Source organism: Pilibacter termitis, assembly GCF_900167335.1.
Lineage (GTDB): Bacteria > Bacillota > Bacilli > Lactobacillales > Streptococcaceae > Pilibacter > Pilibacter termitis.
Genome location: NZ_FUXI01000009.1, coordinates 1 through 57,671, shown reverse-complemented (window position 1 = coordinate 57,671; position 57,671 = coordinate 1). Strand labels below are relative to the sequence as shown.

Here is a 57,671-nt window from a genome sequence, read left to right as displayed (position 1 = left end):
GCCTTTGAAAAAATAACAACAAATCCTTGATTAACTCCCTTAATTCCAGATAGAGAACCATTTAGGAAAAAGATACAGTGGAGATATTTAATTTTTTATATTGATTTTAAAGAAACAGTTTTTATCGCTCGGATTTTTCATCAACACGAAAATTGGTTTGAGCATTTAATCGCAGAATAACGAAAGAAAAGACAATTTCAAAAATGGAGTTGTCTTTTTATGTTGACTGAAAAAAATAAAAAAAAGAAAGGCAAAAATATCCCCCCAAAAAAAAAAGACACCCAAACGGGTGTCTCAAAATTTTAAGGGCCATCGACAAGTCGCCATTCAACTACTGCTTGGTAGCCTCCAGTCTGGCTGGTTGATTTTTGCGGAACATCAAGGTAGAATCCTTTTTTGTTCGTCCAATCATCTGATAGTCGCCAGTTGTTTTTGTTGCTACTAGCGAGGTTACTTTCGCTGTGAAGTAGAACACTACCTGTTGCAGGGCTAATGGTGATGTCTTGGTTGCTTGTATTGACATAGTGCAAACTCCAAGGGTAAATCTTGTTGTTGCTGTCCTCGAATGGTTGCAATAGTTCAAACGTCAATTTCCATGAACTACGGTTGTGACGGTTGTCCCAAATGTCTAGCACCTTATCATAACTTTGTGCATCTATCTTCTTGTTCGTACTTGGTAATTCGCTTGTACCGAAGTCAATCGTCGTTGGTGAAGAGAGAATTTGCAGTGTTCCCTCGAACACGTAAGTTACGATTGCACCTGTACCTGTTACCACAACTGCTGTTTCATTTGCAGGGTGGACTGGCAAGTAGTAGTGGCGAGCAATGATTTTGTTGACCGCATCATGTACTGCTTGCTTCGTACTAAGGTCAACGGTAGAACCAATTTGCTCTGTCAAGCGAACCGTAGGCTCGAGTGTTTGACCGTTTTTATCTTCAAATTTTACGAGAATGTCGGCAAACATATTTTTAACGAATACGTCAAATTGAAGTGGAATGTCCATACTCGTTCCGATATTGCTCCCTTTAATGTGAGCTGTTGGTTTGTAAGAACCACGTGGGGAACCACCTTTGTCTAGTGACATTGGGTCAAGTCCGTCCATATTGTCAAATTCGATATATTTGTTGTCAACGATTTTTTCCTGACCGTTAATATACACTTTTATCACAGGGTTCGCACGTGTGACGATTTCTTGTTTGAGCTGATCCATGTTCCATGTTTGCATTTGGTCGGTTTGTAGCTCAATGCTAGGAATCATTTGAGTAAGTGGTATATTATGCACCATTAACTCAGTGGAAATCGTTCGCTCATTCCCTGCTTCGTCGGCAAGCACTACGTCAAATGGTAAAACTGTGCCGTCAAGAGCTGTCCCTACCGCAGTTTTCAAGTTCGTCTCATCTATCGGGTTAACCCACCTAGCAGTAAAGTTTTGATTGCTATCTTTGATGTTAAATTCATCTCGGATATTGGTCAAAGCATACAGCAGATTGGTTGGCACTTGGTCTGGACGGTAGAGGTGGTACTGGAGTTTCGTCGCTGTTGGTGCGGTAACGTCTTTTACAACTGTCGAAACACTCGTCCCCGCTCCTGATACACCAGACGGTGTAGCTGTAATATCCACTCTAACAATTTCACCAGATTTAAAACGAGGGTTGACATTTGGTGTTTGCCAAGTATTCGTATTAAACTGTTTAGCTGCCATAATCTGATTCCATGTCGCTGTATTATCACTTGAACGGAATGCTCGAAGTGAGGCTCCTGGAAGTACTGAACCGTCTGCAAAAAGTGAGCTGTTGCTCGTTTGGTCATCCGTTAATGGATTTATCTTTACATTTGCAGATGTTTCTTTCAATTTTAAAACAATGGTACTACCATTAGTAGTATAACCTGACACCATATTAGGGAACGGAGCGTAACCTGATAAACTTGTTTTCATTTCAAAGTACACCAAGCCATTTAGTTGTAATCCTCGGTCTTGAGGAATCGAAAACTTCCCGTCTGCCCCTGTTGTAAATTTTCCACATGAATAAAAACCATCTGAATCCAAAAATGCTTCAAATTCAACACCAGGAATTGGGTCACCCGTTAATTCTCCAACTAGTTGCACGTTTGCATTTGTTTTAAAAGAGAAATTAATTTGTGAACTACGACTACCATCTTTCCCAGCAATCGTTTCCCACCGCATCGCTTCCGCATAACCATTAACATCAACGTTCGCCATTGTCTGGGTCGTCAAACTCCCGCCAGCTCCTTCGACTGTATAATCCGTTTCAAGTCTTCGTCCCAAGCCGTCATATAACCATGATTTTAGAGTGCCGGGCACCATTCTATACGAAAGTTCATTCCACGATTCGTTCTCAAATTTAGTCCCCGTTTGATTTCCTTTCAAAGTTCGTTCAATTTCAAACTGAGTTTTAAAAAGGTTTGCTGATTTTAAATACCTCTCTCTATCATACTGTGAAGCATTATCCATATTAGGATCTTGATCATAATACAAGGCTTCTGGAGAGAAAGTGAAAGTATTCCCCCATATAACATTGTTATTCTGACTAGCAGTCAAGTGCTCCGGTAAAACTATACGAACTGGAATTTTAGGATTAAGCGTTTGTTTATCCCTTACTTCATAATCCACCTCAATTCCAAAATTACTATTAGCTTTCCCTAAATGCATGAACTTCAATTCTCTATTGGAAGATCGTTCCATAGTATTGTCAGTTCTGTCAAAAACACCTATACGCGTTGATTTAGTAGATGTTGTATTACTCGTTAAGCCAGTCAATTTTACACGTAAAACATCAATTTGCCCTGGTCCACCATATTTTGCTGTTACTCTAAAAGGAAATTGGTATGGTCTTCCTGCTGATATTTCAAAATCATGGAAGTCAATGGGAATTTCGATTTTTGTCCACACATCGTTAGTATTAGGAAGCGTTCGCCACACTTTGTATTTCCCTGTTGTAGTACGATAACTACTACTACCATTATCAGTGTTTTCTCTAGAATTTTGCTCATCCAATCTTAATTCTATCTGGATGGGTTCCGTACTCTTATATAGATAATTCATGTAAATAGTACTTCCCGCACTACCACGACTAATATCCGCTCTTCTCTTACTACTATCTGAGGTAGGCAATTTATCAAAACTATACATAAGCATCTTTAAATAGTAGGAATCATAGGTCGAACCTCCAAATGCCTCAGTAGTACCAACTTTACCACGATTAGACAGTACACTTTCTGTCTGTTCACTATACTTAATTTCAAATGCCGCCTCTACGTTATCAGTTCGCACTATGAAAAAAAGTGCAAATGTTAATAGCAGAGATATTGGCAGTAATATTTTATTTTTCATGCCTCTCTCTTTTTTTAAAAACTTTAATTTCCTTTGATGTATCAATTTTTTCCTCATTTCCAGCCCCACTTTCTAACAACTATTTTTTCTATTATATATTACTTATCCTAGTTGCCCTACTTCGATATTTTGTGCATGATCTTCTAAAAATCCGATCCTTATCGCACACTTGAGTTTGTCATTCACCCAGATAAGCGTTCCTTCGCCATTTTCAAGTTTGCCACTACTTGCCTTGCCGAATTTTTTGATTAGCTCCTCGCTTTTTGTCCCACCCTTTCCTTCTTGTACTAGTTTGACACTCTTGTCAAAATCGGTCAGCCATTTATTTTTGCTCCAATGATCTTTTGGATAATCAGCATACTGCATCATAATATCCGTTTCTCCGTTGTCATCAAAATAAATTTTAACCTTTGTATATCCATCGCCCCAGACGGCTACAAAGCCTTTAGGACTTACGAAATCATCTGCCTGCTTTTCTTCAGGCTCCCCCATTTTTGCGACGATTTCATCATATTTCGTGCCATGCTTGGTTACTTCTTTTGTCGAAGAGTTCACCATTCTAGCGTAAACAAATTGAGAAAACTTATCTTGATAATTGCTTTGGGTACCCTCTAAAGTCGGTAACCCCCATGTAATTTTCTCACCCTTGTACTCCGAAACCTCTGCTTCTCCTAAGTAGTCCGTTGCCTTTTCTGTTTTCTGCTCACTTTTTGCTGTATCTTCACTTTTTTTCTCTCCACCACAGGCAGAAAGTGAAAAAAGCATCATCACGCCCAACACGACAGCTCCAAGACGAGTAGTATTGTTTAATCGAGTCATTCCCCTTATTTTCTCCTCTTGATTTATTTTATTTGTCCAAAAATCTCTAGTCTTCCTTGGCAATTTGAACATCACTTAGTCCATAGACAAATTACACTAGATAACTTGCCTATCTTACAGGTTCATATACAATCATAAACCCTAAGTTAAAAACACACACTATTTTTTCCTCTATTTCAAAAAAAAGAACAAATAAAGCGTTTCCATTTATAAATTTCTAGAAATTATAAAAAACTGAATGATTTTACACAGAAAAAATCAACGGGAAATATAGACATCGCCATATGAGAAAATAAAAAAGAAATCTAACTTTTTATAGTTGACTTCTTCCACATTCGGTATATAATAAAAGTAAGGAACGACCGATTTAAAGAATCGGTAGCTTGTTTTTAAGTCTAAAAAATAGACCGTTACCTGCTAAAGTAAGACGGTCTATTTTTATTGCTTCTTATTGCGATCAATAAGAGCAACGACAAAGCTAAGCAACGCTACAACAAATGCTCCAAATGCGAGCATGAGTTGCAGAGCTTCAGCTGTTGTCATCATAGTTTGCTTTTCCTTTCATTAGGATCTGAGTGCTTGAGAAATTTCCCATAGGCACCACCCCTTTCAGATTGTACTAAGCTACCGTCCTTTAATACTTTCGTTCCATGGTTCGATTTTAAAATAAAACAGACAGAAAATCAAGCGGTTTCATTGGGAAGTGCTTAATTTTTTTGAGATTCAGTATATAATAAAAGTAGGAACGACCGATTTAAAGAATCGGTAGCTTGTATTTGTCTAAAAAATAGACCGTTTACCAGCCAAAGTAAGACGGTCTATTTTTTTATTGCTTCTTATTGCGATCAATAAGAGCAACGACAAAGCTAAGCAACGCCACAACAAACGCTCCAAATGCGAGCATGAGTTGCAGAGCTTCAGCTGTTGTCATCATAGTAGGGTACCTCTAAAAACTCCGCTTAATACCAAATTAGCTAGTTTTTCGTTTTTCGAGAAAATCGACGAAGGCTATGTGGTTCATAGGCTGAGGAGATTGACGAAGAAAAACGGAAAACTAGCAATTTGGGATAAGTTTGAGTTTTTTTCTGTACCCGTTAGCTTTTCCTTTCGTTAGGATCTGAGTGCTTGAGAAATTTCCCATAGGCACCACCCCTTTCAGATTGTACTAAGCTACCGTCCTTTAATACTTTCGTTCCATGGTTCGATTTTAAAATAAAACAGACAGAAAATCAAGCGGTTTCATGGGGCGATAGTAAAAAAACAGATTGTTGCATATCAAAGTATGGCAATCTGTTTTTTTGGATTATTTTTTTATTTCTTCTCACTCATTCGTTTCTTTCCTTCTCCACAAAGTTCTATGAGCGTACATTCTGCACAATTTGGGGTACGAGCAAGACAATGATAGCGACCAAATAAAATCATTGTGTGATGTGCTTTCACCCATAGATTTTTTGGGATTTTTTTCATCAATGTTTCTTCAACTTCGACTACATTTGCGTTTTGCTTGGCAATTCTCAACCGTTTTGAAATGCGTTCAACGTGAGTGTCAACTGCGATACTTGGAATACCGTAAGCATCTCCTAGCACGACATTGGCTGTTTTCCTGCCTACACCTGCTAAGCGTTCCAGTTCTTCGTGTGTTTTTGGCACTTCACCGTTGAACTCCTCTACCAAATATTTGGCTGCAGCTTTGATGTTTTTTGCTTTGTTGCGGTAAAGACCTATCGTTTTGATTTTCTCCATAATGTCCTCAACATCAGCGGTGGCTAACTTTTCTGGTGTCGGGTACGCTTCAAAAAGTGCGGGGGTTACTTTATTAACTGCAACATCTGTTGTTTGGGCAGAAAGAGTGACTGCTACAAGTAATTCAAATGGATTGTTTGCGTACAGTTCACCTTTTGCGTCTGGGAACATTTCACTCATCAAATGAAGTGCCTGCATGGTTTTTTCTTTGGATAATAACGGCATTTATTTCCCTCCAAACTCACGCTGTGCCTCTAATTGTCTTTGCTTGAGCTTCCATTCTTTTTGGTCTTGTAAAACCATTTCCTTGCTTGTCAATCCTTTGGTTGACCAGTTTACTAAAATGCGTTCAATATAGCTCATATTTTTTGCATTGTGCAAAACGGCTTCTTTGAGTGCTAGTAAAATAACTTCTTGGTCAAATTTGTCGACTTCCACCCATTCTTGAATGGTTTCAAGCTCGAATGGGTTGAGCAATCTTGCAAAACTTTCCTCAAATTTTTCCTTGATTTCCTTCAAACCAAGCGTTTCTTTTTTGCTACTTTCGAGTAAAACGGATAATTTTTCGTATAACGGTGTGATGTCAAAACTTTCCATTTCCTCGCCGTTGGCTAGTTTTTTCTTAGATAATGTGAGCATTTTTTTTAGATAAAGACTATTCAAAATCGCACCCACCGCTTTATCATCTTTGCTCATTTTTTTGGCAATTTCACTCAAATCTGGCATGAAATTACCGTCTTGTTGCTCTCGTAAAAGGTAGAAAACAAACAAAATTTCATCACTTGTTAGCGTAAGTTTGTAGCCTTCATCGAATAACACATTTGAAATAGAAGTTGCTCCATATTGAAGATAGCTAGTTAAATTCATTTTTCAAATTTCCTCACTTTGTGTTTTTACATCCATAATAAGAAATCCCTTCTCTTTTTCCACGTACAATCAATAGGGCTATGGCTGTGATAAAGAGCAAAATGCTGAGTGCTTGTGAAACACGCACAACACCTAAAATCATCAAGCTATCCGTTCTCAATCCCTCAACGAGCATTCGCTCAAATGTGTACCAAATAATATACGCAAGAAATACTTGCCCTGTTTTGAAAAACTGTCGTTTTTGTCGAAGACGTTGTAAGATGAAAAAACCGATAAAACACCAAATAGATTCATACAAAAAAGTGGGTTGACGGTAAAAACCGTCTATATACATACCGTCTACAATCACGTTTGGCAGATGAAGAGTGCTAGTCAAAAATTCCTTAGAAACTGTCGGACCATATGCTTCTTGATTGAAAAAATTGCCCCAACGACCAATGGCTTGCCCTATCATTACACTTGGTGCAATAATATCCAGAAATGCCCATATGGAAAAATTATGTCGTTTGCTGAAAATATAAAGCACCAAAAGCCCAGTAATCAGTCCGCCATAAATCGCTAAACCACCATTCCAAAAAGCAAAAATCTCCTCTGGATGTGACGTATAATATGGAAGTTGGAACAAAACATAATAAATCCTTGCTCCAATAATCCCAAGTGGCATGGCGTAAATCATGAAATCAACCACAAGCTCACTATTCCACCCAAGACGTGCAGCCTCTTTGCTGGCAATTAATACACCAATTGTCATGCCTAGCACAACACAAATCGCATACCAATGAATTTCAAGTCCAAACAGACGAATGGCGATAGGGTCAATTTTTGCTAAAAACATCACACTTCCCCCGAATTTTCTTGTATTAAATTGCTCAAGCGTTCTTCAAATGCTTTTGTTGCATCATATCCCATACTTTTTGCACGATAATTCATCGCTGCCGCCTCAATAATAATGGACAAATTCCGTCCTGTTTTAACAGGAATACGGATTTGTGGCACATCAACATTGGCGATTTCAACAGTTTGCGTTCCACTTCCTAGGCGGTCAAATTTCTTATCTGGCGTGAACATTTCCAAATAAATCGCTAGTTGCACTTGCATAGAACCACGCACTGCACTTGCTCCGAAAAGATTCATCACATCAATAATGCCCACCCCACGAATTTCAAGCAAATGCTCTAAAATTTTTGGCGGCTCTCCGATAACAGTCAATTCATCTTTTTGATAAACGTCTACTCTGTCGTCTGCAATCAAACGATGACCACGCTTGATTAACTCAAGACCTGTTTCACTTTTTCCGATCCCAGAATCCCCTTGAATCAACACACCTAGACCATAAACGTCCATTAGCACACCGTGAACAGAAGTTCTTGCTGCTAATTTTTCATCAAGAAAACTTGAAATCCCACCTAATAATCTTGAAGTAGCAACTTTTGAACGTAAAAGTGCAATATCCATTTCTTGTGCAACTTGCAAAATTTCTGGTGCAAAGTCAAGCGAGCGTGAAATCACTATTGCTGGCGTGTCCTCGTGACAAATTTTACGCATGACTCCTAGTAATTCTTCTGGCAACATTTTTTCTGTGAAAGAAATCTCTTTCTTCCCTAATAACTGCACTCGGTCATGTGAATAATAGCTGAAATAGCCCGTCAATTCCAAGCCGGGACGTGAAATATCACTTGTTTCAATTTTTTTCTCAAGTGCCTCATCACTGCCTGAGAGTATCTCTAAATCCAATCCCTCAACAAGTTCTCTTACCTTTACAAATTCGCTCATAACTCGCTCCTTTTTTATCATTCAATTTCTTCTCTTATTTTAACAGAGTATGAATGTTTTCTCTACCATGATTGATTTTTCTTTTTCTCGTTTGTCATACGGAGACTCGTAAAAAGAAAAGCGAGAGGGGCGGTTTGAAGTTTGCAACAGTGAGCTATGTCGTTTATTTAATCGCAACGTTAGTTGCGATCGACATTGCGAACAGTTGCCAAACTTCAGCCCCTCGTAGATAGACAAAGAAAAAACCGCATTTTTTGCGGTTTATCTTATGTTTTCCAAATTTTTTCTACGCTCAAAATAATCATTTACAACAGAATATACAATTGTCAAGACAACTGCAAGCAAAAGACTAGAGCCGAAGTTTGAAAAGCCAAAGGAAGAATCTCCAATAATGAAACTTGTCAGTTGTAAGATAATCGCATTTATCACAAAGCTAAACAATCCGAAGGTTATCAGCAAAAGTGGTAAGCTGAAAATCGTCAAAATCGGCTTGACTAATGCGTTTAAGATTGATAGGACAAGAGCTGCTAAAACAGCAACGCCAAGCCCTGATAGGTGAAACATATTCGGAAAAAATTGGGCATAGCCAAGAAAAACAAGTGATGTCGTAATCAATCTTGTAAAAAATCCCATTTAAAAATCACTCCAGTCGTCATCCTTTGCTTTTGGTGCAGAATTGGTTACATCTTTTCTAGGGCGTTTCACGTTGTTCGCTTTGTAATAAGGATTGTCAAAGCCATAACTACTTCTCTTTTGAGGAGATTGCGGGATAATCGCTACAAGTGCAATATAGAGCAATATAGGAGACCCTATGCCACAAACCATTATGATTACATAGACAATCCTCAAAATTGTTGCATCAACTCCAAGATATTCTGCAATTCCTCCAAGTGTACCTGTTAGAACAATGTCATTACTTGATTTGGTTAATTTCTTTTTCATTTTCTTTCACTTCTCTCAGTTTAATTTAGTTATGTAAGAAAGGGTGTGTTTCCCCTTCCTTATTCTTCTGCATCTTTTAGGTAAATACTTCCTGTGGTTGTTCTTACATCAAATTTTACCACATTTTCGCCGTTTCGTTGTAATTGAACTGATTTTGCTTGTTCGTTAATTGTATGCACGTCTTCTAGTTTGCGGTAAATTCTTCCAAATACGGTGCTGGCTTTTCCGTCTAAGCCACTTCCTTTTGGAAATGCCGTTTTTATCGTGCCGTTAACGTTTGAGAGTGCTACTTTGGTCAATGTATCATTTTTCAAAGTCAAACGCATATCGCCATTGACAAGGGTAACTGCTACTGCATTCGTTGCTGCGGTAACACTCACGTCTCCATTGACCGTATTAATCAGTGTATCAAGCAAAATGGCATCTTTTACAAAAACATCACCATTTACGCCTTTTACTTCTACCATACTCGCTTTTTCTGGTGCGACAATGATTTTTCCATTGGTTGAATTGACATAAATATCACTTGCCTCGATATTGCCTATTTCTACGCTACCATTCAGCGTTTTGAGCGAAATGTGGTCGTACAAACGCTCTGGCAACTCCAATGTCAAATCTGCACGTATTCTCTTACTTGGAATGTTCAAGACGATTTTTTCATCTGAAACGGAGATGTCGCTGCGACTTAGGAAATTTTCAAGTGCATCCCCTTCGATTGAACCGTACATTTTAATATCTGCGTAAATGGCAAGCGTGTCATTTTCTCCTCGTTTTAGCACAATTGCACCATTTGTATTTTGAACATCAATAATCGTAGCTTTATTGTCTAGGTACTCAAATTTATGTGAAAAACTCGTTGTGGCTACTTTTGGCACTTTGACATTGATTTCTTTCCAGTCTACGTTCTCACGTAAAGTAGTTTTCACTGTTGTAAACGCATCTGCCAATACGCCACCGATATTTTTCGCATACGGTTTGATTTGCTCACCCGCATCTTTCAGTGTTTCTTTCGCTTGACCAAATGCTGACTGAAATTGCGTTTCCCAGTCATTTTCTTCGTTTTCTTTCGCTGTTTCTGATGACTCTTCTTGCGAGTCTGTTTTTTCCTCTTTTAATTCAGGAATGAGTTTCAAATCGGCTTGTGGTTCTTCTTTTGTCTCTAAAGGAATCACGTTACTTTTTTTCTCTTTATCTGCCAATTTTTCTAATAAGCCAATCCCTTCTTCTGTTGAGATAATTCCTTTTTTAACTAACTCTAAAATTCTATCTTTCTCGTTCATGGTAATAACCTCCGATAACTTGTTGTTGCTAGATTTTCTAGCGTGTTCTTTCCTATATACTGTATTATGCACCCTTTCCGATAAAAAATCTATGGTGCTAAAGTCTGATTTTTTGACCGACTAAAGAACTAAAAAACCTACAAATTACAAAAATTCGTAGGTTTTGATTTGTAAGATTAGCTTTCAGCGACTTTTTTCGCACGTTTTGCTGCTTTTTCACGTTCGCCTTTGTTTAAGATTTGTTTACGCAAGCGAATAGATTCTGGTGTTACTTCCAAATATTCATCGTCTGCCATAAATTCCAAACTTTCTTCAAGTGTAAGGATTTTTGGCGTTTTAATAACTGAAGTTTGGTCTTTTGTTGCACTACGCACGTTGGTCATTTGTTTTGCTTTGGTGATGTTCACCGTCAAATCGTTGTCACGTGAGTTTTCACCGACAATCATTCCCTCGTACACTTCAGTACCCGGGTTGACAAAGACTGTCCCACGTTCTTCGATTGACATGATAGAATATGTCGTTGCTTTTCCTGTATCAATTGACACTAACGCACCGTGGTGACGTCCACCGATATTTCCTTGAATCATTGGCATATATTGGTCAAATGTGTGGTTCATAATTCCATAGCCACGTGTCATTGACATAAAGTCTGTTGTGAAACCAATCAGCCCACGAGCTGGCACTAGGAAAATTAAACGCATTTGTCCGTTCCCTGTCGAAGTCATGTCTAACATTTCACCTTTACGTTCTGACAAGGCTTGGATAATGCTCCCTTGATATTCTTCTGGTGTGTCAATTTGCACACGTTCAAATGGTTCGCATTTTACTCCGTCAATCTCACGCTCGATAACTTCTGGACGTGATACTTGAAGTTCGTATCCTTCACGTCGCATTGTTTCAATCAATATAGACAAGTGCAATTCCCCACGACCAGAGACAGTCCAACGGTCTGGTGAGTCTGTTTCTTCTACACGCAAGGAAACGTCTGTTTGAAGTTCTGCCATTAGGCGTTCTTCTACTTTTCGTGCAGTAATCCATTTTCCTTCACGTCCTGCAAAAGGCGAGTTGTTGACAAGGAATGTCATTTGAAGCGTAGGCTCGTCAATGTGTAAGACTGGAAGTGGCTCAACAGCATCTGTTGGTGTCACTGTTTCACCGACAAAGATGTCTTCCATACCACTGACAGCAATCAAATCTCCTGCTTTTGCCTCTTGGATTTCTTGACGTTGAAGTCCGAAGAAACCAAACAATTTCGTTACACGGAAATTTTTTGTCGTGCCGTCTAGTTTAGAAAGTGTTACTTGGTCGCCTACTTTGATTGTCCCGCGGAATACACGTCCAATCCCGATACGTCCTACATAGTCGTTATAGTCCAATAGTGAAACTTGGAATTGCAATGGTTCCTCGCTGTTGTCAACTGGTGCTGGAATGTGTTCCAAGATTGACTCAAAAATCGGCTCCATTGTCGGCTGTTGGTCTGCTGGATTGTCAGATAATGAACTTGTTCCGTTAATGGCACTTGCGTAAACAACTGGGAACTCAAGTTGGTCGTCATCAGCTCCAAGCTCAATGAAAAGCTCTAATACTTCATCGACTACTTCTTCTGGACGAGCAGACGGTTTGTCAATTTTGTTCACTACGACAATTGGAATTAAGTCTTGTTCTAAGGCTTTTTTCAATACAAAACGAGTTTGTGGCATGGTGCCTTCGTATGCGTCAACAACCAAAACTACACCGTCAACCATTTTCATAATGCGTTCTACTTCGCCACCAAAGTCAGCGTGTCCTGGTGTATCCATGATATTGATACGTGTTCCTTTGTAAGAAACGGCAGTGTTTTTCGCCAAAATCGTAATCCCACGCTCTTTTTCAAGGGCATTAGAGTCCATTGCACGCTCTGCAAGCTGTGTATGGCTATCTAGTGTATCCGATTGTTTCAATAGTTCATCTACGAGTGTCGTTTTTCCGTGGTCAACGTGGGCGATAATCGCAACATTGCGAATGTCTTTTCTAAAATTTGTCACTTTGAATGTTCTCCTTGTAATCTAAGTGTTCACTACTTTTTTATGTAGCGTATCCGTATCTAGTATAAAATAAATTTTTTTACTTATAGTCTAGTCGTACTATTTTAGCACAGGTTTTCTGAAAATGAAATGGTTAAGGGTTATTTTTTGGGAAAGATTAGGGAATGGGGAGTATCCCAACTTCTTTATACACACTTTTCCTCTTTATTATTTAGCAGTTCTATTCCTTTTTATATTCATTAATTGATTCTTCAGAAATAAAATATAAATTTCCTTTCGTCCTCGTACATGCTACATAAAATTTATTTTTTGTCTGAGGGACAAGGTCAGAAAGGTGTTCTTTCTTAAAACAATCCAATGTCTTAGGATTTAAAATCACACAAACATCAGAAAATTCCCCTCCTTTGCTGTCTCCCCAGTTCTGACCATTACAATTATAATTATAAGATTTCTGATAAAACAATTTCTTTATTTTATCATCAGACATAATACAATCAATTTCTGTTTGATTATCTATGAATTTAACAGTTGATTGTATAGTATTTTCATCATGATGGAAAATTTGTATCTTCATTTTTTCTCTAACGAAATCACATATATTTGCTGGACATCTATATGATTCCATTAAACTTGTCTCATCTAATTCAAAAGACTCTAATTCTTTTAGCCATTTTGCTCTATCTTTATGAATACCAGAACCTTTATTTCCATCCCGTGAGGTTGAATACGTTTTTTGATAAAAATCACCAAGCAACCAAACTTTAGCGTTTAAATTTGATAAGCTTTTTATCCAATCAAAATCATAACTTTCAAAATCTTGAACTTCATCTATATAAACACAATCAAAAAAATAATCAATTCTTCCAAGGAAATCAATATCAGATTTGTTAATTAAAAAATTTGATAGACGAAAATGAATAACTCTCTGTTGATTAAAAAAATTCTTGTCAAAATTATTTTTAGGTTTATAATTAAAATCAATGCCTAAAAATCTCTGGTCATAATATGGGACAAGACAAAATTTATAAAGAAATTCAAAGAAACCAAAAATATATGTGCGTTCAGGTAGCTGGCCATATTTATTGATTACCCTTTTACGAATTTCCTCTTGATTAGTGGTTGTATAAGTTATTATAAGATTTCTTTTATCAATATCTAAATCATCAATAATAGTCTTAGTTTTCCCACTTCCTGCAACTGCGTGTATCAATCTTTTCTTATCCATTCAATTGCCTCCGAAATATAACTTGGAATATTAAAGTTACTATCTATTATATCTAGCATTCTTAAAGCAGACTCTGCTTTATTGTTCAACATATACTCAAGTTTACTGGTACTTCTTGTTAAATCAGATTGGTCAATCATACTATCATTTAAATTATACAAACAGACCTCAAAAGTATTATTTTGATTATCCTTATCGAAAAAAATACCAATATTCTTGTCAGAATTATAGTTATCATATTTGTCAACTATGTTTTTTTGATAATCACCATCATTATCTGTAATCACCGCCACTTTTTTACCAGTAAGTTTCTGGGCTACTCTTAAATATCTTTCAAAGCTAAGACCATCTACAGACAGAATATGAACTCCATCATCATTTGGGCTAACTCCTGTCTTTAATTCGTAAAACTTATTTACCAGTATATATTCAGCATTTCCTTCCACAAGGATAGACTTATTCCCAAGAATGAAATTTAGTATATGTTGATTTGTAGATCTTTGGAAAAATTTCACAGTTTCCAAATCTAACTCTTTCAAGCTGAGTCCAATACCATTATGAAGAAAAATACAATTAGCAATCTCTAGTCTAGATGCAATCATATTTGAATGCGTACTAATAAACGTCTGAATATCTTTCTCTTTTTCGATAGAGTCAAGCAATAAATGCATATTAGAAAAACTCAGATGATTTTCAGGTTCCTCAATTAAGATTACTTTCGTCTTATCATTTCTTCTAATATAAGAATTTTCTATACTCAGCAAGACTTTCTCTCCTTGCCCAAAATTTTTAATATCAACATCTGATTTTAGTGCAGTAATTTTTTCTCTGAATGATTGTTCTGAATAATTATCGATAGCAATTCGATAATCTTTTTCCTCCATCAATCTATCATTTATTATTTTATTAATAAATTCATCCGTTTGCTTTCTAAATTCATTATTGATTTTTGCTCGATTTTCTGGCAAGACACTATCATTATAAATTTCATCAATTCTTTTTCGTATCTCAAATTTAGTATCTATTGAACTAGTGTCTACAAGTGAAAAATTAAATTTAAACGGCTTATTATAACTATTGTAAAGCTCACCAGCAAAAGTACTAAATTCAACCTTATAAAACTCAAAAGGAAATATCTTTCTGTCACTATTTTTCAATGACTCAGTAATATCACTAATCAATTCATTATTTGGAAATATTCTCAGATTGATTCCAAACTTATTAGGTAGTTTCACAGAATTATGTTTTCCTTCAAGCCTAAAGTTATCCCTTATTTCAGGAATACTATCATCAAAATATAATTCTATGAGTAGTTCTGGCAAGTCTCCATTTCCATTCTTTAAAAACCGCTCAATTGTTTTTGAGTTGAAAAGGTTCATCAAACCGCTTTTTTCAATTTGAGCATAACTTCCACTCAGCACTAAACTAATCGCTTGAAGTAACGAGCTTTTCCCTGCTCCGTTTTCGCCAATAAAAATATTCCTATTAGGGTTGCAATCCACTTCAAAATCTGAAAACTGTTTATAATTCTTAATCACTATTTTCTTTATCATTATAATTCACCTCGTTTAATCTCTTTTATTTTTTTGTTCAGTAGACATTTCCCTTAAAACGTTTTCTCTGAATTATAAGTATATGGGCACCTCTAAAAACTCACATTTACCCAAAATTGCTAGTTTTCCAATTTTATTCGTCAATCTCCTCAACCTTGTTCAAACTCCTTAACGCACTTCTTCGCTTTTCTATAAACCACATAGCTTTCGTCAATTTCGAAAAACTATCTAATTTTGGATTAAACGGAGTTTTTAGAGGTACCCATATCATAATTTCACTTCTATCAAAAATATACTCTACACACAAAAAATAAGTTCTTTCACATAATGTGCATCTAGTCCTCTCAAAAAAGATAACAAGAGAACCCACCAAAGCAAGTTCTCTCATTCCTTTTGTCTAGCTGTGAGGGGCAGGAGTTTAGTCGCTGTTCGCAATGCCACCTGAAACTCTGCTTCAGGCAAGTAAATGGCATGGCTCACTACGACAAACTCCTAAACGCCCCTCGTAGCTTTTCTTTGTCTAGCTACAAGGGGCTGAAGTCTGGCAACTGTTCGCAACAGCACTGGAAACTGCGTTTCCAGCAAGTAAATGCTGTGGCTCACTGCCACAGACTTCAAAACGCCCCTCTCGCTTTTCTTATTCCTCTGGTTTGTCTTTCCGTTTTTTCAATCCGAGGATTCCTGCGATTGAAATTGTGGAGAGAATGGCTCCGATAACGCCGAGATTTTCGATTTTTTCACCGAGGTTGGCAAGTTTTTTCTTGCTGGCAACAGATGAATCGTTCTGGTCGGTAGAATTGCTTGAAGCATTTGTGCTATTGTTGCTTGAGTTATTTGAATAGCTTTGACTACCGTCAGCGTTTGTGTTGCCGTTATTTCCATTGGTGCTACTGGTGGTGTTCCCAGTGTCGTCACTATTTCCTGTACCGTTATCTCCGTTCGAGTTGTCGCCACTGTTACCCGTATTTCCACTATTCCCTGTATCGTCTCCGGTATTGCCAGCATTTCCACTATTACCCGTGTTACTATCTCCCGGATCGGTCGTGGAAGTTTTCGTGTAAACAATAGTAAATTGCTGTGGCGAACTGTCTACTCCATTGGTTAAATCGTTGTGGTCAAACACGTTGTTTTCTTTCTCTGCTGCGGATAACGTGCTGTACTCTTTGCCATTTGGTGCAACAACTTTATAGGTGTAACCTGTTTGTTTGAGCTGTTCATCTGTTGTGCTTAGCGAGAAGATGCTGTCGCTGTCACCCTCTAGCGTTTCGAGCGTTTTATCACCATTTGGTGCGTTTTTCGTTACCACATAAACCGTCTGTTTCACCGCCGTATAGCGAACGATAAAGTCTTGTGGCATATCGTCTACACCATTGTTCAACACACTGTCGTCATAATTTGGATTGGCTTGTAAAGCCTCGGACAACGTGCTGTAATCTTTGCCGTCTGGTGCCGTCACTGTATAAGTGTAACCTGATTTGTGCAAGTCGTTGTCCGTTGTCGCAAATTGAATGTTTGCACCTGTGCTACCTGTGACAATTTCTTTCGTTTGTCCGTCAACAATCAAATTCGCAATTTGCTCACTTGCCGTGTAAGTGACAGTAAAGTCTTGCGGGATAGTGTCTTGACCATTTACTAAATCGTTGTGGTCATAATTCGGGTTTGCCTGTAAAGCTGTCGACAAACTCGGATACGTTTTGCCGTCTGGGGCTGTGACGTGATAAATGTAGCCTGCGATTGCCAACTCTTTATCCGTCGTCGCAAAATGAATTGCCGTATCACTTTCACCCTCCACCGTTTCCTTGATTTGTCCGTTTACAATCAAGTTTGCCGTCTGTTTCACCGCTGTGTACGTCACCTCGAAGTTTTGCGGTGCGTTATCTTGTCCGTTCGTCAAATCGTTATTGTCGTACTTAGGATTGGCTTGGAGGGCTTCGGATAGTGTGGCATACACTTGATTATCTGGAGCTTTCACTTTGTAGGTGTAGCCTGTTTTTTCCAAGTCTTTATCCGTTGTTTTAAAACGAATCGCTGAATTACTGTCGCCTGTCGTTGTTTCTTTCGTTTGTCCGTCAACGAGTAAGTTGGCGGTTTGTTTCACTGCGGTGTACGTGACAATAAAGTTTTGTGGCGAGCTATCTACTCCGTTCGTCAAATCGTTGTGGTCGTAGTCAGGGTTCGCTTTTAAGGCGGCTGATAATGTTGCGTAATCTTTGCCGTCTGGAGCTTGGACTTGGTACGTGTAGCCTGTGCGTTTCAAATCGTTGTCCGTTTTGGTTAGCGTGATTTTTGTGTCGCTGTCGCCTGTTACGCTCTCAATTGTTTTGTCGCCTGTTGGGTCGTCTTTTGTTATCAAATTGACTGTTTGTTCAAGAGCTGTGTAGCTTACGACAAATTTTTGCGGGTTCGTATCAATTCCTGCGTTTGCTCCGCTCGTTGCAATAGCGGTGTGGTCATATAAGGAATAATTATCTACCGCTTCTTTGAGGCTGGTATATTCTTTGCCGTCTGGTGTTGTGACTTTGTAAGCATAGCCTGTGCGTTTCAAATTCGTATCATCTGCACCGAATGAAATGTTGCTGTCGCTTGCTCCTTGCGTAGTTTCAAGTATTTTTGCTCCTTTTGGATCTGTGGTGTCTGTTTCCAAAATAGCCGTTTGCAATTGTGCAATGTATTTGACTTTAAACCCTTGTGCTGTACTTGGGTCGTTGTCAAAGACGTGTACAGCATTTGCTGCTGCTTGCAATGTTGAATATTCGTTGCCGTCTGGAGCTTCTACGACATAGGTGTAGCCCGCTCTTGCTAAGTTTGGCAAACCTGACGATGTCGTCTGTGCTTGAGTGTCTACGACATTTAGATTGTAAAAACCACTTACGTTTGGCACTTGTGAAAGTGTCATATCACTTTGGTAAGCTGGTGAACTTGACGGAATTGGATTTCCATTTTCGTCCACTCCTGTCACACCACTTACCGCTTGATATACCTTGTTTCCTGCTGGGTCGTTGGTTGTTTCTACGATCATGCTTTCTGCCATTGGAGTGTAGCTTGCCGTAAATACTTGTGGCGAATCGTCTCCTTGATAAGCTGTCGGATTGCTCGGGTCAATCGTTGGGTTATTTGGCGTTACACTGCGTGCAAATCTTTTGACTGGCGGAATGGTTGTCGTAATCGCATTGAGATTACTTGGTGTGCCGTCATAATTTGCATTTGCTGCAATTGCCGCTTGGAAACTGTCATACCAAGTACCGTCTGGACCGTAAACTTTATACGTGAAACCTTTACGTGCGAGTAAAGTATCTGTACCAGTTGCAAAACTGAGTTGACCAAATGAATAGCCTCCTGTTGTGCTTGCAATGACTTGCTTGCCACTTGGGTCAGTCTCATCTGTTTGTAAAATCGCCACTTGCTCCAGTGGGGCATAGTAGAGTGTAACCGTCTGATTTACACCGTCTTTTGTATCAAAGTTGGTCGTGCTCGTTTGTTGGCTGTTATTAATTAACTTATACCCAGAATACGCACTTTGCAATTTAGAATAATCAATTACACTATTAGAATCTCCTGAAAGTGTCGCAGGGTTTGCTAGGTTGCTCCAAGTTGCTCCTCCGTCACGGCTGACTTTAAAATTCACCACTACTTGCTGTTGGTTGGCTTGGTAAACAAGCTGAACCGTTTGGTCAACGCTTGGGTCTGTGTCGTAGTTTGGCGTTTGATTTCGTCCGTCCGTAACAAGCGTATAACCCGCAACAGTTGTACTTATCGAAGAGTAGTCAATCAAGCCATTACTTACACCTGTCAAAGTTTGCGTTGTCGTGTTTGGTATGACAATGCCATTTTTATCAACAAATTCCACGTTTACTTTTTGAGCGACTGGTTTGTAAATCATATAGACCACTTGGTCGATGTTGTCATTTGCGTCATAGTTCGTGGTAGTCGTCATACCGTCCGTGTCAATCGTGTAGCCTGTGTAATTTTTGGTAATGCTTGAGTAGTCAATCGTTTGGTTGGTCGCACCTGTTAGGGTTACATCACTTATTGCAACACCTGTATTGTCTACAATTGCATTCCCATTTTCATCAACAAACTTCACCACTACTTTTTGCGGATTGGCATCATAAACGTAGTGGATATTGGTTTCGCTTGATACCGTTCCATTTGGTGTAAATGGTGCAACAACACTGTTTGCAGCAGCGGTTGTTGTCGCCACACTTGTGCCGTTGACCAACATTTCTTTAAAGGTATAACCATTAATCCCCACTGCCCCACTTGCCTGAATAGGTGCGTCCGTTTGCCCTTTGACTTCACCTGTAATTGTACCTGTTGGTACATAAGCATCTAAATCTGTACCTGTTGCAGTCGTACCATAGTCAACCGTTGCTTTGGTTACATTTGCTTGATAGTAGAAATAAATGTCTGGTGTCACAAGTTGACCATTGATAACCGTCCAAACCACAGGCTGACTATTGGTTGCATCAAGCCCTGTTTTGACAAGTTGATACCCTACTGGTTCTGCTAAAGCAGGGGTATTGGTTGCTGCTTGGTTGCTTATTCCCGGCAAATCAAGTTCTGGATACGCATCTTGACCGTCTTTTCCACCACCAGAGTACAAGTAATGTACTTTGACTGTTTGTGGGTCTGCCTTGTACACATACTTCACATTGTCCGCCATACTAGCTCCTGCACCGCTGAAAATCAAATCTGCTGTTGTCGCAGGATTTTCCGTGGTTTTGCTTGAGGCGTTATAAAATTCAATGTGGTCGAATGTGTATCCCGGTATTGTTACTTCGCCACTTGTTTGAATGGCTTGGTCGGTTGTACCACTTGCGGTTAGTGAAACTGGCACAGTTGCCATTTTTTGTAATGGATTGCCCTTGTCATCTACATAAGAAATGGTTGCCACATTGTTTTGGTTTGCCGTATACGTTACGGTTATTTTTGGTGTAACCAATGTCCCGTCTGACTTAATGGCAAAACTTGGGGTTACACTTGTTACATTTGGTGTGTAGCCGTTAATTGTTGGGACGTTTATTACATCTCCAGTAGCATTTGACACTTTCGTCTGCGTTTCACTTGACGCTGCCACTTGCCCTGCTTTACTTGAGGCACTATTAGGGTCATAGATATAATCTACTTCCACTGTCTGTGCATTTGGTGTGTAATTAATGTTTAATACATCTGCTCCTGCCACGTAAGGCATAGGGTTTGGCGGTGTTGCTGTGTTTGTTGCACCATTATAGGTGTAATTCACATAGCTATACCCCGGTATATGAATTGCTCCGCTATTTGTAAACGTACTTCCTGTTTCTACTTGTTGCGTAAGAATTGGGTTCGTTGTGATTAATTTCATCAAGTCAAACCCGTCTTGTGCGAGATACTGGATATTTACGGTATTCGTTTGTGGCGAAATGTAGTAGACGTAATCTGTTTTCTTCAGATTGCCGTTTTGGTCAACTGTCCAATCAATTTTTTGCGTTGCTGGGCTTACTTGCCAGCCGTTTTCAACAGCACTTGGAAGAGGTGCAGGAGTTGGAATACTGTCACTGTACGACACCACTTGTTGAACACCGAGACCGTCTACTTGTCTACCATTGTCCGAAGCAGTCAACGCAACACCGTTATAAGTACCTGTGTAATTTGCAGGCAATTGGTAAACATAATGCACATTCACCACTTGTTGTTTTGGCACATAAATCACTTCTAGCACGTCATCAGCATTGTCTGGTGCAGTAAATGTTGCTGTACTAATATCTTGAGGGGTGCCGTTTACGGTTTGTGCGTAGATGTCATATCCTGCAATAGTTGGTGCAACGACTCCAATCGTTTGGTCGGTTACTCCGACTGCAGTCGTTGGTGCACCTCCTGTTTGTGCAGAAGTTGCATCAACTAAGTTGTTCATATCTGGAACACCGTTACTATCAAACGTTGGTACTTTGTAAGAAATCTTCGCATTTTGACTATTTGCCGTGTAGACGACATTTATCTCAGGTGTGATCAAATCTCCGTTGCTGTCGATGTGATAATCTGGTGTTACAGTTGTTTCGCTTGCAGTATATCCTTCAATCGTTGGCACCGTAACGACTGTTCCTGTTGTGTTGGTATCACCTTGAGCTTGTGTTACGACACTTTGACTACCAAAATCGCCACTTGGAATTACACCATTTTTCGGTGAATTATCAGAGTCGCTATACAGGTAGTTGATGTTGACTACTTGCTGTGTTGCTTTGTAGATAAACTGAATGGTGTCAGCCCCTGCTGTATAGACTGCTTTATCCAAGTCTGTTGTTCCTGTAAATTTGACTCCATTATACTCATATCCTGTCAGTGTATAACCAGAAATACTTGGTGCATTGCTTAAAATCACTCCGTCCGTATAACCATTCGTACTCGTTGGGTTGTTGCCAATATAAGCAACAAGAGAGTTGCCATTATCATCTACATAATCAATCGTTGCCGTGTCAGGACTTGCCGTGTACGTTACGGTAATCGTAGGCTCTGTTGGGTTTCCTTGGTCATCTACGGTAAATTTCGGTGTCACACTCGTTACGTTTGGCGTATAGCCACTAATCGTTGGCACAGTGATTGGTGTAGAAATATTGGTCGCAGTATTATTTATATCTGTCGTGTACGTTGTACCGTTTGTTACACCTGTTGCTTTCGTTGGAACACTTTGTGAGCCAAAGTCACCTATTGGCACCGTGGTGTTTTTCGGTTGACCATAGACGTATTCGATATTTACCGTCAATGGATTGGCTGTATAACTTACCGTAAAGAGCTGTGGCGAGCTATCTGTCGTATTGTTTCCATTATCTGTATTGTCATACACACCGTCAGCTAAAAGAGCTGCCGACAAGGTTGGATAACTCGTGCCATTCGGGCTTTTCACTGTATAAGAATACCCAGCACGCACAAGATCGCTATCTGTTTTCAAGAATGAAATCCCTTGTCCTGTCAAACCTGTTTTCGTATCAACAGTTTTCGCTCCTGTTGGGTCGCTACTATCCGTTTTCAAAATGGCTGTTTGACTGCTTGCCGTATAGCTTACCGTAAAGACTTGCGGATTGCTATCTGTTTGACCTGCTGGCACGTTGTCATTATTGTATTTTGCATTTGCCGCTAGAGCTTGTGCAAGCGTTGGATAGTTGCTTGATATGACATCGCCATTACTATTTTGATAACTCACCGTGACATTGTAGTTATACCCTTGGCGAATGAAGTCTGCATCACTATTCGCAAATGAAATATCACTTCCTGTTGCACCACTTGCTGTTTGGTAAAGTTTTCCGCCACTATTTGCAGGGTCTGTGCTATCTGTTTTCAAAATCGCTTGTTGCGTTTGTGGGGTATAAGTGACTTTATAAACTTGTGGACTAATATCTCCTGCTCCATTGTTCAAAATTGGGCTAGTCGCATTGTTATTGTTTGTGTCATCATATACTCCTGTAATGCTTGTCACTACATTTCCATTTGGATCTGTAATCGTATAATCATAGCCACTTCTTGCATATTTGCTCGTGTCTACCGTATAATTTTCTCCTGTTCGTCCGTCTTGGAAGAAAGTACTACTACTGTTTGGATCGTTGACAAATTGCACTTGGACACTTTGAATATCACGTGCGAGATAAATCGCATACTCTACTACTCCCGGAGTAAAGGTCAAACGTTTGGCACTGTCGCCTCCGTTTAAATTGTCATTGTCTCCTGTCAAAGCACTGAGAGAGGCTTTCATTGGGTCAAGTGTCCAACCATTTGGCACAGAGATATTGCTAGTTGTCACGGCAAATGACTGAATCTCACCGACTGCTCCAGAAAATGTTTGAGCAGGCATATTGGCTACCGTATTGGTGGTAAAGGTGTAATTGCCACTATTGTCATACGTCGCCTCATAATAATGAATAACGTGCGTAGCATTTTCTGGTGTGTAAGTAATGGTATAAGTAATATTCGTACCGTCACTTGTAAACGAACTTGGCAGATTGCTACTGGTGTAACTATTGCCGTTGCTATCAGTAATCGTCCATGTATAACCATTCACATTCGGCACATTCAACGAATACGTGCCATTTGTTTGCGTTTGAATCTCTAGGCTATTTGGCAAACTTGGTGCGGTGAACGCTGTCGTGTCAACAGATGAACTTGCGAGTACGTTGGTTGTTGCGTTTGTAGCATAGTTATAATTCACCAAAACAGAGGCACTTCTTGCCGTGTAGGTAATCGTGTAATTTTGCGGTGTGGCATCTGTTGTGTTGACACCGTTATTTGTATTGTCATAAGTAATCGTAAATTGATTATTGTTAAGACTTACTTCGTTGTTGTTTGTATCTGTTACTTTTGCGATATAGCCGTTAATTTGCGGTACGCTGACTACTTGCGTGCCACCTGTAACGCCTGTGTAAGAACTACCATTCATGCCGTCAAGCGTATTTTGACCGTTGGTGACCCCTTTTCCACTTGGTGCTCCTGTCACCGTGATATTCGCCTGTTGAATATCTTTTGTGTACTGGTAAACAATCGATGCAGAATATTCTCCTGTGGCAGTATTGGTCATATCATCCCACGTCCAATTTTTCTGATAAGGAGGGGTCATATCTTGCGTTGTACCGTCTGGTTTGTTACTCCAATAAGCTGAGACTACGTGATAACCATTTGGAAGAATGGCGATTCCTTGCAACTTCGTCGTTTGGTCTGCCGAAGTCAACCCAGCAAATGTGTAGAAATTATATTGTTCATATTCTGTTTGACTAATAAACTTCGTCATTGCTCCAATCGCATTTCCACTACTGTCAACCTGTTGCGTATAATAATTTACCGTAGCTTGCCAAGGTGTGTATGTTACATCTATCACAACATCACTTGAGTCAAAACTTCCACTTGATACACTTGTCATAGCTTGAGGGGTACTGCCGTTGACCGATACATAAGAGGTGTAGCCGTTGATTTGGTTAATCGCAACTGCATCATACGTGCCGTCTGTCGTGTAAGGCACATTTGTACTTGACTGTGTGAACGTATCCGTTGTCGTACTTGAGTTATAGTGATAATTCACCGTCACTTTTCTCGCATTTGCAGTGTAATTCACGACTACATTTTGCGGTGCGTTGTCAATTTGGCTTGTCCCGTTGCTTGTATTGTCTGCGGTAATACCTTTAATCACATTGTCTGTTTGCTTAGAGCCGTCTGGGTAAGTAATTGTTGCAGTATAACCTGCAATTACTGGAATATTTATATCACTAAACGTATTCCCTGTGGTCCCTACTTGCATTTTTTGCTCGTTTATTAGGCTACTTGACAAGTCATGCCCTGCTGGGAAATTATAACGCACATTCAATTGCTGAATGTCAGGGTCTACTTGTATAACATAATTTTGCGGAGAGCTATCTGTTTGCGTTCGCAAATTGTTTGTGCTGTCAAATACGCCAGAAATTGAGCCAAATGGAACGGTCATAGCATTGTTGTTTGCATCCGTTGCACCAATCATATGGTAGCCACTAGCTATGACATTGGATAAGTCAAAGAGAAAATTATCCCCCGTCACACCTGTCTGGGTCAACGTTTTACTTGGTACTGCGTTATTTTTATAGTTAAGTGTTACATTTGCCTCTTGGAAATCTTTTGCCACTTCAAAAAGAATTTCCCCTTGGTAATTTGTGTCTACATCATTCACCGTTAAAGCATTCGTTGGAAGAGAGGTTTTTGTTGTGCCGCCGTCTTTTGTCCAATAGACATTTCCTGTTAAATGATAACCGTTTGGAAGAATGTTTTGACTTTGGAAAGTTGAAGTCACGCTGTCAGGATTTGTCCCGATATTTCCTGCCAAAGCCGAAGTCAAACTTTGCCCAATGGTTAACTGAGCAGGTGTGAGTGTGTCGTTCGTTGCAAGTTCACTTGTTTTACTTGTGTCAACTGACCCGTCTGGGTTGATTATTCCGTAGCTTACAGTTACATTTTTCGCTGTATAATTGACAACAAAATTTTGTGGGGTACTGTCTGTATTGTACGTTGCCACTCCATTTGTATCATAAGTGCTAAATGTCGTTGTGTCATCATATGGATTAGCAGATAAAGCCTGTGACAATGTGCTGTAAACTTGCCCGTCAGGAGCTGTAACAGTATAAGTATAGCCTGCTTGTGCCAAATCACTATCAGTGGTCGCAAATTCAATCTCATCTCCTGTAAACCCTAGAAGATTTTGGTCGCCACTTGGAATGGTGACAGGAGTAGGTGCTCCATTCGTTGTCGTTGTTGGTGTCGTCAAGGTCGCTTTTTGTTGGTCGCCTTGATACGTCAAAGTCATTGTGTTTCCAACAAGAACAGTGCCATTTGCATTGATTGTATCACTCGTCACTTCAACAGGTGTCGCTTTTGCCAAGTGATACCCTTGAAATGCTGGTGCTTGGTAATCCACATCACGAGTCGCTGTCGTTACACCATTTTCATCAAAACCTGCAATCCCGATTTTGTCTCCTGTATTGGCGATGAAATCTGTCGACTTGCGAAGTTCAATATCGTTTTGATTGAGGTATTCAACTTCCGTTTTTCCTGTACCAAGTGTTAAATTAAAAGTATTAAGCGTTGCTCCTTTTTGCGTATATGCGTCCCCGTCACTTGCCATGACCCCAACAGAGAGTGAGGTCGTGCCTAGATTTAGATTTTGGTAACTATACGTTTTGCCATTCATCTGAATGGATAAAGTATTCGTGCTGGCAGTCCAAGTAGCAACTGCATTTGCGACAAGCTGTGGCTGGTTATAATCGTTTTGCAACCAGTTATTATGATTATCCGTTGCCCCCACATTCCCATTGATAGAAGTAATCAATTCCCCTGCTGTAACCGTTGTTCCTGACGGGAAGTTGTTGAAGGCGAGTAAATTGCCGTTTGCATCTGTTTGACGAAAACCAAGGTATTGATTTCCGTCAGCTTTGCTTAGTAAACCGCCGGAAGGCTTGGCAATGCTTGGGTCACCATTGTACCCACTTGGCATTTTAGAATCCCCGTTATTATTATAAAAATCCAAACCGAACGAAAGCGTGTTCGCATTGCCTAAAAGTCCTAAACTACCACCGCCATAATTTTTGACGCTCGCACTCCCAAGAGAACCTAATTGAGAAGGAGAGGCAGGAGAGAGAACTAAACCGATAAAATCACCTTGAATATAAGTACCATTACCAACCCCAGTCGTACCATGGTTTAACCCTGTCAAATCAAAGTCAAAATTCATTGACCAATCTTTTGTCATATCCACTTGCTTATTGAATGCTACCGCTCCCGAGTGATTTGCTCTATTAGTCGGGGTATTAGTCACCATATAAGACGGTGTTAAAATTGCAGCCGTGTTCGTAGAGTTGTAGAGTTGTTGAAAATATTGTGCATTGGCATTATGATCTGTACCGACATTATCCCCAGATAAAGTAAATTGCGATTGAAAATCTACATTTTTATAGCTTTTTACATGACCTACATTCGTTCCATTTGAGTCATCTGCATCTGTAACATTTTCAATACTTGTCAAACTCGTAAGTAACGGCATCATTCCTAACGCATTCGTTTTTGGTTTGGCATAATTCTTGAGCGGGTCGGTAAATAAGGAGGTGCCATTTGTGACATTCTCCACATCATTATCCTCGGCATTCGCCATTTTCACAATAAACGTCATGCTCGGCACAACTGTCCCAAAAATTAATCCCGTTACAACCCAACGCTTTTTGACCTTTTTTAAAACAAAGCGTTTTTTGTATTCTGGTTCTGTTCTTTTGATTTTTGTACGATTCATTCCATTCACCTCTACTTCAAACTTACAGGCATTTCTAAACACCTTTCAATAAATGATGTTTTTAAAGAAAAAAACCTTTCTCTATTTCCCTAGAAAAAACGAGTTGAAACCGCTGTAAAAATTGAATTTAAATCCATTTCTCACATATTATTTTAACATACTCACTTATTTAGATTAAATATTTGCTCTTAAAATTTTATTAAAAGGTAGGTATATTTTTATAATGTTTTTCGTAGATTTAATACAAATGTATCTAAGAAACAAATGACAAGCATAAAAAAACATGATAGAATATGAATAAATGAAAATGAAACGTCTACATAGGCAAATCATAAATCAGAGAATAACAAAATTTTCGGGTAATGGAGGGGAAAATATGGTACGAAAAAAAGTATACACACGAGAACAAATTTTAAAAGCTGCAACAGAAATTGTCGAAAAAGAAGGATTTTCAAATTTCACCGCACGAAGTATTGCAAAATACATGGGCATTTCAACGCAACCGATTTATCTTGAGTTCAAAAACATGGAAGAACTTCGTTTCACAGTTTTGGACGACTTGTTCACGTATCTTTTCGACGAAGTCTTTCCAAGAAAAATCACAGGTGACCCGCTGATTGACATTGCGTTAAACTGTATCAAATTTGCAAATGCCAATCCGCAACTTTTCCGTGCGTTGTATATTGAGGAAAACGGTGCAGGAAATTTACTTTTCGAGAAAAGTTTTTACCATTATCGTACCTATATCAAAAACCACCCACGAGGAAAAGGAATTGACGAGCAACACATTGATGCCTTACACATTCGCACATGGATTATCGTAGTAGGACTTGCAACACTAACAACGTCTGGCATTTACAAACCGACAAAAGGGGAACTAATTGACATGATGAATGATGTAATTAAAATTATCCTAGCAAACCCAAACCCCGTTTGCATTTCATAAGAAAAGCGAAGAGGGGCGGTTTGAAGTCTGCAACAGTGAGCCACAGCATTTACTTGCTGGAAACGCAGTTTCCAGTGCTGTTGCGAACAGTTGCCAGACTTCAGCCCCTCGTAGCTAGACAAAGAAAAGCAAAGAGGGGCGGTTTGGAGTTTGTCGCAGTGAGCCATGCCATTTACTTGCCTGAAGCAGGGCTTCAGGTGGCATTGCGAACAGCGACCAAACTCCTGCCACTCGCAGCTAGACAAAGAAAAGCGAAGTGGGGCGGTTTGAAGTCTGCAACAGTGAGCCGTGCCGTTTACTTGCTACTACACTTCGTTTCGCATACAGTCTTTCTAAGAATCAAAGATTCTTGAAAGACTAGCATCGAAACTAAAGTTTCGAGCGGCACTGCGAACAGCCACCAGACCTCAGCACTTCGCAGCTAGACAAAGAAAAGCAAAGAGGGGCGGTTTGAAGTCTGCAACAGTGAACCACAACATTTACTTGCTGGAAACGCAGTTTCCAGTGCTGTTGCGAACAGCCACCAGATTTCAGCACTCATAAAAACGCATGAACTCAAAAATAGGGTTCATGCGTTTTTACCTATTCAATCACAAAGATTTCCATATTCTGCCAAGAAATCACTCGCTGCACCGATTAAATTTGCATCATTTAAGAAATGACATTTGACAACTTTTGGTTTAAATGGAGCGATTGTTACTTTTTTCATGATTTCGTCCATTCGTTTGTCGATTTCTGGCAGGAGAAATTCTGCTTGGGAAATGCCGCCGCCTAACACGACTAGCTCAGGGTCAAAAGCGTATTGGAGATTGAAGATTCCTTTGGCTACATTTGAAAATAGCACTTCTGCTTCTTCTTGAGCAATAACGTCTCCTGAAAATGCACGCTCAAACACTTCTTTTCCTGAGAGGTTGGTTTTCATGCGTTTGTTGTAGCGACTTGCCATATTTACCGCTGTACCAAGTGAGGAGAACGTTTCGTTTTCACTCATGAGCATAAAGCCAAATTCTCCGCCAAATAAATGTTTTCCGTGGTGAATTTTTCCGTCAACAATCACGCTCCCTCCGACACCTGTACCAAGAACGATGAAAAGGACGTTTTGGTGATTTTTCGCCACACCATATTTAACCTCGGCCAAAGCAGCACAATTGGCATCATTTTCAATCGTCAATGGAAGAGCGAATTTGTCACTCAGCACGCTGTGAATATCAAAATCATGGATATATGGCAAGGCACTTGCTCCTTCAATGACACCATTTTCTTTATTGACTGCACCAGGAGAACTCATCGCCACACCAACAATGCCGTGAACTTTTTTCATTTCTTCGACTACTTCGCACAACTTTTCATAGTATTCTTCGAGTGTTTGCGGGGTCGGAAAACTTCCGTTTTCAAATAATTGTCCGTTTTGGAATACGGCATATTTAATACTTGTACCACCTACATCAATACAGGCTATTTTTTTCAATGTTCATTCCTCGTTTCTTTTTGCAATTATAAAAAATCACTGATTGCCCCAAGTAAATTGGCGTCGTTTTTGAATTGACAAACGTCAAGACGTGGTTTAAATGGTGCAATGGTGACCGTTTCCATGATACTCTCCATTCGTTTGTCAAGCTCTGATAGAAGAAATTTCGCTTGAGAAACCCCGCCGCCTAATACGATTAGCTCGGGATCAAACGCATATTGAAGATTAAATAACACTTTCGCAACGCTTGTGAAGAAAACATCACTTTCCTCAATAGCTACCTCATCTCCTTCAAACGCACGCTGAAATACTTCTTCCCCTGTCAAATGAGTGCTTTTCCGCATATTGTAACGTTTTGCCATGCCAATTGCTGTGCCTACTTCGTAAAAAGGTTGTCCATTTTCCATAAGGAAAAAACCAAATTCTCCGCCAAACAAATGCTGACCGTTTTGAAGTTTTCCGTCTAAAAACACCGTCCCGCCAACACCTGTGCCTAAAATCAAAAATAATACATTTTTCATTCCCTTCGCCACACCAAATTGCAGTTCACAAAGAGCGGCACAATTGGCATCATTTTCCATGGAAATAGGTAAACCGAGACGTTTTTCTAGTTCCTTGTGAAGATTGAACCCATGAAGATAAGGCAACACAGAAATTCCCTCAGCAAATCCTGTTTTTTTATTGACAACAGACGGCAAGCAAAGTCCAAGAGCAGCAATAGAATACTGCTCTTTCATTTTCTCTACGATTGTAGATAGACTTTGATAAAAACTTTCCAACGTGTCTGGTGTTGGCACATTTCCTTTTGCGACAAGTTGCTCACCCGTCCACACACCATATTTTATCGTTGTCCCACCAACGTCAATTGCTCCTATATGTTTCATTTAAAATCCATTCTTTTCTATTAATTTTTTGTACCAATGTCCGCTTTTTTTGATTGTTCGCTTGCAATCATTTTCAATATCCACTCGGTAAAAACCATAACGATTGCGGTAACCATTGAGCCAGCTCCAGCAATCTGCAAACGTCCACGTGTGATAACCAAAACAATTACTGCCGTCTTGAATCCCTTTGTGCAGTTGTTCTAAATGCTCTTTCATAAAATCAATGCGGTAATCATCTTGAATTTCACCATTTTCATCAGCAAAACGTTCTTCTTCGGCAACACCCATACCATTTTCTGAAACGTACCAAGGAATGTTGTGATATTTGTTTTTCATCATCATCGCCACATCATAAAGTGCCTCTGGATAAATTTCCCAGCCACGATACTCGTTCATTCGTTTCCCCGGCATATCATAGCCTGAGAAAAAGTCGTTTGGACGAATGGCAGGTGTATGCGTTTGAACAGGAGCTTTCACACGAAATGGTTGATAGTAATTCATTCCTAGAAAGTCAACCGTATTTTCTGCAATCAACTGCTTGTCACGCTCCTCCATTTGAGGTAATAAATTGTTTTCTTTTAACAATGATACCAGTTTTTCTGGAAATTTTCCAAGTGCAACAGGGTCTAAGAAACTAAAAATATACAGACTGTCCGCACATTCTTTCGCTTCAACGTCCTCTTTACTCTCACTTCTGGCGTAAGCTGGCGAAACGTTTAAAATAATCCCGATTTCTCCGTTTTTAATTGCTAATTTGCGAAATTCTTCTACTGCACGTGTATGTGCCATAAGCGTGTGGTAGCCTACTTGAACGGCAAGTTTGAAATCATTTTTCCTAGGATAATGAGCGTCTCCCAAATATCCACACTCGATATGCACCATTGGCTCGTTGAATGTCGACCATTTTTTCACAATGTCGCCGAATTGCTCGAAAGCTGTTTTCGCATAAAACGCAAATGCCTCCACTGCCTCACGCACTTCCCAGCCACCACGCTCCATTAGCCACCAAGGCATATCAAAATGGAACAAGTTGATGATTGGCTCCACACCGTTTTCTTTTAGTTCGGTAAAATAATCTCGATAAAACTTTACTGCTTTTTCATTTAAATTTTTGCCGTCTGGCAACAATCTCGCCCATGAAATCGACGTACGATACGAATTCATATTGATTGCTTTCATACGTTTGACTTCGTCTTTGTATTGGTGATAAACATCACTTGTCACTTGTGGACCTTGATTGCTATTGAAACGCTCTGGTTCCATTTCAAACCATTTGTCCCAAGTTGTTGCACTTTTCCCGTCGATTAGGGCAGCTCCTTCAGATTGTGGGGCACTCGTTGCCGCTCCCCATAAAAAATTTTTTGGAAATTGTTTCATGATTTTCTCCATTTCTGATTTGTACTTGTAGGCTACCCTACACTTTTTTCATAAACTCATACTGAGCTTGATAAAGTCGATAGTATTTTCCTTTTTGTTCCATTAATTGTTCGTGCGTACCTTTTTCTACTATTTTACCATTTTCTACATAGAAAATTTGATGACTATTTTTTATCGTTGATAGCCGGTGAGCTATCATAAACGAGGTGCGACCTTTGAGTAGATTTTTCAATCCTTGTTGCAGTGCCTCTTCCGTTTTCGTGTCAATACTTGACGTTGCCTCATCTAAAATCAAGATTCTAGGATTTGCGAGTAACACTCTTGCAAATGAAAGCAGTTGCCGCTGCCCTGCTGAAAGTGTACTCCCTCTTTCTTCGACAACCGTCTGATAACCATTTTTTAGCTCGGAAATAAAATCGTCTGCACAAACAGTTTTCGCCGCTTGATACACTTCTTCATCTGTCGCATCTAGTTTGCCGTAGCGAATATTTTCCATAATCGTTCCTGAAAAAACAAACGTGTCTTGGAGCATTACCCCCATTTGCGAACGCAAGGAGTGAAGTGTCGCCATGCGAACGTCTACATCATCAATTTTCACCGCTCCACTTGAGACATCATAAAATCTACTGAGCAAGTTAATAATCGTTGTTTTCCCTGCTCCCGTAGGCCCTACTAACGCAATACTTTGACCTTTTGGAATGTGAAATGTAACATCATCTAAAATATTTTTTCCGCCTTCTTCATAACGGAACTCCACGTGTTCAAATTTCACATCCCCCTCGATTTCACCAAAAGGTGTAGCACCAAGGTGTTCTTGAATTTCTGGCACAACGTCCATTGTCTCAAAAATACGCTCGATATAAGCTGTTGCTGTTACAAGTGAATTGTAAAAATTTCCGATATTGATTACTGGATTCCAGAAATTATTGATATAAGCTAAAAAGGCGATAAGTGTTCCTGTGGAAATATTTACACCGATATTTTTCAAACTTACAAAATAAATCAAGACAATTGTAATCACCGAAACATTTTGCACGCAAGGCCAAAGTGAAAACATTACTTTTACCGCACGCATCCATGTCCTCTTTGTGTCATTGCTCACTCTTTGAAACGTCTGATACGTTGAGTTTTCTTGCACAAACGATTGAGTCACCTTAATTCCTGTGATACTTTCATGGATATAGGCGTTCATGTTGGATTGTTTGTTGCCGAGTTCTTGAAACGCACGACGTTGTTTTCTCGTAATAAAAAGCGTAACCCCAAACAATACAGGCATAAATGCTAAACTATACAAGGTCAAGCGAACATCTAGTAAAAACATAAAAACGAGCGTTAATACAACATTTAAACAATCTGATAATAAATTGATAAAACCATTGCTCAATAAATCACTCAATGTGTTGATATAGTTGACGACACGAATGAGAATTTTTCCATGCGGACGATTGTCAAAATAAGAAAATGGCAATCGTTGCAAATGTGTAAAAATGCTCAATCGCATATCTTTTAAAATATCTTGCCCGACTTCTGTAATCGCACGAATCCGATACCTCATGCAAAAGGCACTAACAAACAGCGAGAGGAAATAAATGCCTCCGATGAAAAACAACAACCCTCTATTTTCTTGCGGTATCGCTTGGTCAATGGCGATTTTAGTGAAAAACGGTGCCAACATTCCTAAAAGATTAGCGAAAACAATCACAAGAAAAATAATCGTCATCTTTTTTCTATAAGGATAAAGAAATGTTCCCATTCGTTTATAATGTTCAAATTGAAAAGGGACTTCAAGTGTTTCATCCTCATCAAATTTATTTCTTGCCATTACACACCACCTACTTGTTTTTGATACATTTGGTAATAACGTCCTCGTTTTGCTAATAATTCTTCATGTGTCCCGCTTTCTGCGATACGCCCTTTTTCCAAAAATAAAATTTGGTCTGCTCGTTTAACCGAGGAAATTCTGTGTGAAATAATAAAAATAGTTTTTTTCCATTCCATTGCTGAAAGTTCCTCTTGAATTTTCATCTCTGTTTCCAAATCCACGGCGGAAGTCGTGTCATCTAATATGAGTATCGGACTTTCCTTGACCAATGCACGAGCAAGTGAAATCCTTTGCTTTTGACCGCCTGAAAGCCCCACGCCACGCTCACCTACAACCGTTTGATACCCTTCTGGCATTCGGCTAATAAACTGATGAGCCCCAGCAATGCGTGCATATTCTTCCATTTCTCTGTAATTCATATCTTCTCTTGCATAATTGATATTGGACTCAATCGTATCAGAAAATAAAAATACATCTTGCATGACCATTGAAATGTATTGCCTGAGCGATCGAACTGGATAGTCTTTGATATTTTTTCCGTCTATTAACACTCTTCCTTGGGTTGCATCATAAAACCTTGTTATCAAATGAACTAGTGTACTTTTCCCAGCACCAGTCTCGCCTAAAATCCCAATGGTTTCGCCACTTTTCGCTTTAAATGAAATATCCGTTAACACGTTGACTTCTGGTGTGTCGGCAAATGAAAAACTCACCTGAGCAAATTCGACATCTCCTGAGATATGTGGCATTGTCTCTTTGTGAATTGGAATACTTGACTGTGCGTTTAACAACTCTCGAATTTTTATCGTAGACGCATTAAAACGTTCAATATCATTTATCAGCCAGCCACTCATACGAAGAGGTCCGTTTAACATCCACAAAAAACCATTGAACATCACCAAATCTCCTAAGGTCATTTGATGATTGAGTACAAATAATCCCCCTACGACAAGTGTAATTCCTGTCAAGCTACTTGCCAGCAAATCAAGCCATGTCAAATATTTTCTTGAGACATCTGCTGAGGCGAGATTTTTTTCTTTATAATCTTCATTGTGCGAAATAAATTTTTGTATTTCATATTCTTCTCTTGCAAACGCACGAACGACACGGTTACCGCTAATATTTTCTTCGACCATAGAGTTCATGCGTGAGAAACTCTCACGTATTTGGAAAAAGACATTTTGAGCTTCTTTTGACATTTTCCGAGTCAAAAAGTAAATGAACGGTGTTACAAGTAATAAACAAAGCGTTAATTGCCAATGAATCGAAAACATCACCATTACTGCTACGATAAACCATAGAGCATTTTCAATTGTCGTATAACTCACCCACGAAAGAAAATGCCGAACTGCATCCGTATCCCCCGTCATGCGTGCCATAATATCGCCCACACGAGTGTGATTGAAAAAGTCAAAATCTAGCGACTGCATTTTTCGATACATTTCATTTCTCAAATCAAATAAAATATCTTGTCCAATTTTCTCAAATAAAACCTGATAACTATAACGAATAAACGAGCGAGTAATACTTGCGATGAGCATGATAAGAAGAAAAGGAAGTAATAAATTCACTTGCCCTAAACCAATGACTTCATCTACAATTTTCCCACTAAGCATTGGCTGAATGACAATGGTTGCGGCATTGATAAAAACCAATACTAAAGCAAAAAGGATAATGGATAAATATTTTTTCGCATATTGAGCTATCCAATGAATACTATTCATATTGCCTCCTTTGTCTAGCTATGAGGGGCTGAAGTCTGGTGCCTGTTCGCAGTGCCGCTCGAAACTTTCGTTTCGATGCTAGTCTTTCAAGAATCTTTGATTCTTAGAAAGACTGTATGCGAAACGAAGTGTAGCAGCAAGTAAACGGCACGGCTCACTGCCACAGACTTCAAAACGCCCCTCTCTGCTTTTCTTTGTCTAGCTACAAGGGGCTGAAGTCTGGCAACTGATCGCAACAGCACTGGAAACTTTCGTTTCCAGCAAGTAAATGCTGTGGCTCACTGTTGCAGACTTCAAAACGCCCCTCTCTGCTTTTCTTTGTCTAGCTACAAGGGGCAGGAGGTGGGACGTTGTTCGCAATGCCACCTGAAGATCTGCTTCAGGCAAGTAAATGGCATGGCTCACTACGTCAACCTCCTAAACGCCCCTCTCAGCTTTTCTTTGTCTAGCTACAAGGGGCTGAAGTCTGGTGGCTGTTCGCAGTGCCGCTCGAAACTTGTGTTTCGATGCTAGTCTTTCAAGAATCTTTGATTCTTAGAAAGACTGTATGCGAAACGAAGTGTAGCAGCAAGTAAACGGCACGGCTCACTGCCACAGACTTCAAACCGCCCCTCTCAGCTTTTCTTTGTTATACTTTATCCGCTTTTGCTACACGTACGACCCAGTTTACTCCGTAGCGGTAGCCTGTTGCGTCCATTGTGAGCAAACCTTTAGCGACATCTTGTGAGAAAGTTAATTTTTCTTCATTATCTAGCCAACGAAGATTTTTCAGTTCCTGTTTTACTTGGAGGAAACTGCGTGGATTGACGGCATCTCCTCGCAATACAACATTTTCATCTCCTATCACACGCAAATCGTGCATGAAGAAATATACGCTGTCACTTGTTTCCAAGGCAAAATCTTTTTCGTTTGACTTTGTGTAAATCTCACTTGTTTCCGTTTCGTAAAAACTTTCCCCAAACACTTCTAGCCATTGACCAATCATTTTCATATATTCTTGACAAATGACGGGAATTGCACCACTTGCAAGTGGAGAAATATTCAGCAAGAAATTCGTTCCCACTCGTCTAGCAAAACACATTAACTCGAGGATTTCTGGCAATGATTTGTAATCTAAATCTTGATGTGCCACACCCCAGTGATAATTGAGCGTTGTGCAAATTTCTCCTGCGATATATTTTTCATCTTTATTGACTTGCTTGACGGTCTCTGGTGTTCCTTTTTCAAAAGTTACCGCATCAACTTCTTGATGAACAATCGTTCCACGGTCATCCAATCCTGTGTTGTTGATAATCATTGCGTTTGGCTGGTATGAACGAATCATGCTGTACAACTCGTCTAGTTTCCAATCGCTATCCAAACGACTCCAGTTCCCGTCAAACCAAAATCCGCCAATGTCGCCATAATTTTTGCACAAAATTTCAACTGAATCTTTTAGATAGTCTAAAAAGCCATTGAAATCTTCTTCAAATAATTCACTGTGCCAGTCAAATGTTGCCATGTAGAAAAACGGCAAAATGTCTTCCTCACGACAAGCGTCAACAAACTCTTTGACCAAATCACGTTTAGCAGGGCTGTGCATGACGTCAAAGTCGCTAAACCCTTTTGTGTCGTAGAGATAAAAACCCTCGTGGTGCTTGGTGGTAAGCGTAATGTATTTTGCCCCCATTTTTTTGGCAAGGCGAACCAATTCTTTTGCCGAAAAATCTTCTGCTGAGAATTGCTCAATTAATTTTTCGTATTCTTCTTTTGGGATTTTATGAATACGCTCTGTCCATTCCCCTTGTGAAAGAATGGAATACAATCCCCAATGTACAAACAAACCCAAACCTAATTTTTCAAAATTTCTTACACGAATGTAATCTTTGTTCATTTTCTACCCCTCTACTTTCTCACGCATCACTTCCATAACAGGCGATATATCTGCTAAAATTTCTTGCGGTGTTTTTGCCTCTGGTTTATCTGACCAAATGGCTAAATAGGTGCCGACAAGTTGGTGTTTGTGTGCGTCTGGCACCATTTGCTCTCCGGAAAACTTGTACTCCTCCCAGCCCTCACGCACTTTTTCTGCTGTCGGATACGTGTAGCTTGAGTGTTCACCTAGAACATAATAGAGATAATTGTCATTGTAATTAAGCATTTTATAGCCTTTTTCTAGCCATGTATCCAGTGTCGCCATTGCCTCATCCCACTTTGTCCAATAGCAAATTTCAACATTTTTAGAAAGCTCTACTTTGCTTACGACATCACTTCTGAAAAATCCGTCATTCCATACACGTGGTGTTTTCCCTCGTTCATTCATAAAGTCAATCAGTTCATTCGTATAAGCAACATAACTCTCCAAACCACTTGCCACTTCTCCTACTAACGCTTGAGAGCTGCTGATCAAATCTGGAAATTCTTGGACTTTGCTAAACCAAATAAATTCATCTGCCCCAAGGTGAAAATGCGTACTGTTTGGGAACAATGTCAAAATTTCCTCCAAAATTGTAAACACCGCTTGTTTAGCCTCTGGATTGGTAATGTCAAGAGCCGTGTCGCTATGCTTTACTTCACCATTTTCATCTATTTGTTTCACACCCCATGTTGGATATTTCGCTAACATGGGTGTTAAATGCCCCGGTGTGTCAAATTCTGGCACAATGTCAATCCCTAATTTTTCAGCATAGGTGATGATTTCTCTCATTTCTTCTTTTGACAAATGGTCGTCTGAGGCAATTTCTGGGAAACTATCCAATTTCACTCGAAATCCTAAAAAATCAGAGAAATGCCATTGAAATGTATTGAACCCTTTTTCCTTAATTAAATCCAATAATGCAAGAATTTCTTCCTTTTTCCAATGTTTTCTGCCAGAGTCTAATAATACTCCTAGTTCTTTTTTGCTCATTTTTTGTTGTCCTCGTTATTTTTTATTTATTTTCAAGCCAACTGCTAATTTTTCGTCAAAATTTACAACGACTTGATTGTTTTCTATTTTTACGTTTTCCTTGGTACGAAGATTGAGGATTTCTCCTATTTCGTAGTGTTTTTGCAGTTTTTCTAATGATAGTGTTGCACTTTCTTTTTTGGCAAGTGCAAAAGCAAAGATTGCTTCTTCATTTTCTGTAAAATACCAATCTTCTTCTTGCGTAATCTTCGCCGCTCGGGTGTTATAAATTCCCTCACCAAATGTAGAGAGAAATTCTCCTAGTTTTTCCATAATGGCAACTGCCTCATCTGGAAGTGTCCCGTCTGGCTTTGGTCCTACCCCTAAAATGACATTGCCTCCCATGCTAATGATTTTCAAAATACTCGCAAGCAATTCATCAAATGGTTTGTAAATATCATTTGGCACGTACCCCCAGTTTTTCGCAAGTGGTAAATTACTCTCCCAAACCTTTTTCGGTGCAACATCTGGCACTTTTCGCTCAGGTGTCACATAGTTTTCAAATTCACCACCAATCGTGCGGTCAACGACAAGCATATCTGGTTGAGTTTTACGCAATTCGCCTACAATATCAGGCATATCAAGCATTTCTTCACGCATATTCACCCAGCCAGCATCTAGCCAGAGAATGTCAATATTGCCATAGTCACGACAAATTTCAAGCAATTGATTTTTTACAAATCGCTCAAATTTCGCCCACATTTCTGGATTTTTTTTCGGTGAATAGCTTGCTTGACGACCTTTGGCGTGTTCGTTTGGCACCCAATAATAAGGACAATGCCAATCTGCTTTAGAATAATACGCTCCTGTTCCTAAACCGGCTTTACGAAATGCCTTCATGACTTCGCCAAATGTATCTGCCTTAGGATTGTGACAGAAAGGCGACGGCTCATTTGTGATTTTATAGTCGCTTTCCTTTGTGTCGTACATATTGAATCCGTCATGATGTTTCGTTGAGAAAATTACATAGCGAAAACCTGCCTGTTTGCATTTTTCCGCCCAATCATCTGGGTCAAATTTGACTGGGTTGAATACTTTATTTAACCCCCAATAATCATTGCGTAATTGCTGTAAATCTTCTCGCCAAGGTTTCTTTCTTGCCCAATCGTCCTCCTCGGATAATTGCCAGCTTTCTACAATTCCAGCTTCTGCGTACAAACCCCAATGGAAAATAACCCCTATTTTTTGGTCTTGAAACCATTCGAGCTTTTCTTTTATATTGTCCGCCAGCTCGCCATACTCCTCATTTTCGGCATCTATACTTTCGACAATATCTTCTCTTATTTCACTCATCTAGCATACTCTCCTTCTTTTCCTTGTAGCCTTTATTGTAAAATGCTCTCTTGCACTTTTCTATATGTGTTTCTTTATTGTTTGTGTTTCTTTTCAATCGCTAATGCAAAGTTGCCAATCGTTGCACTGCCGTTATTTTCAATGCTTGGTAACACAAGATATTCCTCAATGTTATCTATTTCTACATAGTTGTTCAAAAGTGCCACAAATTGTTCTTTTATCTTTTCTAGCAAAGTTTGTGAAACAACACCACCACCGAAAATAATTTTCTCTGGTGCTAAATTGAGCGTTGCGTTGACTGCCGCTTGAGCGATATAGTAGCTTAAAATATCCCATACTTCATGTGTTGGATTTTCCTTTGCCAAAATTTCGCCACGAATCCCACTTCTCGCCTGTATAGTCGGGCCGCTCGCCACACCTTCAAGGCAATCTTTGTGAAACGGACACACACCAGAAAATGACAAATCATTCGCATGACGTTTGACGAAAATATGCCCCATTTCTGCATGAGATTTCCCTCCAATAAACACCCCATTTTGAATCGCACCGCCACCAATTCCTGTGCCAATCGTATAATAAACGAGACTTTTTACCTTTTTTTCTGATAAAACAAGCTCGCCATAGGCACTTGAGTTGACATCTGTCGTAAAACTACAAGGAATGTTCAGTGCTTGTTGAATACTCCCTAATATATCCGTATCACCCCAATATTTTTTTGGTGTCGTCGTAATATAACCATACTTTTCATGATTTTCCCGAATTTCAATCGGGCCAAAAGAGCCAATACCAATCGCCTCCACTTTGTGTTTCTGGAAAAACTCTATCACTTTTGCGAGTGTCTCCTCTGGCGTAGTCGTTGGAAATTGAGCTTGTTCAAGAATTTCCAAATTTTCATTTCCTACGGCACAAACAAATTTTGTCCCTCCTGCTTCGATACTACCTACAAGCATTTTCTCACCTCTCGATTTTTTGTCTAGCTGCGAAGTGCAGGAGTTTGGCAACTGTTCGCAACGTCGATCGAAACTTGCGTTTCGATTAAATAAACGACGTGGCTCACTGTTGCAACCCCCTTACCGCACTTCTACGCTTTTCTTTGTCTAGCTACGAAGTGCAGGAGTTTGGCAACTGTTCGCAACGTCGATCGAAACTTGCGTTTCGATTAAATAAACGACGTGGCTCACTGTTGCAACCCCCTTACCGCACTTCTACGCTTTTCTTTGTCTAGCTACGAAGTGCAGGAGTTTGGCAACTGTTCGCAACGTCGATCGAAACTTGCGTTTCGATTAAATAAACGACGTGGCTCACTGTTGCAACCCCCTTACCGCACTTCTACGCTTTTCTTTGTCTAGCTACGAAGTGCAGGAGTTTGGCAACTGTTCGCAGTGCCGCTCGAAACTTACGTTTCGAGTAAATAAACGGCACGGCTCACTGTTGCAAACTCCTTACCGCACTTCTACGCTTTTCTATTTTTCATTTGGTAGAATCCCTAGTTGAATCTCTAGTGTTCCGCCTTTCATCACTTCGTCGTGTTGTAAAGTGTTTGCTTTGTATTCCTTTCCATTTTTTCTTTTTCCTATAACAAACTGATGTTGTACTTCGTTTGGTGTTGTTTGGATACGCAATGTTTCATTATTTGACAAAGTAACTTCTGCCTTATCAAATAATGGGATTCCTAGCTGATATTCTTTGTTTCCACAACAAACAGGGAAAAAACCTAACGATGAAAAAATATACCAACACGACATACTCCCGTTATCTTCATCGCCCGGAAAAGCCTCTTCTCCGCTTGAAAAAGCATTTTTCAAAAGTTGTCTGACCAATATCTGTGTCTTTTCTGGCTGATGACAATAATGAAACAAATACGGCACATGAAAACTTGGCTGATTGCTCAAAGCCAATTGCCCAAAATTGAGCCTTGCCATTTCAGTCATCTCATGAATTTCAAAGCCATAATGCCCTACTTCAAAAAAAGAGGATTGATTGCATAAATCGCTTAGCAATTTAGAAAAATTCTCCTCACCACCAATGCTCTCAATATAGCCTGCAATATCATGAAACGCAAGAAAACTATTTTGCCACGCACTCCCCTCGGTGTACGCCCCACCCCATTCATAAGTGGAAAAAGGGAGGACAAAGTTTCCGTTTTCATCTTTCGCACGCAACAAATGCGTTTTTTCATCAATCAACTGGCGATAACCAATGGAAAGTTTGCGATATTTTCTCTCTATCTCCGTTTTCCCAAGAAGTTCGGCAACTTGAGCGATACAATAATCACTATATGCGTTATCCTGCGTTTGATTAACACTCTCCGTTTGCGAGTTCGGTACAAATCCTAGACGATTATATGCCTCGATATTCGCTCTACCAAAACGTTCATCGCCACTTTTTACATTCGCACTATGAATCATTGCTTGCAAAAATTCTTCTGCTAAATCCATTCGTATGCCTTTCGTCAAACAATCTGCAATCACCGAATCAATCGCCATTCCCGGCATCATGCCTCGCTCATCTGGCGAAAGCCATTTCGGCAAATAGCCAACCTCTCGATATACATTCAAAAATCCTTCGAGCATTTCAGAAAGCGTGTCTTGAGCAATGAGCGTATACAATGGATAAACAGTTTTCGCCGTATCCCAAAAGCCATTATTCGTATAATAAACACCCTTTTTTACTTCCTTTGTATGCGTTTGATAATGAATAGCAGAAAAATTTTCATCTAGCTCATAAAATCTCGTCGGAAATAAAAACGCTCGGTAAAGACAATGATAAAATGTACTTTTTTCCTCTTGATTATGGTGTGTAATCTTGATTTTTGAGAAAACATTTTCCCATTCCACTTTCGCATTTTCTTTGACTTCCTCATAGCTTTTTTCTAGCTCACGCTGAAGATTTAAATGCACTTGCTTTTCAGAAATAAACGAGGTCGCAAGCGTTACTTCTTGAGTTTTTATGTCGCCAAAAAATAACGCATGACTCGTTGTTTCTTGGATTGCTTCATGAAAGAAAAGAGCAAAATACATTTTAAATTCTTTATCCTCACACTCTGCAAAATTACTCACCCAGCCTGTAATCGTGTGATTATCTATTGCACGCCACGCATGATTTTCCGTCAAATGAAGAAACATTCCCGCACCATTTCTCTCGTAGTTTATTCGCAATTTCGCACCATATCTGCTCGGTGTAAGACTAGCGGAAATCTCGTAACGATTGAGAAAAACGCTCAATTCATGCGGAGAAAATACAGAGTTCGTCCTCTCGTAGCTACTACTCGCCCCGAAAACAGACGGATTGCTCACTTTTCCAGAAAATGGTTGCAACAACAAATACCCAAAATCCCCCACCCAAGGACTCGGCTGATGTGTCAGCCGAAATCCCTCAAATGAGACATCCTCAGGATGAAACCACCACGCCCCACGTGAAGAAGAAGTTTGCGGGGCAAAGTAGTTCATTGCGTGCGGTGTGCTTGTCAAAGGTAGGCAATTTCCATTGGAAAGGCTCGCCGTATTGCTCGAACCATGTCGTGTATCAATCGAAACACTCATCTCTTAACTCCATTTCGTTGTCAAAATTTCTGCTGGTTGCAAAATACCTGTCCAATTTTCCATAGTTTCCTCAAGCAAATTCACCACTTGAGCCGTTTTGCCTAACACATTTAACTCAAGATGAGTTGCTCGCTTGTTGCTCAAATTGTATCCTCTCACTACAATCCCTTTTGTATCAAGAGATTCTTTCACACACGTAATCAAAAATTGCGGGTTGCTTTGTGTGACAAAAGAAGTGTTCGTTGCTAAACTTCCTTGATGAATGGTTGTTTGCTTAACATTCATTGGAGTTTTTAGGGCAACTGCACGTGAGAGACTCTCATAATAGGTCTCATTGTCGTGCATTTCTAAAGAATATTCCACCGTCATCTCGCCCAAACATTGTGCCTCTGGTGTCGGGAAATAGCCCCAGTCACCCATTTCACCAACCGAACGAAGAAGTGTCAGTGCAATAACATTTTCATCAGGCAATACCTCATATTCATTCAACCCGACATTTCCTATGGTCAAACCATTTTTCTCATCATGGAGATTGACAAATCCATGCTGATGTTGTGGATTGCTTGGATTTTTCCAGTAGCTACTTACGTGATTGTCTCGCTCAACGGTTTCGTAAATACTTTCTGCAAAATGCGTTGTGCTTTCTACTCCGCTCGGGAATAGCACACGAAGTCTATGGTCTTTGTGCTGATTGTTGAACTTTGTTTCAAAATGCACTTGTGTGCTATCTTTGTAGACGGTTATCAACGTTTCAAGCGTAAACGCATTGATTACTTCTGAACGTTTGGACTTGCGATTGGTAATATCTATCACTTTTTCCCGTTCTGTTTGCAACAATTCTTCAGCAGAAATTGGCACATTCATTTTATGTGTTAATTTTAATTGTGCCACTTCATTTGTATCTCTTTCTACGCTGATTTCATGTGGGAAATCTGTGGATAAAAGAGCCGTGAAATCTTCTGATTGCTTGAAAATATATTCGTTTCCAATGTCGCCGACATCTTCAAATACCAATAAGTTGCTCAAAACTTTGCCTGTTTTTTTATTTTCCACACTCAAACTTCCGTCAGGTGCAATCTCAACTTTCAAATGAGGGGTTTCAATTCCTTGTTTATTCGGTAAAATCATTGACTGTTTGTCGATTGCTGGCAAATTTTCCACTTCTTTTAACGCAAACGTGTGAACGCTCATCATTGGCAATTCTTTGACATAAATTTTCACTTTCGCCACTTTTTTCATGTAAGGAACACGGAAAGCGTCTTTTGGCAAATCATAGCCAAATTCGACTTTTACCTCACAAACTTCACTCGGAAGAATGTTGTTTTCGCTATCCACCACGACAAATTGCCCTGTTGCTTTGTTTTCAAGCGTTTCATAGGCGACACGTGGAAATGCCTCTTTAAATAATACTCTATCAATCTCAAGCGTTACTTCGACTTCGCCTGTTTTCGCAGTATTTGATGTATTGGCTACAATAAACGGAATTGCTCCTTTTTCAAAGCAAGAGGTGTCGATTTTTTCACTAAGTGCCGTCATTGACTCGTCTATTACATATTTGGCGACCTCGCTTGATTTGGCAAAACGTATGCTCATCTCACGATGTACTTCATCAACGGAACAGCCACAAATGCTGTCGTGCGGGTGATTTTGAAGTAAATATTTCCACGCATATTCTAATACTTCTGCTGGATATTGTCTGCCTGCTACGCTTGCAAATGTTGCAATTACTTCCGCTTGATTTTCAAGGAAACTTTGCGTTTTCACATTTTCCTGTTTCAAATACACACGACTACTTGCTGTATTGGCTAAAGTGTACCAGCCTTCCGTTTCCTGACTGGTCAATTCTCCTGTCACGGTTGCCAGATTTTCAGGCAACTCACTTTTCACAGCCTCCAAATATTCCTCAAAATGAGAATGAACAAATTCATATTCTGGATAAAGCGTATTGGCAAGAGCAATCGCACTTCCAACATCTTTTTGCAACGGTTGGTGGTCGCAACCATTCATCATTAACAAATGACGGGTAGAGGCAAACTTCTCAGCGTCTGCAAGTTTTTGATCCCAAAATTCTCTTGCCTCTTTTTCCGTTGTTGGAATTTCGTTCCCGTTAGAATACCAATTGGCAAAGAGCAAACCGAAAATCTCACTATCGTCAGGACCTTTCCAATTCATCTCAGAATACTGCGAAGAATAACTATCCGCCACCATATTGTTCAATCCAGTCGGTTTTACCCCACGACCAAATGCAGCAGCATCAAGACCCATTTTTCGCATCATCTGCGGTGTTTGCCCCATATTGCCAAATGTATCTGGGAAATACCCCAATTTCACAGGATTGCCGTATTTTTTACTTTCTTTCATGCCAATAATTGCATTACGGACATTGGACTCTGATGAAATCAAAAAATCATCTTGTAAAATATAAAACGGTCCTATTTTCAGTCTCCCCTCTTGAATGAAACGCTCAATTTTCCCACGGTTTTCAGGTTTCACTTCAAAATAATCATCTAGCGGAATGGTTTGACCGTCCAAATGAAAATATTTAAAACTCGGGTCGGTTTCAAATGAATGAATCAATTCATCAAACAACTCCACAACACGCATATGATGTTGCTCATAAGGCATATACCACTCTCTATCAAGATGACTATGCGAAATAATATAAACTTTTTTCTTCATTATTGCTTTCCTTATCCTTTTTTCGTTTGAATTTTTATATCAAAATAATCCATTAACAACTCGCAAAACATCATATTCGGCCAACTAAACCATTCACGAGTGTAAAATTTGTCATCGTCTTTGTGAAATCCTTCGTGCATTAAGTTTTTTCCTGCTGTTGTATTCGCCATGAGGTTGAGCTTTTCTTTTTTGACTGCTTTGTCATTTGTCGTCAACCCTTCCATTGCAATTGCCATATGCCAAATATAGTTTTCTGGTGTATGGAAACTACCGATTCCGCTTGCAATGTCGCCTGTATAATAATAGCGGTTTTCTTTCGATAAAATGCTCGCTCGAGTCGATTGATAACGTATGTCATCAATCTCATGATACCCAAGATAAGCACTCGATAAAAGGCTTGGAATATTTGCGTCATCCATGATTTCATAATTGCCCAAACCGTCTACTTCATACGCATAAATCTCTTTTCCAAATTTATTTTGCACTACTGCATATTTTTCAATGCCTTCTTGAATTTCCGTCTGGAGTGTTTTTGCGGTTTTTACAATGTTTTCATTGTCCAATATCGTAGAGAAAATATCTTGGATATACTCTAAAACCACCACTGCAAACATATTACTTGGCACCAAATAATGATACGTGCATGAGTCATCACTCGGTCTAAACCCGCTCCATGTCATGCCTGTTTTTCCAGTCTTACGTCCACGTCCCTCATGAGACAACCCGTCTTCTGGTCGCCAAGCATCTTTCCGCCAAAATTGATATGGAGAATTTTCGTGATCTTGTTCTACTTTCCACAAAGACAACACTTTCTCAATCCCACTAACAAATTTCTCGTCAAATTGGCTTGTTTCACCTGTATTCAAATAAAGCAAGTAGGCAAGTTGAATGGGATAGCAAAGAGAGTCAATTTCATATTTTCTCTCCCAAATCCACGCATTTCGCTCCGTAATATCATGGATATGTCCTGCATTGTTCGCTGTCTCATTGAACGCATTGGCGTAAGGGTCAATATTGATAAAATCAAATTGACGTTTTACCACGCCTACAAGCATTTGCTTGATTTTTTCATCACGATTCGCTAATGGCAAATACGGTCGCACTTGTGCAACACTATCTCGCAACCACATCGCTGGAATGTCACCTGTCAGTACATAAACCGTGCCGTCCTCTTGAGGTTTCAAGACAGTTTCTAGCGTATTCGTGAAACAATTATTGAAAATCTCTGCCCACATTGGATTTTCCTTTTGAGCAATCGTTGAGATTTCCTCCATGAATTTTTTTACTTCCTCTGTCACATAATCTTGACGTATTGTTTGCTCCATCACATTATGTAAATGTTCATCACTCATGTTTTGGGTCTCCTTATCCTTTTTTTATCCTGCGTCATTACGCATAGCACGAAAAAACAAAAACAACTTTTCCCTCTTCCTGCTCTACGCCCTCCATAAAAAGAAAGACATGAATACTCATGTGGGTCTATGACTACATTCATATTCATGTCTTAGTGAACGGATGTTGGTGTTAATGTAGGAGGTAAATTAACACCAATTAACGTGCACCTCTAAAAACTATCTAATTGGGTATGAAACATAGTTTGTAGAGGTACCTTAATCATTATTTTTTCCAAGCATCATATGCTGCTTGATACACTTTAGCGTATTTTTCAACACCGATTTGATTTAGCTTGTCATTGTATTCTTTCCAGCTTGCATCATCTAATTTTTCTTTACCAGAAATGAATTTTGCTTCCATTTGTTGAATATAAGTAAGCAAATCAGCTTGAAGTGATGAACCTAGTTCATCTTGTTGTTTTTTAGACATATAAAGCGTTGGCCAGCCCACTTTTTCAAATGGTCCAATTTTTTCTGTCGCTTGCTCATCAATGAATTTGCTAAACGCATCTTTTACGATTGGATCGTTTTTATCTTTGAGGATAATCGCTGCTTCAGCCAATACTTTTGGTACTACACGTCCATAGTCAGGCGTGATTGTTTCACGAAGTTCTTCTGATTTTGTAGGGTCAACGTCTTTGTTGAACACTTGAACTTTGTCCCCTTTATCATTTGTATCCCAATGCCAGTAACCACCGTCTTTTTCCTCTGGTCCTGCATTTAGGAATTTACTTCCTTCGTTTGAGTAGAAGTAATCCACCCAACGAACTGCCGCTTCTGGACTTGGGCATTTATCTGATACTGCAAACGCACCTGTTGTAATATTGTCTGATACGTCCATAAACGCTTTTGGACTTGCTTCTGAGCTTAATGGATAAGCCATAGGATCTTCAATTGAAACATCTGGAGCTTTTCCACTTGTGAAATAGCTAAACCAGTCAGTATAAGCACCTAGACGATTTTCAGCACCTTTTGCTTTCTTTTGATCATCTGATTGAGAGAATACTTCTTGGTCAAGTAATTTTTCGCTATACAATTTTTCCATAAACTCAAGATATTTACGGTAATTTTCTTGTGTCGCACCGACCGTTACTTTGCCATTGTCGTCCACTTGTTGCAATTGTGAAGAAATACCAAAGGCATTCATAATCCAAGGACGTAGGCTTGCAAGTTTGTCTGTGTCCGCAGCTGAAGTGGTAAGTGGAATTTCATCTTTTTTACCATTTCCATTCGGGTCATTATCACGGAATTTCACAAGCATATCGTAAAATTCATCAACAGTCTTAGGCTCACTCAATCCTAATTTTTTCAACCATTGACCGTTGTACCAAACACTACCTTTTGAGATATTTGCTTTTTGTGCAAAATCTGTATCCTCAGTATTGTACTTCGCACCTAAGAATGGCAATGAGTAAATATGACCATCTGGTGTAGTGATTGATTTGCGGATATTTGGAAATTCATCCAAAATCTTCTTCAAGTTTGGTGCATAGCCATCTTCAATGTATTTTTCCAAAGCAACTAAAGTGGATCCTCCATATTGGATTTCCATTGGTTTGGTAACACCTGAGGCATAAACAACACCCGGAAGGTCACCTGAGGCAAAAGCTAGGTTAAGTTTTGTTGACAAATCTGACGCAGGTGGCGTAGTGTATTTGAATGAAATATCCGTTTTCTTCGCATAGTCATTCATCATTGGCATTTTGTCAAATGTCCCTTTTCCACTCGCTGGAGCAAACATACTAAGCTCCAATTTTTTGTCTACGATTGGGAAGCCTTCTTTTGCTACTTTTACATCTGACTTAGCAGTTTCTTTCTTGTCGCCTCCGCCACAAGCAGTAAGCATCCCGAGTGTAAGCAATGTTACACCACACGTCAATACAACAGTTGATTTCTTCATTTTGGTTCTCCTCTCACTAAGAGCTTTTGCTCTAGCTTATTTTTTATTTATAGCTAATTAGATTAGCTTAATAACTTTAATAACTTTTCTTATCCTTTCAAGGAACCAACTAACATTCCTTTTACAAAGTAACGTTGTAAGAATGGATAGACTACGATAATTGGTAAGGTGGAAACAATCATAATTCCATATTTGATAATCCCGACCAATTCACGTTTTCTGTTTAGCACTTCTTGAATACTTGCATTGGATGCTGTCGCATTAGAACTCATATCTTGCAAAATCAACAGCTCACGCAAAATCATTTGCAAAGGGAATTTCGCTCTGTCTGACAAATAAATCAACGCATCCATAAACCCGTTCCAACGTCCGACACCAACGAAAAGTGCGATAACTGCAAGAATAGGTGCGGAAAGTGGCAAGACGATTTGGAAGAAAATCCGAAAATCGCTACAACCGTCAACAATCGCCGCCTCCTCTAATTCTCGTGGAATGGTTGTCTGGAAAAATGAACGTGTTACCACGATATTGTAGACACCTGTTGCACTTGGAATCAATAACGCCCAAATGCTGTTCAACATTCCGAGTTGTTTAATCAAAAGATACGTTGGAATCATTCCTCCAGAGATAAACATGGTAATCATCATAAATTTGACGAAAAAGTTTTTCCCGTAAAGTTCTGGTCTGGAAAGTGCATAAGCACATGGAATGGTAACAGCTAAGTTAATGATTACTGCTAATACGGTATAAATAATCGTATTTTTATACCCCATCCAAATATCTTGATTGGCTAAAATTCTCTCATACCCCTCCCAAGTGAAACCTTTTGGTAACAACCACATTTCTCCTGATTGCACTGTACTAGGGTCACTTACTGAGGCACTAATAATATAAATCAAAGGATAAAGTACAACTAATGTTGCAGCGATAACAAATAAATAGTTAAAGCCAACAAATACTCTATCTCCTGTTGACATTTTTATTGCTTTTGTGTTCATTTTTTCTCCTTTCTGCGAAATCCCTTCGGGATTTCTTGAAACTTGACTTCCGCTTCGCTCCTGCCAAGCAGGGTCATTCGCGAACTTCGTCCGCTCAAAGTCTTTTCTGCGAAATCACTTTGTGATTTCTTAAAACTTGACTTCCGCTATCGCTCCTGCCAAGCGGGGTCATGAGCGAGCTAAAGCCCGCTCGAAGTCTTTTCTGTGAAATCACTTCGTGAAGTAAATCTCTGAATTGCAAACTGCATTTTCAAGTTTTTCCGTAATTTTTAGCCTTGCTCATCGGGCATTATTTGGTGCGTTCGCACCAAACGAAACTTGCGTTTCGGTTTGCTGTCGCAAACTTAATGCCCTTCTACTCAAGAACATTTCGCACGTTTTTTGTTTTCAATGAAAATTTCCGTATTGTTTATCGAGAAATACTTTGAACTTCGTTCAAAGCAAAGCTATCGCTTTGGTCTGCTCCGCAGACTCATTTCTCTCTGTACAAGAACATTTCGCTACGCTGAAATGCTTTGCATTTCGACTTCGCTCAATGTTCTTACCACAAACTATTTTCACTATATCTTTTTGTTATCCCGTTTACGACGATTAGGATAATGGAGTTGATGACGGAGTTGAATAGTCCTATTGCACTGGCAAAGGAGTATTGTCCTCCTACTAGACCTGCTCGGTACACGAATGTTGAGATTACGTCACTTGCCTCTTGGTTTAATGGGTTTTGCATAAGAATGATTTTCTCAAATCCTACGTTTAATAAATTCCCCATACTCATAATCAATAGAATGATAATCGTTGGCATAATCGTTGGAATGTTAATATGCCACGCACGTTGCAAACGACTTGCTCCGTCAATCATTGCCGCCTCGTGCAACTGCATATCTACACCACTTAGAGCTGCCATGTAAATCACTGAACTCCAACCTGTTGATTGCCAGACGTTACTCAATACATAAAGCGTTTTGAACCATTTCGGGTCTTCCATGAAATTAATCGGTTTTCCTCCGAAAAATTCAATGACGTGATTAATCATCCCTGTCGAAGGATTCGCAAATGCGACAATCATTCCGACAATAACTACAACTGAAATAAAGTTCGGTGCATAAGTGATTGTTTGGGCAAATTTTTTCCCAAAGCCGTCCTTTAATTCGTTTAAACTCAATGCCAAAATAATCGGCAATGGAAATCCTACAACTAATGAATAAACACTAATACCTAAAGTATTCTTAATCAAATCCCAGAAGAAATAGGAGTGGAAGAAGTCAATGAAATGCTTCCAACCAACCCAAGGACTTCCAAGTATCCCAAGAGACGGATTATAATCTTTCCAAGCGATAATCACACCATACATTGGCTCATAACAAAACACTAGAAAGAATAAGAATGCAGGCAAGAGAAAAATGTATAATTGCCAACTATTTTTCAATCGTTTACTTGAAAATTTCTTTTTTGTTTTGATTTTTTTAGGAGATTTACTCCCTGTTACATCTGCTACACTAAGCAAATTAGTCCCTCCTTTTTTTAGCTTTGAAGTGCTGAAGTTTGGTGGCTGCTCGCAACGTCCACAGACTTCAAAACGCACTTCTTCGCTTTTCTTTGTCTAGCTACGTGGGGCAGGAGTTGGGCGACTGCTCACAACGTCGCTCGAAACTTGCGTTTCGAGTGAATAAACGACGTGGTTCGCTGTCGCAAACTCCTGAACGCCCCTCTTCGCTTTTCTTTGTCTAGCTTTGAGGTGCTGGAGTTTGGTGGCTGTTCGCAGTGTCGCTCGAAACTTGCGTTTCGATGCTAGTCTTTCAAGAATCTTTGATTCTTAGAAAGACTGTATGCGAAACGAAGTGTAGGAGTAAGTAAACGGCGTGGCTCGCTGCCTCAAACTCCTGAACGCACTTCTTCGCTTTTCGTTATTCCGTTATTGCTTGTTCTGTTTTTGCGTCAAAGAAGTGTGCTTTGTTCATGTCGAATGCAAATTCTACTACTTCTCCCGGAGTGTGATAGTCTCTTGCGTCTACTTTAGCAATCATTTCTGTTTGCTCATTCATTCTCACGTAAAGCATCGTTTCTGCTCCAAGCAATTCACTTACAATAACTTCTCCTTTTACACGTGAAAGTGGGTTTGCCTCAATAACCACCAATTCTGTTGCAATGTCTTCTGGACGAATACCAAAAATTACTTCCTTGCCAACATATCCTCCGTCTTGCAATACTCTAAATTTCCCTTGAGGAATGGTAACGGATAATCCACTTTCATTGACCATCGTACCGTCTTCTTGAATAACCACTCGCATAAAGTTCATCGCTGGGCTACCGATAAATCCTGCTACAAATACATTGGTTGGGTGATTATAAACTTCTTGCGGAGAACCAATTTGCTGAACAATTCCCTCTTTCATAATGACAATGCGGTCGGCTAATGTCATCGCTTCCGTCTGGTCATGTGTCACGTAAATAGTCGTTGCACCAATTCTCTTGTGAATTTTAGCGATTTCAATTCGCATTTGCACACGTAATTTCGCATCCAAATTGGAAAGTGGCTCGTCCATAAGGAATACTTTCGCATCTCGCACAATCGCACGTCCCATCGCCACACGCTGTCTTTGACCTCCTGAGAGATTGGCAGGTTTTCTATTTAAAAACTCGGTCAAACCTAAAATTTCAGCCGCCTCTTCTACACGTTGCTTGATTTCTTCTTTTGGGTATTTTCTCAATTTCAACCCAAATCCCATATTGTCATAAACCGTCATATGTGGATATAAAGCGTAGTTTTGGAAAACCATTGCAATATCTCTATCTTTTGGTGCTTTATCGTTGACCACTTCCTCACCAATGTATAGTTCCCCTGAGGTAATATCCTCAAGCCCTGCAATCATACGAAGAGTTGTTGACTTCCCGCAACCACTCGGCCCGACAAAAACGATAAATTCTTTATCTTCGATATGAAGATTAAAATCATCAACTGATTTCTGTGGATTGTTGTCATACTGCTTTGTGATACTTTTTAGATTCAGTTCTACCATATTTTTCTCACCTTTTCTTTTTTTACAGGCAGTAATTTATACCGAATTACCTAACTACCCGCTTTTCTTTTGGCAAGTGTTATTATGCGTGGAAAACGTTTTATTTTCCATATGTAAAATTTTTTTGTTTGGTAAACAAGCGGTATTTCAATGTTTCTGAAATGTTACATATTTGTTTCTAAAAGGTACCTGAAATAAAAAAAGAGAGGTCGCCCTCTCCTTAATCTACAAAATTCGTCTTAATAACCGTCGTCAACTCAATTTGCCAAACACCGTCATTTTTGATAAATGCCACATTGAGCGTTGCAATGTGCTTTTTATACTCTTTCTTCCCGAGATTTTCTTGTTCTTGCTTTGTTTCAGCTAGAATGTGGTCGCCCTCATGTTTTAAAATCTCAAACGATTGCAACGTGCTTTTTATATCATATTCCTTAAATGCTTTGGTCAATTCTTTCTTCGTATTTTTTCTTCCTCTAGGAACAATACACGCCAGATAGTTGTCAATGTCTTTTTCATTGCTATATTTCAAACTATCTTCGTAAAGTTTTTTGACTGCTTGTTCGTCTGTGTCAAATTTTTTATCTGTTGTGTTATTTTTTTGCTTGTAAACTTCGTCTGCTTCGTTGGCATATTGGTAAATCATCCCTCCCACACCAAAAAGCGACAACGCAAGCAAAGGAATGAGTATTTTTTTTCTCATGCTTTGTTTACCTTTCTAAACTCGCCCGGCGGAAGTCCGACTGTTTCACGAAACTTCCTTGTAAAATTGGAAATATCGGAATAACCAATATCTAGCACAATTTCCTTGACAGGCTTATTCGTTGCTATCAAAAGCTCTTTGGCTTTGTCAATCCGCAATTGTTGAACGTATTTACTAAAATTATTGCCCGTTTCTTCTTTTATCATTTGGCTCATTTTCGACAAGGAAACATCAAAGTGCATCGCCATTTCGTCTAAACTAAACATCGGATTCATATAATTGCTCTCAATCATATCCAACAGCTTGTTTTCTTCTTGTTTTTCCGTTTGCTGATTGACTTTGCTAAACTCTTGTGAAAGAATAAGTGAAAATCTCAAAATTTCATCCTTGATTTTACTTGGATAAAAAGACACCTTCGCCACTTCAATCAAATGAACCAAATGATTCGTCTCAGCTAGGAGAACCAATTCATTTAAAACGTAAAATTGATAGCTTTTCAGCAATTCTTTCGGCAAAACGTCCGCCCTTTGTGCAAATAATTCTTCTAAAATTTTCTCTACCAAATGCACGCTACCATGCTTGATTGCTTGCAACAGCGTTTCTGTTTTTTCAACCGGCAAGAACGTTTCATTCGCATTTTTCGTAGTCGCTAACGAATTTTCTTCTTTCTGCTCGATTTCTTTTCTGGACAAGGCGGTAAAATAAGACAAATTGACCGCTTTGAGTGATTTTTCAATATGACCATAAGAAATATTCAAATCAAGCCCAATATTTTCACGCAAATATGCCCCAAAATTTTCCTGTAAATAATTCGCAAAAAGCTCCTCAGATTCAATAAATTGATTGAATGAGAATAAAAACACAAGCAAACTTTTTTGTGGCAACTCGATATAGTGAACGGAATAATTCTCGTTTTTAGCAAATAGCTGATTGACCAACACGGTTTTAACTTTCAAATTGACCTCATCATCGTCCGTCAAATTGGAATTTGTCACACCGACAAGATAATGATGACTATTTTTCAACGGAATAGACAAACGTTTCATTTCTCTTGTAATATCTTCTTCACTGTTAAAATGCCCGAGTAAAAGCTGTTCAAAGAAATGAATGGTTTGGAAATTTCTCGCCTCTTGCACTTGTTCGTCCAAATTCAACTTCGTTTGGAACAAATAATCGCCCACTCGATTGAGAATGTCATCATCTTTGTTTTCATGCTTAGAAATTTCTCGGTAAACTTTGTTCAGCTGGTAAATCGGCTGGTATTGTTTGTAGCTGACAAATAAAATAATAACGAAACTCACAATCAAAAACATTCCTAGCACAATCAAGAAACCAGCTACAACAGGAATTGCCATTTGCTGTGCCTTACTTTTGTCAAACAATCCGATAGCCGACAAAGAAACATCTGGCATAATCTCCTCTTGATGAACAAGAAAATCACGATTGCCAACTCTGACTTCACTTTTTTCAAATAAGTCTTTCAGCGGAATGTTTTCTTCTACTCCCACTTGAAAAGCCAAATTGTTTTGCACGAAGAAAAGAAGTTCCTCCTCGTTAGACAATAGCTCGGTGTCAATCACTCGTTTCATTTCGCTAATGGATAAAACGTAGACAACACGTCCGACTACTTGCCCTTCTCTTGATACAAATGGCACAAAGTAATAAAGATGATCGCCTGCGTTGTCTTTATCCGTCACAAGCCTAGGCTTTTTCTCGCTTAACGCACGCCTTAGCTCAGTTTTTGACATTTTTTCATATTCTGCTCTCGTGGCAAGAAAGACTTGCTCTGACATTGTCCCACTTGTCGAATACATGGTTGGAGAATCGGTATAATACAGAAAAATATTGTCGACAATTCGTGAGAGCATGACATAGCGACGCAGTTCTTGCTCGGTACTTGTCTGAACAGGGCTCGGGTAATCTCGTGGTCTCTCTATCGCATCATTGACTGCCATATCTAGCGTAATTTCCCCAAGCTCAATAAAATTTCTCTCTAACTTGGCAGAAAGTTGCCCCATCATTTTTTTGTTGCTCCACTGAAACTCTCTTTGCGTAGAAAGAGTGAGCGAGAAAAATAAATAAACAGACAATACAACAAATGGTAGCAAAAATACAAATAGATAACTTAGCAATAATTTTTTACTTACACGACCTGTAAAATTTTGAGAAAAATTTCTCATGCTACTCATCTTTTTCACTATTCATTGCCTCCTCATTCATACGCTCTAGTCTTTTCATTGCTTGAAAACTAAAATAGGCAATCGAAAAGAAGAAAACGGGGATTGGAAGTAATGCGAGTAGCGGAAAGAGAACACTCAAATAACTAGCTATCGCTAATCCTATAAAAATCGCAATCGTTTGCGGGACACTACAAAGCACTAGGAAAAATGCTTGTTTAAATGTATCTTTCACCGTCAAGCTATACCGCACAAGACTTGGAAATAGATAAAAATTCACACACAAACACAAAAGCAACAATACAATCAAGCAAATATGCACATATGTATTTTGAATTATTTTTCCATTAATTCTAATGTCAATCGCTAAAACAAGCATAATCGCAAACGAGAGAAAACCTATTATATTTGCTTTTTTAAAATGCTTTTTAGCATCATTGACCACGTCACTCAATTTTAGGAAGTCTACCTCTTCTTTGTCGCCAAATACAGCGAAGAAACGCTCAAAGGCTGCTGCAAGTGCTGGAAAAATCCCAAAAACAATGCCAAATCGCACCATCGCCACCACACAAAACACTTGAAGTTTGAGTGCAAAAATAATATACTCTCCTGCTCTTAGACTTTTTGATGCAATATCATTCATCTTTTGCCTCCTGTATCTTTTTTATTCCCCCGTCCAAAAAAAGAATCAATATCATTTTATTAATTAATTTTTTGTCACTGTCATTATATACTTAATTTTTACCGCTTTCAATCAATAACAGAAAAAATTGTTTTTGAAGATGTGGCTTGTATTTTGTAAATGGTGGTTTTTATGAAAACGTTCTGCTCGTTCTAAGTGAAGGCCACCTCTAAAAACAGAGATTGAAAGAATACTTCCTTTCAATCTCTGATAAGTCGTTTTGTTTGTAGAAAAAATTTCTTAATCGCCCTCATTCTCATCAGTTGAAATCAAACGTTGCAAAGCCTGTCTCACTTGTTCAACTGTTGTTGCCTCAATCCATTGAGTGTTTGGGAAGTGTTCTACCATAATTCTAAATTTTTCACAAGGTGACAATCGTTGAGAACCTCTTGTTTCATTTTTCATTTAACAATACCCTTTCCAATTTCTTCTTTGCCTTCATTAACCATGGATGCAGTACCTTAATATCGTTTTCTATAATATAATTAACTAAAACTTGAAACACCAAAACCCCACGTTTCCCCTTACCTCACCAACATTCAAGGGGAATAAAAAAAGCATGAAACACTCAAAACTTGATATAATTAAAGTACCAAACCATAACGATCAAGGAGTGTTCATGCCATGAATATTATAACACGAAACAACCAAGAAAAGTCATTTATTCAACATTCAATTGCCAAAAGTTTTCAGCGATTTGAATTTGAAAAGATTGCTCGTTTGTCTAATATGAAGAAGGAAAAAGGAATTCCTTATCACACCTTGTTTGTCTACTTGGTAGAAAGTATTTTTTCTGGAAAAT

The 57,671-nt window shown here is 39.3% G+C and carries 40 protein-coding genes; 2 read left to right on the top strand and 38 right to left on the bottom strand.

Annotation, left to right across the window (positions count from 1 at the left end):
* Nucleotides 1-302: 302 nt before the first annotated feature.
* The 16 genes from B5D30_RS05110 to B5D30_RS05040 all read right to left on the bottom strand — a co-directional run bounded on the left by B5D30_RS05110 (nt 303) and on the right by B5D30_RS05040 (nt 27,340).
* The gene (locus tag B5D30_RS05110; RefSeq protein ID WP_078806959.1) at nt 303-3,353 is read right to left on the bottom strand and encodes a WxL domain-containing protein; all 3,051 of its coding nucleotides are present in this window, start codon (nt 3,351-3,353) and stop codon (nt 303-305) included.
* A 102-nt stretch (nt 3,354-3,455) separates the two neighbouring features.
* A complete protein-coding gene (locus tag B5D30_RS05105) occupies nt 3,456-4,172 on the bottom strand; it encodes a hypothetical protein (RefSeq protein ID WP_078806958.1) in 717 nt (238 codons plus the stop codon).
* A gap of 438 nt (nt 4,173-4,610) precedes the next feature.
* Entirely contained in the window at nt 4,611-4,718 is a 108-nt protein-coding gene (locus B5D30_RS14065; protein WP_078806957.1) for a putative holin-like toxin, read from the bottom strand.
* A gap of 280 nt (nt 4,719-4,998) precedes the next feature.
* Nucleotides 4,999-5,106, bottom strand: coding sequence for a putative holin-like toxin (locus tag B5D30_RS05095; RefSeq protein WP_078806957.1), 108 nt, complete (start codon nt 5,104-5,106; stop codon nt 4,999-5,001).
* Nucleotides 5,107-5,483: 377 nt separating this feature from the next.
* Entirely contained in the window at nt 5,484-6,140 is a 657-nt protein-coding gene (gene nth, locus B5D30_RS05090; RefSeq protein WP_078806956.1) for an endonuclease III, read from the bottom strand.
* Entirely contained in the window at nt 6,141-6,782 is a 642-nt protein-coding gene (locus tag B5D30_RS05085) for a DnaD domain-containing protein (protein WP_078806955.1), read from the bottom strand.
* Nucleotides 6,783-6,795: 13 nt separating this feature from the next.
* Complete coding sequence (gene lgt / locus B5D30_RS05080; RefSeq protein WP_078806954.1) at nt 6,796-7,617, bottom strand: prolipoprotein diacylglyceryl transferase; 822 nt, start codon at nt 7,615-7,617, stop codon at nt 6,796-6,798.
* On the bottom strand, nt 7,617-8,555 hold the full coding sequence (gene hprK, locus B5D30_RS05075; protein ID WP_078806953.1) for an HPr(Ser) kinase/phosphatase: 939 nt from the start codon (nt 8,553-8,555) through the stop codon (nt 7,617-7,619). Before hprK ends, lgt begins: the two co-directional genes overlap by 1 nt.
* 261 nt (nt 8,556-8,816) lie before the next feature.
* Complete coding sequence (locus B5D30_RS05070; protein ID WP_078806952.1) at nt 8,817-9,188, bottom strand: phage holin family protein; 372 nt, start codon at nt 9,186-9,188, stop codon at nt 8,817-8,819.
* Nucleotides 9,189-9,497, bottom strand: coding sequence for a PspC domain-containing protein (locus tag B5D30_RS05065; protein WP_078806951.1), 309 nt, complete (start codon nt 9,495-9,497; stop codon nt 9,189-9,191).
* Nucleotides 9,498-9,556: 59 nt separating this feature from the next.
* Nucleotides 9,557-10,777: a daptomycin-sensing surface protein LiaX gene (gene liaX / locus B5D30_RS05060; protein ID WP_078806950.1), complete on the bottom strand. Its 1,221-nt coding sequence runs from the start codon at nt 10,775-10,777 to the stop codon at nt 9,557-9,559.
* Between the two features lie 176 nt (nt 10,778-10,953).
* Nucleotides 10,954-12,801: a translational GTPase TypA gene (gene typA / locus B5D30_RS05055; RefSeq protein ID WP_078806949.1), complete on the bottom strand. Its 1,848-nt coding sequence runs from the start codon at nt 12,799-12,801 to the stop codon at nt 10,954-10,956.
* Between the two features lie 220 nt (nt 12,802-13,021).
* Nucleotides 13,022-14,026, bottom strand: a complete 1,005-nt coding sequence (locus B5D30_RS05050; RefSeq protein WP_078806948.1) for a DEAD/DEAH box helicase — start codon at nt 14,024-14,026, stop codon at nt 13,022-13,024.
* The gene (locus tag B5D30_RS05045) at nt 14,008-15,579 is read right to left on the bottom strand and encodes an ATP-dependent nuclease (RefSeq protein WP_078806947.1); all 1,572 of its coding nucleotides are present in this window, start codon (nt 15,577-15,579) and stop codon (nt 14,008-14,010) included. The genes B5D30_RS05050 and B5D30_RS05045 overlap by 19 nt, the downstream gene beginning before the upstream one ends.
* Before the next feature lie 492 nt (nt 15,580-16,071).
* Nucleotides 16,072-16,197 (bottom strand): hypothetical protein, encoded by a 126-nt coding sequence (locus B5D30_RS14265; RefSeq protein ID WP_268802098.1) that lies wholly within the window; start codon nt 16,195-16,197, stop codon nt 16,072-16,074.
* A gap of 19 nt (nt 16,198-16,216) precedes the next feature.
* The gene (locus tag B5D30_RS05040; protein ID WP_078806946.1) at nt 16,217-27,340 is read right to left on the bottom strand and encodes a mucin-binding protein; all 11,124 of its coding nucleotides are present in this window, start codon (nt 27,338-27,340) and stop codon (nt 16,217-16,219) included.
* Between the two features lie 376 nt (nt 27,341-27,716).
* On the opposite strand from B5D30_RS05040, the gene B5D30_RS05035 reads away from it, so the two are divergent.
* Together B5D30_RS05035 and B5D30_RS05030 are read left to right on the top strand one after the other, a co-directional pair.
* Nucleotides 27,717-28,286: a TetR/AcrR family transcriptional regulator gene (locus tag B5D30_RS05035; protein WP_078806945.1), complete on the top strand. Its 570-nt coding sequence runs from the start codon at nt 27,717-27,719 to the stop codon at nt 28,284-28,286.
* A gap of 20 nt (nt 28,287-28,306) precedes the next feature.
* Nucleotides 28,307-28,639 carry a hypothetical protein gene (locus B5D30_RS05030; protein WP_078806944.1) on the top strand — a complete coding sequence of 111 codons (333 nt, stop codon included), beginning with the start codon at nt 28,307-28,309 and terminating at the stop codon, nt 28,637-28,639.
* A 233-nt stretch (nt 28,640-28,872) separates the two neighbouring features.
* Here B5D30_RS05030 and B5D30_RS05025 read toward each other — a convergent pair whose 3' ends face one another.
* From B5D30_RS05025 to B5D30_RS13515, 22 genes are all read right to left on the bottom strand, one after another.
* Complete coding sequence (locus B5D30_RS05025) at nt 28,873-29,754, bottom strand: ROK family protein (protein ID WP_078806943.1); 882 nt, start codon at nt 29,752-29,754, stop codon at nt 28,873-28,875.
* A gap of 26 nt (nt 29,755-29,780) precedes the next feature.
* The gene (locus B5D30_RS05020) at nt 29,781-30,638 is read right to left on the bottom strand and encodes an ROK family protein (protein WP_078806942.1); all 858 of its coding nucleotides are present in this window, start codon (nt 30,636-30,638) and stop codon (nt 29,781-29,783) included.
* Nucleotides 30,639-32,015 carry a glycoside hydrolase family 1 protein gene (locus B5D30_RS05015; protein WP_078806941.1) on the bottom strand — a complete coding sequence of 459 codons (1,377 nt, stop codon included), beginning with the start codon at nt 32,013-32,015 and terminating at the stop codon, nt 30,639-30,641.
* 37 nt (nt 32,016-32,052) lie between these two features.
* The gene (locus B5D30_RS05010) at nt 32,053-33,837 is read right to left on the bottom strand and encodes an ABC transporter ATP-binding protein (RefSeq protein ID WP_078806940.1); all 1,785 of its coding nucleotides are present in this window, start codon (nt 33,835-33,837) and stop codon (nt 32,053-32,055) included.
* Entirely contained in the window at nt 33,837-35,561 is a 1,725-nt protein-coding gene (locus B5D30_RS05005; RefSeq protein ID WP_078806939.1) for an ABC transporter ATP-binding protein, read from the bottom strand. Before B5D30_RS05005 ends, B5D30_RS05010 begins: the two co-directional genes overlap by 1 nt.
* 86 nt (nt 35,562-35,647) lie before the next feature.
* Nucleotides 35,648-35,803, bottom strand: a complete 156-nt coding sequence (locus tag B5D30_RS13520; protein WP_159443213.1) for a hypothetical protein — start codon at nt 35,801-35,803, stop codon at nt 35,648-35,650.
* On the bottom strand, nt 35,760-35,966 hold the full coding sequence (locus B5D30_RS13155; protein ID WP_144399491.1) for a hypothetical protein: 207 nt from the start codon (nt 35,964-35,966) through the stop codon (nt 35,760-35,762). Before B5D30_RS13155 ends, B5D30_RS13520 begins: the two co-directional genes overlap by 44 nt.
* A 223-nt stretch (nt 35,967-36,189) precedes the next feature.
* Nucleotides 36,190-37,434 carry an alpha-L-fucosidase gene (locus B5D30_RS05000; RefSeq protein WP_078806938.1) on the bottom strand — a complete coding sequence of 415 codons (1,245 nt, stop codon included), beginning with the start codon at nt 37,432-37,434 and terminating at the stop codon, nt 36,190-36,192.
* Between the two features lie 3 nt (nt 37,435-37,437).
* The gene (locus B5D30_RS04995) at nt 37,438-38,448 is read right to left on the bottom strand and encodes a family 20 glycosylhydrolase (protein ID WP_078806937.1); all 1,011 of its coding nucleotides are present in this window, start codon (nt 38,446-38,448) and stop codon (nt 37,438-37,440) included.
* Nucleotides 38,449-38,463: 15 nt separating this feature from the next.
* Nucleotides 38,464-39,780 (bottom strand): alpha-L-fucosidase, encoded by a 1,317-nt coding sequence (locus B5D30_RS04990; RefSeq protein ID WP_078806936.1) that lies wholly within the window; start codon nt 39,778-39,780, stop codon nt 38,464-38,466.
* Nucleotides 39,781-39,854: 74 nt separating this feature from the next.
* Entirely contained in the window at nt 39,855-40,730 is an 876-nt protein-coding gene (gene scrK / locus B5D30_RS04985) for a fructokinase ScrK (RefSeq protein WP_078806935.1), read from the bottom strand.
* Nucleotides 40,731-41,243: 513 nt separating this feature from the next.
* A complete protein-coding gene (locus B5D30_RS04980) occupies nt 41,244-43,322 on the bottom strand; it encodes a GH92 family glycosyl hydrolase (RefSeq protein ID WP_078806934.1) in 2,079 nt (692 codons plus the stop codon).
* A 3-nt stretch (nt 43,323-43,325) separates the two neighbouring features.
* Nucleotides 43,326-46,001, bottom strand: coding sequence for an alpha-mannosidase (locus B5D30_RS04975; RefSeq protein WP_078806933.1), 2,676 nt, complete (start codon nt 45,999-46,001; stop codon nt 43,326-43,328).
* Between the two features lie 11 nt (nt 46,002-46,012).
* Nucleotides 46,013-47,353 carry a glycoside hydrolase family 125 protein gene (locus B5D30_RS04970; RefSeq protein ID WP_407675492.1) on the bottom strand — a complete coding sequence of 447 codons (1,341 nt, stop codon included), beginning with the start codon at nt 47,351-47,353 and terminating at the stop codon, nt 46,013-46,015.
* 265 nt (nt 47,354-47,618) lie between these two features.
* Nucleotides 47,619-49,295, bottom strand: a complete 1,677-nt coding sequence (locus B5D30_RS04965) for an extracellular solute-binding protein (RefSeq protein ID WP_078806932.1) — start codon at nt 49,293-49,295, stop codon at nt 47,619-47,621.
* 89 nt (nt 49,296-49,384) lie between these two features.
* The gene (locus B5D30_RS04960; RefSeq protein ID WP_078806931.1) at nt 49,385-50,293 is read right to left on the bottom strand and encodes a carbohydrate ABC transporter permease; all 909 of its coding nucleotides are present in this window, start codon (nt 50,291-50,293) and stop codon (nt 49,385-49,387) included.
* A gap of 541 nt (nt 50,294-50,834) precedes the next feature.
* The gene (locus B5D30_RS04955; protein WP_234984623.1) at nt 50,835-51,752 is read right to left on the bottom strand and encodes an ABC transporter permease; all 918 of its coding nucleotides are present in this window, start codon (nt 51,750-51,752) and stop codon (nt 50,835-50,837) included.
* 445 nt (nt 51,753-52,197) lie between these two features.
* Nucleotides 52,198-53,310, bottom strand: a complete 1,113-nt coding sequence (locus tag B5D30_RS04950; RefSeq protein ID WP_078806929.1) for an ABC transporter ATP-binding protein — start codon at nt 53,308-53,310, stop codon at nt 52,198-52,200.
* A gap of 220 nt (nt 53,311-53,530) precedes the next feature.
* Nucleotides 53,531-54,010: a hypothetical protein gene (locus B5D30_RS04945; RefSeq protein ID WP_078806928.1), complete on the bottom strand. Its 480-nt coding sequence runs from the start codon at nt 54,008-54,010 to the stop codon at nt 53,531-53,533.
* A complete protein-coding gene (locus B5D30_RS04940) occupies nt 54,007-56,199 on the bottom strand; it encodes a helix-turn-helix domain-containing protein (protein ID WP_234984622.1) in 2,193 nt (730 codons plus the stop codon). Before B5D30_RS04940 ends, B5D30_RS04945 begins: the two co-directional genes overlap by 4 nt.
* On the bottom strand, nt 56,192-56,830 hold the full coding sequence (locus tag B5D30_RS04935) for a DUF624 domain-containing protein (protein ID WP_078806926.1): 639 nt from the start codon (nt 56,828-56,830) through the stop codon (nt 56,192-56,194). Before B5D30_RS04935 ends, B5D30_RS04940 begins: the two co-directional genes overlap by 8 nt.
* A 279-nt stretch (nt 56,831-57,109) precedes the next feature.
* Nucleotides 57,110-57,274, bottom strand: coding sequence for a hypothetical protein (locus B5D30_RS13515; protein WP_159443212.1), 165 nt, complete (start codon nt 57,272-57,274; stop codon nt 57,110-57,112).
* Between the last annotated feature and the right edge of the window lie 397 nt (nt 57,275-57,671).

Coding starts and splice junctions, on each gene's coding strand:
- B5D30_RS14065 (WP_078806957.1), bottom strand. CDS start 4,718: ATGATGACAACAGCTGAAGCTCTGCAACTCATGCTCGCATTTGGAGCA.
- lgt (WP_078806954.1), bottom strand. CDS start 7,617: ATGTTTTTAGCAAAAATTGACCCTATCGCCATTCGTCTGTTTGGACTT.
- B5D30_RS13515 (WP_159443212.1), bottom strand. CDS start 57,274: ATGAAAAATGAAACAAGAGGTTCTCAACGATTGTCACCTTGTGAAAAA.
- B5D30_RS05020 (WP_078806942.1), bottom strand. CDS start 30,638: ATGAAACATATAGGAGCAATTGACGTTGGTGGGACAACGATAAAATAT.
- B5D30_RS04990 (WP_078806936.1), bottom strand. CDS start 39,780: ATGAGTGAAATAAGAGAAGATATTGTCGAAAGTATAGATGCCGAAAAT.
- B5D30_RS04980 (WP_078806934.1), bottom strand. CDS start 43,322: ATGAGTGTTTCGATTGATACACGACATGGTTCGAGCAATACGGCGAGC.
- B5D30_RS04935 (WP_078806926.1), bottom strand. CDS start 56,830: ATGAATGATATTGCATCAAAAAGTCTAAGAGCAGGAGAGTATATTATT.
- liaX (WP_078806950.1), bottom strand. CDS start 10,777: ATGAACGAGAAAGATAGAATTTTAGAGTTAGTTAAAAAAGGAATTATC.
- B5D30_RS04945 (WP_078806928.1), bottom strand. CDS start 54,010: ATGAGAAAAAAAATACTCATTCCTTTGCTTGCGTTGTCGCTTTTTGGT.
- B5D30_RS04970 (WP_407675492.1), bottom strand. CDS start 47,353: ATGAGTGATGAACATTTACATAATGTGATGGAGCAAACAATACGTCAA.
- B5D30_RS05010 (WP_078806940.1), bottom strand. CDS start 33,837: ATGGCAAGAAATAAATTTGATGAGGATGAAACACTTGAAGTCCCTTTT.
- B5D30_RS05050 (WP_078806948.1), bottom strand. CDS start 14,026: ATGGATAAGAAAAGATTGATACACGCAGTTGCAGGAAGTGGGAAAACT.
- B5D30_RS05040 (WP_078806946.1), bottom strand. CDS start 27,340: ATGAATCGTACAAAAATCAAAAGAACAGAACCAGAATACAAAAAACGC.
- B5D30_RS04975 (WP_078806933.1), bottom strand. CDS start 46,001: ATGAAGAAAAAAGTTTATATTATTTCGCATAGTCATCTTGATAGAGAG.
- B5D30_RS05095 (WP_078806957.1), bottom strand. CDS start 5,106: ATGATGACAACAGCTGAAGCTCTGCAACTCATGCTCGCATTTGGAGCG.
- B5D30_RS04950 (WP_078806929.1), bottom strand. CDS start 53,310: ATGGTAGAACTGAATCTAAAAAGTATCACAAAGCAGTATGACAACAAT.
- B5D30_RS05045 (WP_078806947.1), bottom strand. CDS start 15,579: ATGATAAAGAAAATAGTGATTAAGAATTATAAACAGTTTTCAGATTTT.
- B5D30_RS04965 (WP_078806932.1), bottom strand. CDS start 49,295: ATGAAGAAATCAACTGTTGTATTGACGTGTGGTGTAACATTGCTTACA.
- scrK (WP_078806935.1), bottom strand. CDS start 40,730: ATGCTTGTAGGTAGTATCGAAGCAGGAGGGACAAAATTTGTTTGTGCC.
- B5D30_RS05110 (WP_078806959.1), bottom strand. CDS start 3,353: ATGAAAAATAAAATATTACTGCCAATATCTCTGCTATTAACATTTGCA.
- B5D30_RS04960 (WP_078806931.1), bottom strand. CDS start 50,293: ATGAACACAAAAGCAATAAAAATGTCAACAGGAGATAGAGTATTTGTT.
- B5D30_RS05035 (WP_078806945.1), top strand. CDS start 27,717: ATGGTACGAAAAAAAGTATACACACGAGAACAAATTTTAAAAGCTGCA.
- B5D30_RS05065 (WP_078806951.1), bottom strand. CDS start 9,497: ATGAAAAAGAAATTAACCAAATCAAGTAATGACATTGTTCTAACAGGT.
- B5D30_RS05005 (WP_078806939.1), bottom strand. CDS start 35,561: ATGAATAGTATTCATTGGATAGCTCAATATGCGAAAAAATATTTATCC.
- nth (WP_078806956.1), bottom strand. CDS start 6,140: ATGCCGTTATTATCCAAAGAAAAAACCATGCAGGCACTTCATTTGATG.
- hprK (WP_078806953.1), bottom strand. CDS start 8,555: ATGAGCGAATTTGTAAAGGTAAGAGAACTTGTTGAGGGATTGGATTTA.
- B5D30_RS05070 (WP_078806952.1), bottom strand. CDS start 9,188: ATGGGATTTTTTACAAGATTGATTACGACATCACTTGTTTTTCTTGGC.
- B5D30_RS05000 (WP_078806938.1), bottom strand. CDS start 37,434: ATGAACAAAGATTACATTCGTGTAAGAAATTTTGAAAAATTAGGTTTG.
- B5D30_RS05105 (WP_078806958.1), bottom strand. CDS start 4,172: ATGACTCGATTAAACAATACTACTCGTCTTGGAGCTGTCGTGTTGGGC.
- B5D30_RS05015 (WP_078806941.1), bottom strand. CDS start 32,015: ATGAAACAATTTCCAAAAAATTTTTTATGGGGAGCGGCAACGAGTGCC.
- B5D30_RS05085 (WP_078806955.1), bottom strand. CDS start 6,782: ATGAATTTAACTAGCTATCTTCAATATGGAGCAACTTCTATTTCAAAT.
- B5D30_RS04940 (WP_234984622.1), bottom strand. CDS start 56,199: ATGAGTAGCATGAGAAATTTTTCTCAAAATTTTACAGGTCGTGTAAGT.
- B5D30_RS04995 (WP_078806937.1), bottom strand. CDS start 38,448: ATGAGCAAAAAAGAACTAGGAGTATTATTAGACTCTGGCAGAAAACAT.